This is a genomic window from Pseudomonas sp. R3.Fl (assembly GCF_023516765.1).
Taxonomy (GTDB): domain Bacteria; phylum Pseudomonadota; class Gammaproteobacteria; order Pseudomonadales; family Pseudomonadaceae; genus Pseudomonas; species Pseudomonas citronellolis.
Genome location: NZ_JAMGSO010000001.1, coordinates 1,252,784 through 1,308,440, shown reverse-complemented (window position 1 = coordinate 1,308,440; position 55,657 = coordinate 1,252,784). Strand labels below are relative to the sequence as shown.

The 55,657-nt window shown below is 68.3% G+C and carries 49 protein-coding genes, 1 pseudogene and 1 riboswitch (2 of these 51 cut by a window edge); of the genes and pseudogenes, 24 read left to right on the top strand and 26 right to left on the bottom strand.

The window, feature by feature from the left end; translation table 11 throughout:
- A protein-coding gene (gene ocd, locus M8R19_RS05315; RefSeq protein ID WP_249917240.1) for an ornithine cyclodeaminase crosses the window boundary here: on the bottom strand, window positions 1–390 show its 5' end (the start). Its footprint begins 657 nt before the window's first position; only the first 390 of its 1,047 coding nucleotides appear in the window; it begins with the start codon at window positions 388–390; its stop codon lies beyond the left edge, outside the window.
- Between the two features lie 137 nt (window positions 391–527).
- Between ocd and M8R19_RS05310 the strand changes: the two genes are divergently transcribed.
- Entirely contained in the window at window positions 528–1,022 is a 495-nt protein-coding gene (locus tag M8R19_RS05310) for an Lrp/AsnC family transcriptional regulator (protein ID WP_061561177.1), read from the top strand.
- A 1,111-nt stretch (window positions 1,023–2,133) separates the two neighbouring features.
- Here the strand turns inward: M8R19_RS05310 and M8R19_RS05305 are convergent.
- The 3 genes from M8R19_RS05305 to M8R19_RS05295 form a co-directional block, all read right to left on the bottom strand.
- Window positions 2,134–2,544: a PA2817 family protein gene (locus M8R19_RS05305; RefSeq protein ID WP_074976880.1), complete on the bottom strand. Its 411-nt coding sequence runs from the start codon at window positions 2,542–2,544 to the stop codon at window positions 2,134–2,136.
- A 78-nt stretch (window positions 2,545–2,622) separates the two neighbouring features.
- Complete coding sequence (locus M8R19_RS05300; protein WP_116423678.1) at window positions 2,623–3,039, bottom strand: PA2816 family glutamine-rich protein; 417 nt, start codon at window positions 3,037–3,039, stop codon at window positions 2,623–2,625.
- Window positions 3,040–3,182: 143 nt separating this feature from the next.
- Entirely contained in the window at window positions 3,183–5,621 is a 2,439-nt protein-coding gene (locus M8R19_RS05295; RefSeq protein ID WP_249917239.1) for an acyl-CoA dehydrogenase, read from the bottom strand.
- Between the two features lie 146 nt (window positions 5,622–5,767).
- On the opposite strand from M8R19_RS05295, the gene M8R19_RS05290 reads away from it, so the two are divergent.
- The 4 genes from M8R19_RS05290 (at window position 5,768) to M8R19_RS05275 (ending at window position 8,974) form a co-directional block, all read left to right on the top strand.
- On the top strand, window positions 5,768–6,439 hold the full coding sequence (locus tag M8R19_RS05290) for a transglutaminase-like domain-containing protein (protein WP_249917238.1): 672 nt from the start codon (window positions 5,768–5,770) through the stop codon (window positions 6,437–6,439).
- Between the two features lie 115 nt (window positions 6,440–6,554).
- Complete coding sequence (locus M8R19_RS05285; RefSeq protein WP_249917237.1) at window positions 6,555–7,175, top strand: glutathione S-transferase; 621 nt, start codon at window positions 6,555–6,557, stop codon at window positions 7,173–7,175.
- Window positions 7,176–7,268: 93 nt separating this feature from the next.
- On the top strand, window positions 7,269–8,201 hold the full coding sequence (locus M8R19_RS05280) for an ABC transporter ATP-binding protein (RefSeq protein ID WP_116423682.1): 933 nt from the start codon (window positions 7,269–7,271) through the stop codon (window positions 8,199–8,201).
- Window positions 8,198–8,974, top strand: coding sequence for an ABC transporter permease (locus M8R19_RS05275; protein WP_074976868.1), 777 nt, complete (start codon window positions 8,198–8,200; stop codon window positions 8,972–8,974). Before M8R19_RS05280 ends, M8R19_RS05275 begins: the two co-directional genes overlap by 4 nt.
- A gap of 352 nt (window positions 8,975–9,326) precedes the next feature.
- Here M8R19_RS05275 and M8R19_RS05270 read toward each other — a convergent pair whose 3' ends face one another.
- A complete protein-coding gene (locus tag M8R19_RS05270) occupies window positions 9,327–11,372 on the bottom strand; it encodes a TonB-dependent receptor (protein ID WP_249917236.1) in 2,046 nt (681 codons plus the stop codon).
- A gap of 621 nt (window positions 11,373–11,993) precedes the next feature.
- Here M8R19_RS05270 and putP point away from each other — a divergent pair.
- Entirely contained in the window at window positions 11,994–13,511 is a 1,518-nt protein-coding gene (putP, locus tag M8R19_RS05265; RefSeq protein WP_249917235.1) for a sodium/proline symporter PutP, read from the top strand.
- Window positions 13,512–13,562: 51 nt separating this feature from the next.
- Here the strand turns inward: putP and M8R19_RS05260 are convergent, their stop codons facing one another.
- Entirely contained in the window at window positions 13,563–14,753 is a 1,191-nt protein-coding gene (locus tag M8R19_RS05260; RefSeq protein WP_249917234.1) for a sugar transporter, read from the bottom strand.
- A gap of 233 nt (window positions 14,754–14,986) precedes the next feature.
- On the opposite strand from M8R19_RS05260, the gene M8R19_RS05255 reads away from it, so the two are divergent.
- Window positions 14,987–15,211 carry a VF530 family protein gene (locus M8R19_RS05255; RefSeq protein ID WP_249917233.1) on the top strand — a complete coding sequence of 75 codons (225 nt, stop codon included), beginning with the start codon at window positions 14,987–14,989 and terminating at the stop codon, window positions 15,209–15,211.
- A gap of 317 nt (window positions 15,212–15,528) precedes the next feature.
- On the opposite strand, the gene M8R19_RS05250 is transcribed toward M8R19_RS05255, so the two are convergent.
- Both M8R19_RS05250 and M8R19_RS05245 read right to left on the bottom strand, forming a co-directional pair.
- The gene (locus tag M8R19_RS05250) at window positions 15,529–18,882 is read right to left on the bottom strand and encodes a patatin-like phospholipase family protein (RefSeq protein ID WP_249917232.1); all 3,354 of its coding nucleotides are present in this window, start codon (window positions 18,880–18,882) and stop codon (window positions 15,529–15,531) included.
- A 144-nt stretch (window positions 18,883–19,026) separates the two neighbouring features.
- Entirely contained in the window at window positions 19,027–22,038 is a 3,012-nt protein-coding gene (locus M8R19_RS05245) for a transglycosylase domain-containing protein (RefSeq protein ID WP_249920139.1), read from the bottom strand.
- Window positions 22,039–22,342: 304 nt separating this feature from the next.
- Between M8R19_RS05245 and M8R19_RS05240 the strand changes: the two genes are divergently transcribed.
- From M8R19_RS05240 to M8R19_RS05230, 3 genes are all read left to right on the top strand, one after another.
- The gene (locus M8R19_RS05240) at window positions 22,343–22,573 is read left to right on the top strand and encodes a hypothetical protein (protein WP_249917231.1); all 231 of its coding nucleotides are present in this window, start codon (window positions 22,343–22,345) and stop codon (window positions 22,571–22,573) included.
- Window positions 22,574–23,124: 551 nt separating this feature from the next.
- A complete protein-coding gene (locus M8R19_RS05235) occupies window positions 23,125–23,802 on the top strand; it encodes a class I SAM-dependent methyltransferase (RefSeq protein WP_249917230.1) in 678 nt (225 codons plus the stop codon).
- A 277-nt stretch (window positions 23,803–24,079) separates the two neighbouring features.
- Complete coding sequence (locus M8R19_RS05230) at window positions 24,080–25,462, top strand: amino acid permease (protein ID WP_249917229.1); 1,383 nt, start codon at window positions 24,080–24,082, stop codon at window positions 25,460–25,462.
- A gap of 313 nt (window positions 25,463–25,775) precedes the next feature.
- Here M8R19_RS05230 and M8R19_RS05225 read toward each other — a convergent pair whose 3' ends face one another.
- The 3 genes from M8R19_RS05225 to M8R19_RS05215 all read right to left on the bottom strand — a co-directional run bounded on the left by M8R19_RS05225 (window position 25,776) and on the right by M8R19_RS05215 (window position 28,851).
- Window positions 25,776–27,734, bottom strand: a complete 1,959-nt coding sequence (locus M8R19_RS05225; protein ID WP_074976852.1) for a M48 family metallopeptidase — start codon at window positions 27,732–27,734, stop codon at window positions 25,776–25,778.
- A 15-nt stretch (window positions 27,735–27,749) separates the two neighbouring features.
- Window positions 27,750–28,346, bottom strand: coding sequence for a LemA family protein (locus M8R19_RS05220; protein ID WP_074976851.1), 597 nt, complete (start codon window positions 28,344–28,346; stop codon window positions 27,750–27,752).
- Window positions 28,347–28,494: 148 nt separating this feature from the next.
- A complete protein-coding gene (locus tag M8R19_RS05215) occupies window positions 28,495–28,851 on the bottom strand; it encodes a VOC family protein (protein WP_074976849.1) in 357 nt (118 codons plus the stop codon).
- A 126-nt stretch (window positions 28,852–28,977) separates the two neighbouring features.
- Window positions 28,978–29,183: riboswitch (cobalamin riboswitch) on the top strand.
- 93 nt (window positions 29,184–29,276) lie between these two features.
- On the opposite strand from M8R19_RS05215, the gene M8R19_RS05210 reads away from it, so the two are divergent.
- From M8R19_RS05210 to M8R19_RS05200, 3 genes are read left to right on the top strand one after another with little or no spacing between them, the layout of a single operon-like run.
- The gene (locus M8R19_RS05210; RefSeq protein WP_502942793.1) at window positions 29,277–31,226 is read left to right on the top strand and encodes a TonB-dependent receptor plug domain-containing protein; all 1,950 of its coding nucleotides are present in this window, start codon (window positions 29,277–29,279) and stop codon (window positions 31,224–31,226) included.
- 7 nt (window positions 31,227–31,233) lie between these two features.
- Window positions 31,234–31,941, top strand: a complete 708-nt coding sequence (locus M8R19_RS05205; RefSeq protein WP_249917228.1) for a (2Fe-2S) ferredoxin domain-containing protein — start codon at window positions 31,234–31,236, stop codon at window positions 31,939–31,941.
- Window positions 31,938–32,846, top strand: a complete 909-nt coding sequence (locus M8R19_RS05200) for an ABC transporter substrate-binding protein (RefSeq protein ID WP_249917227.1) — start codon at window positions 31,938–31,940, stop codon at window positions 32,844–32,846. The genes M8R19_RS05205 and M8R19_RS05200 overlap by 4 nt, the downstream gene beginning before the upstream one ends.
- A 6-nt stretch (window positions 32,847–32,852) precedes the next feature.
- Here M8R19_RS05200 and M8R19_RS05195 read toward each other — a convergent pair whose 3' ends face one another.
- From M8R19_RS05195 to M8R19_RS05165, 7 genes are all read right to left on the bottom strand, one after another.
- The gene (locus tag M8R19_RS05195; protein WP_074976840.1) at window positions 32,853–33,878 is read right to left on the bottom strand and encodes a Csu type fimbrial protein; all 1,026 of its coding nucleotides are present in this window, start codon (window positions 33,876–33,878) and stop codon (window positions 32,853–32,855) included.
- 15 nt (window positions 33,879–33,893) lie between these two features.
- Window positions 33,894–36,281 carry a fimbria/pilus outer membrane usher protein gene (locus M8R19_RS05190; protein ID WP_249917226.1) on the bottom strand — a complete coding sequence of 796 codons (2,388 nt, stop codon included), beginning with the start codon at window positions 36,279–36,281 and terminating at the stop codon, window positions 33,894–33,896.
- An 8-nt stretch (window positions 36,282–36,289) separates the two neighbouring features.
- Window positions 36,290–37,006 (bottom strand): fimbrial biogenesis chaperone, encoded by a 717-nt coding sequence (locus tag M8R19_RS05185; protein WP_249917225.1) that lies wholly within the window; start codon window positions 37,004–37,006, stop codon window positions 36,290–36,292.
- Between the two features lie 8 nt (window positions 37,007–37,014).
- Entirely contained in the window at window positions 37,015–37,560 is a 546-nt protein-coding gene (locus M8R19_RS05180; protein WP_074976833.1) for a Csu type fimbrial protein, read from the bottom strand.
- A gap of 44 nt (window positions 37,561–37,604) precedes the next feature.
- Entirely contained in the window at window positions 37,605–38,144 is a 540-nt protein-coding gene (locus M8R19_RS05175) for a Csu type fimbrial protein (RefSeq protein WP_074976831.1), read from the bottom strand.
- 270 nt (window positions 38,145–38,414) lie between these two features.
- The gene (locus M8R19_RS05170; RefSeq protein ID WP_283939441.1) at window positions 38,415–39,179 is read right to left on the bottom strand and encodes a CbtA family protein; all 765 of its coding nucleotides are present in this window, start codon (window positions 39,177–39,179) and stop codon (window positions 38,415–38,417) included.
- Window positions 39,180–39,197: 18 nt separating this feature from the next.
- Window positions 39,198–39,413: a CbtB domain-containing protein gene (locus M8R19_RS05165; RefSeq protein ID WP_061561196.1), complete on the bottom strand. Its 216-nt coding sequence runs from the start codon at window positions 39,411–39,413 to the stop codon at window positions 39,198–39,200.
- 195 nt (window positions 39,414–39,608) lie between these two features.
- Between M8R19_RS05165 and M8R19_RS05160 the strand changes: the two genes are divergently transcribed.
- The 4 genes from M8R19_RS05160 (at window position 39,609) to ddlA (ending at window position 42,981) form a co-directional block, all read left to right on the top strand.
- A complete protein-coding gene (locus M8R19_RS05160; RefSeq protein ID WP_249917224.1) occupies window positions 39,609–40,157 on the top strand; it encodes a histidine phosphatase family protein in 549 nt (182 codons plus the stop codon).
- Between the two features lie 49 nt (window positions 40,158–40,206).
- A complete protein-coding gene (locus M8R19_RS05155) occupies window positions 40,207–40,620 on the top strand; it encodes a VOC family protein (protein ID WP_249917223.1) in 414 nt (137 codons plus the stop codon).
- An 18-nt stretch (window positions 40,621–40,638) separates the two neighbouring features.
- On the top strand, window positions 40,639–41,463 hold the full coding sequence (locus M8R19_RS05150; RefSeq protein ID WP_249917222.1) for an aldo/keto reductase: 825 nt from the start codon (window positions 40,639–40,641) through the stop codon (window positions 41,461–41,463).
- A 423-nt stretch (window positions 41,464–41,886) separates the two neighbouring features.
- The gene (gene ddlA, locus M8R19_RS05145; protein ID WP_197887471.1) at window positions 41,887–42,981 is read left to right on the top strand and encodes a D-alanine--D-alanine ligase; all 1,095 of its coding nucleotides are present in this window, start codon (window positions 41,887–41,889) and stop codon (window positions 42,979–42,981) included.
- A 21-nt stretch (window positions 42,982–43,002) separates the two neighbouring features.
- Here the strand turns inward: ddlA and M8R19_RS05140 are convergent, their stop codons facing one another.
- Window positions 43,003–43,230: a hypothetical protein gene (locus M8R19_RS05140; protein ID WP_141679779.1), complete on the bottom strand. Its 228-nt coding sequence runs from the start codon at window positions 43,228–43,230 to the stop codon at window positions 43,003–43,005.
- Window positions 43,231–43,777: 547 nt separating this feature from the next.
- Between M8R19_RS05140 and M8R19_RS05135 the strand changes: the two genes are divergently transcribed.
- From M8R19_RS05135 to M8R19_RS05125, 3 genes are all read left to right on the top strand, one after another.
- A complete protein-coding gene (locus tag M8R19_RS05135) occupies window positions 43,778–44,206 on the top strand; it encodes a hypothetical protein (protein ID WP_009618985.1) in 429 nt (142 codons plus the stop codon).
- 237 nt (window positions 44,207–44,443) lie between these two features.
- Window positions 44,444–45,037, top strand: a complete 594-nt coding sequence (pmrG, locus tag M8R19_RS05130) for a lipopolysaccharide core heptose(II)-phosphate phosphatase PmrG (RefSeq protein WP_061561201.1) — start codon at window positions 44,444–44,446, stop codon at window positions 45,035–45,037.
- Window positions 45,038–45,128: 91 nt separating this feature from the next.
- Window positions 45,129–45,938: a class I SAM-dependent methyltransferase gene (locus M8R19_RS05125; RefSeq protein ID WP_249917221.1), complete on the top strand. Its 810-nt coding sequence runs from the start codon at window positions 45,129–45,131 to the stop codon at window positions 45,936–45,938.
- Window positions 45,939–46,822: 884 nt separating this feature from the next.
- Here M8R19_RS05125 and M8R19_RS05120 read toward each other — a convergent pair.
- The 5 genes from M8R19_RS05120 to M8R19_RS05100 form a co-directional block, all read right to left on the bottom strand.
- Entirely contained in the window at window positions 46,823–47,428 is a 606-nt protein-coding gene (locus M8R19_RS05120; RefSeq protein ID WP_249917220.1) for a LysE family translocator, read from the bottom strand.
- Window positions 47,429–47,479: 51 nt separating this feature from the next.
- Window positions 47,480–48,316 carry an AraC family transcriptional regulator gene (locus M8R19_RS05115; RefSeq protein ID WP_249917219.1) on the bottom strand — a complete coding sequence of 279 codons (837 nt, stop codon included), beginning with the start codon at window positions 48,314–48,316 and terminating at the stop codon, window positions 47,480–47,482.
- 80 nt (window positions 48,317–48,396) lie between these two features.
- Window positions 48,397–50,022 (bottom strand): esterase/lipase family protein, encoded by a 1,626-nt coding sequence (locus M8R19_RS05110; RefSeq protein WP_249917218.1) that lies wholly within the window; start codon window positions 50,020–50,022, stop codon window positions 48,397–48,399.
- A gap of 14 nt (window positions 50,023–50,036) precedes the next feature.
- On the bottom strand, window positions 50,037–50,744 hold the full coding sequence (locus M8R19_RS05105) for a peptidoglycan-binding domain-containing protein (protein ID WP_051878371.1): 708 nt from the start codon (window positions 50,742–50,744) through the stop codon (window positions 50,037–50,039).
- A gap of 33 nt (window positions 50,745–50,777) precedes the next feature.
- On the bottom strand, window positions 50,778–51,401 hold the full coding sequence (locus M8R19_RS05100; protein ID WP_009618994.1) for a hypothetical protein: 624 nt from the start codon (window positions 51,399–51,401) through the stop codon (window positions 50,778–50,780).
- Here M8R19_RS05100 and M8R19_RS33395 point away from each other — a divergent pair.
- Entirely contained in the window at window positions 51,382–51,456 is a 75-nt protein-coding gene (locus M8R19_RS33395; protein ID WP_370311620.1) for a hypothetical protein, read from the top strand. The two genes, M8R19_RS05100 and M8R19_RS33395, sit on opposite strands and share 20 nt — an antisense overlap.
- A 298-nt stretch (window positions 51,457–51,754) precedes the next feature.
- On the top strand, window positions 51,755–52,414 hold the full coding sequence (locus M8R19_RS05095) for a glutathione S-transferase family protein (protein WP_249917217.1): 660 nt from the start codon (window positions 51,755–51,757) through the stop codon (window positions 52,412–52,414).
- Between the two features lie 64 nt (window positions 52,415–52,478).
- Here the strand turns inward: M8R19_RS05095 and M8R19_RS05090 are convergent, their stop codons facing one another.
- On the bottom strand, window positions 52,479–52,754 hold the full coding sequence (locus M8R19_RS05090; RefSeq protein WP_069866359.1) for a hypothetical protein: 276 nt from the start codon (window positions 52,752–52,754) through the stop codon (window positions 52,479–52,481).
- A 727-nt stretch (window positions 52,755–53,481) separates the two neighbouring features.
- Between M8R19_RS05090 and M8R19_RS05085 the strand changes: the two genes are divergently transcribed.
- Both M8R19_RS05085 and M8R19_RS05080 read left to right on the top strand, forming a co-directional pair.
- Entirely contained in the window at window positions 53,482–54,768 is a 1,287-nt protein-coding gene (locus M8R19_RS05085; RefSeq protein ID WP_249917216.1) for a pyocin-S2/colicin E7-DNase domain-containing protein, read from the top strand.
- A gap of 3 nt (window positions 54,769–54,771) precedes the next feature.
- A complete protein-coding gene (locus M8R19_RS05080) occupies window positions 54,772–55,023 on the top strand; it encodes a bacteriocin immunity protein (RefSeq protein WP_249917215.1) in 252 nt (83 codons plus the stop codon).
- A gap of 214 nt (window positions 55,024–55,237) precedes the next feature.
- Here M8R19_RS05080 and M8R19_RS05070 read toward each other — a convergent pair.
- A pseudogene (locus M8R19_RS05070) lies at window positions 55,238–55,657 on the bottom strand (methyl-accepting chemotaxis protein); its annotated part runs 564 nt beyond the window's last position; the annotation flags it as partial.

Here is a 55,657-nt window from a genome sequence, read left to right as displayed (position 1 = left end):
TCGGGCATCGGGGCGGGCCAGGCAGCCGGCGAACAGCGCCGAGGTGGCGGCGGTGCGCACGGCGGTGGTCAGCGTCAGTTCGCCGAGCAGCAGCGGGTAGCCGGTGTCCACCGTGGCCAGCACGCCGAAGGCCATTACCGTGGGCAGGTCGACGCGATGGTTCTTCGGGTGGCCGTTGACGTACTTGAAGGCATACAGCTTGCCGTCGTCGGCGGGCATCAGTTCGATCACGCCGAGGGCGGAGTGGTTGGCGACGCGGGCGCACTTGGTGAATTCATCCCAGCGTCGGTAATCGGCCTCGATGTAGCCGGCCATGGCGCGGATGGCCGCGCCCGGGCCGATCTCGCCGAGCAGTCGGCCAACGTCCTGCACATCCAGATAACGGGTCATGCTGCCTTCCTCCTGAGTGGGAGCGCCGCGCGTTCATCGGGCGCCTGGGGTCAGTCTATGCCGCTGGCCGGGAATAACTGTGCTTTCTGACTGCATGGGCTAGGCTTCTGCGCAAAGACAGACTCAGGGTAAGAGGAATGAAGAAAAGAAATTCCAGCGTGGCCGATCTGGATGCCACCGACCTGGCGATGCTGCGCCTGTTGCAGGACGACGCCAGCCTGTCCAACGCCGAACTGAGCGAGCGCCTGGCGCTGAGCGTCACGCCCTGCTGGCGGCGGCGCAAGCGCCTGGAGGAGGAGGGCTACATCCGCGACTACCAGGCCAACCTCGACCGCCGGCGCCTGGGCCTGGACATCCTGGCCTTCGTCCACGTGCGCTTCGCCGCCCACTCCGACGACGCCTCGGACCGCTTCGAGGCGACCGTGCGCGACCTGCCGGAGGTGTTGGCCTGCCACAAGATCACCGGCGATGCGGACTTCCTTCTGCAGGTGCTGGAGAAGGACCTGGACGCTTATGCGGAATTCGTCGAGAAGGTGCTGCGCAAACAGCCGGGCATCGCGTCGATCCAGTCGACCCTGGCGCTGCGGGAGATCAAGGATTGCCACCGGATACGGGTGCCGGAGGAGGGGTGATTGTCTTGCGGGGCTTTTCGTAGGATCGAGGGGGGCGCCCTCTCCCCAACCCTCTCCCTGAAGGGAGAGGGGGCTGTCCCGAGCCGACTGAAAACGCCGCATGATCCTGAAACCACGGTTGCCCCTGTAGGAGCGAGCTTGCTCGCGAACAGACCCCGCTGCGGGGGCTCATTCGCGAGCAAGCTCGCTCCTACGAAGAGCACCTCGGCGCGGTCTGTAAGACAGTCGCTAGGGCCAGCGCAAGCGCTGTACGCGGGAATGACGAGGTGTGAGGACGACGCTTGAGTTCAACGCCGCATGATCCTGAAACCACGGTTGCCCCTGTAGGAGCGAGCTTGCTCGCGAACAGACTCCGCTGCGGGGCTCATTCGCGAGCAAGCTCGCTCCTACGCAGAGCACCTCGGCGCGGCCTGTAAGACAGTTGCTCGGACCAGCGCAAGCGCTGTCCGCGGGAATGACGAGGTGTGAGGACGACGCTTGAGTTCAACGCCGCATGATCCTGAAACCACGGTTGCCCCTGTAGGAGCGAGCTTGCTCGCGAACAGACTCCGCTGCGGGGCTCATTCGCGAGCAAGCTCGCTCCTACGAAGAGCACCTCGGCGCGGCCTGTAAGACAGTTGCTCGGACCAGCGCAAGCGCTGTCCGCGGGAATGACGAGGTGTGAGGACGACGCTTGAGTTCAACGCCGCATGATCCTGAAACCACGGTTGCCCCTGTAGGAGCGAGCTTGCTCGCGAACAGACTCCGCTGCGGGGGCTCATTCGCGAGCAAGCTCGCTCCTACGAAGAGCACCTCGGCGCGGCCTGTAAGACAGTCGCTCGGGCCAGCGCAAGCGCTGTTCTGAGCCGACTGAAAACGCCGCATGATCCTGAAACCACGGCTGCCCCTGTAGGAGCGAGCTTGCTCGCGAACAGACTCCGCTGCGGGGGCTCATTCGCGAGCAAGCTCGCTCCTACGAAGAGCACCTCGGCGCGGCCTGTAAGACAGTCGCTAGGGCCAGCGCAAGCGCTGTCCGCGGGAATGACGAGGTGCGAGGACGACGCTTGAGTTCAACGCCGCTCAGGACAGCCCCCTCTCCCGCTTGCGGGAGAGGGTTGGGGTGAGGGTGCTCTTAATGCTTCGGCGCATCTCCCGGCAGCGCCAGCAAAGCCTTTTCCTTGTTCCAGTCGAAGGGCTCGCCGTTTTCCTCGGCGGCGAAGCGGCGTTCGTCCAGTTGCTGGTACAGGTCGATCTCTTCGTCGGGCATGAAGTGCAGGCAGTCGCCGCCGAAGAACCACAGCAGGTCGCGCGGCACCAGGTGGGCGATCTGCGGGTAGCGGTGGAAGGTCTGGGAAATCAGGTCCTGGCCCAGGTACTGGGCGCCCACCGGGTCGCGCGGCAGTTCCTGCAGCAGTTCGTCGAAGCGTTCGAGGAACAGGCCGTGGTTCTCCTCCGGGACCTGCTCGGCTTCGCCCAGGGCGCCGAGGATCATGCGCAGGTGCTGCAGCAGGGCGAGGTGGTGGTCAAGGTAGGCGCTGGCCATGGTGGGGTCCTCTGCGGAAACGGCTGAAACGGGGGCGGAGTATATAGGGGTTTCACCGGCCCCGCCGCGCGGCGCCGTTCAACGGAGCGGCCGCGACTGTGTCTGCCGGCGCTGGTTGTCGATCATCCGCCGCTGCATGTCGAGCTGCTGCTGTTGCTGCTGCAGGCGGAACTGCTGCAGGTCGGTGCGCTGGCGCTCGATGGTCTGGTCCTGCAGGCGCTGTTGCTGGCGCTGGCGCTCCAGGGACTGCTGCTGGTCCTTGAGCTGTTGCTGCTTGAGCTGCAGGCGCTGGTCCTCGTATTGCAGGCGCTGGTCCTGCTGCTGCGCGCGGCGTTGTTCGGCCTGGCGCTGCAGGCTGTCGATCTGCTGCTGTTGCGGGTCCAGGTCGACCAGCGGCGCCGGTGGCGGGCTGTTGCGGCTCGGGTAGAGCCAGGAGTCGGCCTGCGCCGTGGTTGCCAGGGCCAGGCCGACGAGGAGGATGGGCAGGATGCGCATGGGCGTTCTCCCGGTTGCCTTTGCCTGCCAGTGTGCACCCATCCGCCGGCACTGGCAGCCCCCGGGGCGAAAACGCCAAGGGCGCCGTGTCGGCGCCCTTGGCGTACTGCTCCCTTCATGGGGTAGGGAAGGGTTCTGGGTGGTCAGACCTTGCCGGGCTGGCCGAGTTCCTCCTTGGCGAAGTCGTCGACGTCGATCACCTGGCGCCGGGCCTTCTCCGCGGCGTGCAGCTGCTGGCCCTGCTCCTCGTCCAGCACCCGCGCGGCCACCGCGGCGTCGATCGGCGACTGGCCGGGCGCCGGGCGCACCTTGCCTTCCTTGATTGCCTTGTGCAGCTGTTTCTGCAGGGGCGCCACCTCGCGCAGGGCGGTGAGGGCGCGTTCCAGGTCGGCCAGCGGGTCGTCTTGCGCCGTGGGCAGGAAGGCGCCGTAGAGGATCGCCTGCAGCGCCGGGTCGTCCAGCGGGCGGCCGAGGATGCCGGCGATCTCCGCGTCCAGCGCGTCGCTCGGGCCCTTGTGGCGGCGGCCCAGGGGGAACACCAGGAGCTTGAGCAGGCAGCCGACGCAGCGGTTGGGGAAGTTCTCCAGCAGGGCGGCCAGGGCCTCCTCGGTCTTCGCCAGGTTCTCCTCCAGGGCCCAGCGCAGCAGCGGTTGCAGGTGCTCGGCATGGTTCAGGTCGTGGTAGCGCTTGAGCGCCGCCGAGGCCAGGTAGAGGTGGCTGAGGGCATCGCCCAGGCGCGCCGAGAGGCGTTCCTTGCGCTTCAGCTCGCCGCCCAGCAGCATCATGCTGAAGTCGGCGAGCATGGCGAAGCTGGCTGCCAGGCGGTTCACCGCGCGGAAGTAGGGGCGCGTCAGGCGGTCGCCGGGCACGTGGTCGAAGCGGCCGAAGCCCAGGCCCAGCAGCAGGCTGCTGGCGGCGTTGCTCACCGCGAAGCCGATGTGCCGCAGCAGCAGGCGGTCGAACTCGTGGGCGGCGTGGGCCTGGTCTTCCTGCTGGGCCAGGGCCATCTCCCTGAGCACGAAGGGATGGCAGCGGATGGCGCCCTGGCCGAAGATCATCAGGTTGCGCGAGAGGATGTTGGCGCCTTCCACGGTGATGAAGATCGGCGCCGTCTGCCAGGCGCGGCCCAGGTAGTTGCGCGGGCCGAGGATGATGCCCTTGCCGCCGTGGATGTCCATGGCGTGGCTGATGCATTCGCGGCCGCGCTCGGTCAGGTGGTACTTGAGGATGGCCGACAGGACCGAGGGCTTCTCGCCCAGGTCCACCGCGTGGGCGGTGAGGATGCGCGCGCAGTCCATCATCCAGGCGTTGCCGCCGATGCGCCCGAGGGCTTCCTGGATGCCTTCGAAGGCGCCGATGGGCACGTTGAACTGCTCGCGGATCTGCGCATAGCGCCCGCTGCTGTAGCTGCAGCCCTTGGCCGCGCTGGTGCCCACCGCCGGCAGGGAGATGGAACGGCCCACCGACAGGCAGTTCATCAGCATCATCCAGCCTTTGCCGATCATGGCCTGGCCGCCGATGATGCAGTCCAGCGGCAGGAACACGTCCTTGCCCGAGTTCGGCCCGTTCATGAAGGCCGCGCCCAGCGGCACGTGGCGCCGGCCGATCTCCACCCCGGGAGTGTCGGTGGGCACCAGGGCCAGGGTGATGCCCAGGTCTTCCTCGCCGCCCAGCAGGTGGTCCGGGTCGTGGCACTTGAAGGCCAGGCCGAGCAGGGTGGCCACCGGGCCCAGGGTGATGTAGCGCTTCTCCCAGGTCAGGCGCAGGCCGAGCACTTCCTCGCCCTGCCACTGGCCCTTGCAGACGATGCCGATGTCGGTCATGCCGCCGGCGTCGGAGCCGGCCTGCGGGCTGGTCAGGCCGAAGCAGGGGATTTCCTCGCCGCGCGCCAGGCCCGGCAGGTAGCGCTGGCGCTGCTCGTCGGTGCCGTAGTGCAGCAGCAGCTCGGCCGGGCCCAGGGAGTTGGGCACCATCACGGTGGAGGCCAGGTCGCCGCTGCGGCTGGCCAGCTTCATCACCACCTGGGAGTGGGCGAAGGCGGAGAAGCCCTTGCCGCCGTATTCCCTGGGGATGATCAGGCCGAAGAAGCCCTGTTCCTTGATAAAGGCCCAGGCTTCCTCCGGCAGGTCCATGCGCCGGGAAATGTCCCAGTCGTTGACCATGGCGCAGAGCTGTTCGGTGGGGCCGTCGATGAAGGCCTGCTCCTCCTCGGTGAGCTGAGGCGCCGGGGCGCCCAGCAGCTTGCTCCAGTCCGGGCGGCCGCTGAACAGGTCGCCGTCCCACCACACGGTGCCGGCCTCGATGGCCTCGCGCTCGGTGTCGGACATCGGCGGCAGCACCTGCTTGAACCAGGCGTACAACGGGCCGCTGAACAGCTTGCGGCGCAGGTCGGGCAGGGCCAGGGCGGCGGCCACCGCCAGCCAGGGCAGCCAGAGCAGGATCATCCAGCCGTGGGCGCGGCTGAACAGGCCCATGAAGATGAGATAGACGGCGACTATCCCCAGCGCCGGAGCCGGCGCCACGCGCCGGTGGGCCAGCCAGGCGACGCCGAGCACGAGAACGATCAACCAGAGCAGCGACATGCATTTTCCTCCATGACGAACGACGGGGCGATCCCTCACAGCTTAGCCGGGTGTTGGCGCCTTCCTCGGCGAGCTTGGCCGGATCGTCCTCCACGGTGCGCGGACGGGCTGTTTAGACTGGCCGGAACCGTGAAGGAGATTCCCCCATGCAGGCTTACCTCGAACCCGGCCGCTACCTGGATAGTGACCACTCCGCGGTGATCGAGTTCGCCCAACGGCACCGTGGCGCCTCGCCGCAGCCGCGCGAGCAGGCGGTGGCGCTGTACTACGCGGTGCGCGACGGCATCCGCTACAACCCCTACGTGTTCAGCCTCGATGCGCAGACGCTCAAGGCCAGCCACGCGCTGCAGGCCGGGCAGTCCTACTGCGTGCCCAAGGCCGCGCTGCTGGCGGCCTGCGCCCGGCATTGCGGCATCCCCGCGCGCATCGGCCTGGCCGACGTGAAGAACCACCTGGCCAGCGGGCGCATGGTGGAGATGCTGCGCAGCGAGGTGTTCGCCATGCACGGCTACACCGAGCTGTTCCTCGACGGCCGCTGGGTCAAGGCCACGCCGGCCTTCAACCGCGAGCTGTGCGAGGCCTTCGGCGTGCTGCCGCTGGAATTCGACGGGCGCGAGGACAGCGTCTTCCACGAATTCGACCAGGGCGGCCGGCGGCACATGGAGTACCTGTGCGACCACGGCCAGTTCGCCGACGTCCCCGAGGACCTGTTCTTCGGCCACCTGCGGGCCTGCTACCCGCACCTGTTCGACGCCGGCCCCACGCCGCTGTCCGGCGACATGCAGGCCGAAGCGCCGAAGCATGAAGGCAATCGATAGTCATCATCAGTCCGCATGCCTTTCTTCTTGCCGCGCCGACCGGTAGGGTGCTCGCATTCACCGGCCGACCTGCCGCGGCCGCGTTCACCCGCCAAACAAGAAGAGGCTGCACGCCATGCTGAAAATCTGGGGCCGCAAGAATTCCTCCAACGTGCGCAAGGCGCTGTGGTGCGCCGAGGAGGCCGCGGTGGCCTACCAGCGCATCGACGCCGGCGGCGCCTTCGGCGTGGTGAACGAGCCGGCCTACCGCGCGCTCAACCCCAACGGCGTGGTGCCGACCCTCGAGGATGGCGACTTCGTGCTCTGGGAATCCAACGCCATCGTCCGCTACCTGGCGGCGAAGTACGCGCCCGACAGCCTCTATCCGCAGGACTTGCAGCGGCGCGCCAGCGCCGAGAAGTGGATGGACTGGACCACCTCGACCTTCGCCGGGCCCTTCCGCACGGTGTTCTGGGGTACCCTGCGCACCCCGCCGGAGCAGCGTGACCAGGCCGCCATCGACGCCGGCATCGAGGCCTGCGTGACGGCCCTGGCGGTGCCCGAGCAGGCCCTGGCGCGCCAGCCATACTTGTCCGGCGAGCGCTTCGGCATGGGCGACATCCCCCTGGGCAGCTTCATCTATGCCTGGTTCGAGATGCCCATCCAGCGCCCGCCGATGCCGCACCTGGAAGCCTGGTACACCCGCCTGCGCGAGCGTCCGGCCTACCGCAGCGCGGTGATGACCGCGCTGACCTGAACCGCCCGCGGCGCCGGCGAAGGTTGCATTTGCCGGCGCGGGCCCTTATCTAGCTGTTCCATTTTCACGCGCCGCCCAGCCACGGGAAATTCCATGAGTTCCGCGCTTACCCTCCGTCAACTGACGAAAACCTACGGCAACGGTTTCCAGGCCCTCAAGGGCATCGATCTGGACGTCGCCGAGGGCGATTTCTTCGCTCTGCTCGGCCCCAACGGCGCCGGCAAGTCCACCACCATCGGCATCCTCTCGACCCTGGTGAACAAGACCAGCGGCACGGTCACGGTGTTCGGCCACGACCTCGACCGCGAGCCGCTGAAGGTCAAGCGCTGCCTGGGCGTGGTGCCCCAGGAGTTCAACTTCAACCAGTTCGAGAAGGTCTTCGACATCGTCGTGACCCAGGCCGGCTACTACGGCATCCCGGCGAAGATCGCCAAGGAGCGCGCCGAGAAGTACCTCAATCAGTTGGGCCTGTGGGACAAGCGCAACTCGGCCTCGCGCGAGCTTTCCGGCGGCATGAAGCGCCGGCTGATGATCGCCCGCGCGCTGATCCACGAGCCGCGCCTGCTGATCCTCGACGAGCCCACCGCCGGGGTGGACATCGAGCTGCGCCGCTCGATGTGGAACTTCCTCACCGAACTGAACCAGCAGGGCATCAGCATCATCCTCACCACCCACTACCTGGAGGAGGCCGAGCAGCTCTGCCGCAACATCGCGATCATCGACCACGGCACCATCGTCGAGAACACCAGCATGCGCAAGCTGCTGACCCAGCTGCACGTGGAGACCTTCGTGCTCGACCTCAAGGGCGCCGTGGCCCAGCTCCCGCAACTGCCCGGCTACCCGGCGCGGCTGCTGGACGACCACACCCTGGAGGTGCAGGTGGACAAGGCGGCCGGCATCAACGGCCTGTTCGCCGCGCTCAACGGGCAGGGCATCGAGGTGCTGAGCCTGCGCAACAAGACCAACCGTCTGGAGGAGCTGTTCGTGTCGCTGGTCGAGAAGAACCTGTCGAAGGTGGCGGTATGAGCGAGCTGCGCGCCAACTGGGTGGCCCTGAGCACCATCGTCTACCGTGAAGTCCGCCGCTTCACCCGCATCTGGCCGCAGACCCTGCTGCCCCCGGCGATCACCATGGTTCTGTACTTCGTCATCTTCGGCAACCTGATCGGCCGGCAGATCGGCGGCATGGGCGGCTTCAGCTACATGCAGTACATAGTGCCGGGGCTGATCATGATGTCGGTGATCACCAACGCCTACGGCAACGTGGTGTCGAGCTTCTTCGGCAGCAAGTTCCAGCGCTCCATCGAGGAACTGCTGGTGTCGCCGGTGTCGCCGCACACCATCCTCCTCGGCTACACCGTGGGCGGCGTGTTGCGCGGGCTGGCGGTGGGCGTCATCGTCACGGCGCTGTCGCTGTTCTTCACCAAGCTGCAGGTGCACCACCTGGGCATCACCGTGCTGGTGGTGGTGCTGACGGCCACCATCTTCTCCATGGGCGGCTTCGTCAACGCGGTGTACGCGCGCAACTTCGACGACATCTCGATCATCCCGACCTTCGTGCTGACGCCGCTGACCTACCTGGGCGGGGTGTTCTACTCCATCCACATGCTGCCGGAGTTCTGGCAGACGGTGTCGCTGGCCAACCCCATCCTGCACATGGTCAACGCCTTCCGCTACGGCATCCTCGGGGTGTCGGACATCCAGATCGGCACGGCGCTGATCTTCATGCTGGTGGCGACGGTGATCCTGTACTTCTTCTGCATCCGCCTGCTGGTGAGCGGGCGGGGGATGCGCCAGTAACGGCGCGGTTTTGCGTTTGAACGAAGGCCCCGGTTTCGCGAGGAACCGGGGCCTTCTGTTTTTGTGGCGGTTCGCGAGCAAGCTCGCTCCTACACAGAGCAGTTGGTTCGCGGGCAAGCTGTGCGGCTTTTCGTAGGAGCGAGCTTGCTCGCGAACCAATGGTTCAGGATGACGCCGAACCATCTGTGCGCGCCGAGCAGCCCCATCGCGGGCAGGGCCCGCTCCTACAGTTCGCGGTGGGGCACGGCATTCCCTTGTAGGAGCGGATTCATCCGCGATTGCGCCGGCAGGGCCGGCGATGGGTATCGCTTCGCTCAACCCATCCTACGCAGAGCACCCCTACCGCACCCCATCAGAACGCCACCTTCACCCCCGCCTCGATGCCGCGCCCGGCCGCCGGCACGCTGTCGCGCAGGATGGAGCTGGCGTAGCGCACCGTCTGGTTGGTCAGGTTCTCGCCCTTGACGAAGGCCAGCCACTGGCTGCCGCCCATGTCGAACCTGTAGCCGACGCTGGCGCCCAGGGTGGTGTAGCCGTCGGTGGAGAGTTCCTCGTCGGGCACGCGGTGCTGCGAGGCGGCGTGTTCCACTTCCAGGCGTGCCTGCCATTGCTGCAGTTCCCAGATCAGCGCGCTGTTCAGGCGCAGCGGGGCGATGCGCGGCAGCGGCTGGCCGGTGTCGCGGTTCTTCGCCCGGGTGTAGTCGCCGGACAGTTCCAGGTCGAAGTTGCCGTAGGGGCTTTCCAGCAGGTGGATGCGGTCCTGCGCCTCGACGCCGTAGAACTCCGCGCGCACGCCGCTGTACAGGTATTCCGGCAGAGCCTCGTCGCTGTCGGCGGCGACCACCTCGCCTTCCTCGTCGCGGTAGCGGCCGCTGGCGAGCAGGCCGATGTAGTTGGAGAAGCGGCTGTAGAACACGCCGACGCTGCCCTTGTGGATGCCGTTGTCGAAGCGCAGGGCCAGGTCGGTGGAGACCGCCTTTTCCTTGTCCGCATCGGCGTCGCCCACTTCGTAGGTGCCGGTGGCCGCGTGGGGGCCGTTGGCGTACAGCTCGTAGAAGGTCGGCGCGCGCTCGGTGTAGCTGAGGGTGGCGGCCAGCGCCCAGATCGGCGTCAGCTGGTACACCGCGCCGGAGGACAGGCTGCCGGCGGTGAAGCTGCGGCTGCCGTCGTTCTCGGCGAAGCGCTCGTTGTCCTTGGCGTCGGGGTCGATGCGGCTGTGTTCGACGCGGCCGCCGAAGCTCAGCGCCAGGCGCTCGCTGGCCTGCCAGTTCTCCAGGAAGAACAGCGCCGCGCTGTCGGTTTCGGTGTGCGGCACGAAGGCCTCTTCGCCCAGGGCCGAGAAGCGGCTGTTGGCCACCTGCGCGCCGACCACGCCCTGCAGCGGGCCCAGCGGCTTGTGGCGGGCCTCGATGCGCGCCTCGTAGCCGTCGTTCTTGAAGGTGGTGCCGGTCTCGCCGTCCTCGATCTCCTTGTGCTGGTACTCGGTGTAGGCGGCGTCCAGCTTCACCGAGCTGAACGGGCCTTCCAGGTCGCGGATCTCCGAGGCGAAGGCGTAGCGGTCCTGCTGCATCTTCAGGCGCACGTCGTCCTCGGCGGGGGAGCCGTAGTTGCCGTCGTAGCCGCTGTAGGAGAGGCCGGCGTAGCCGTGGTCCCAGTGGTAGCTGCCACCGATGGCGCCGCTGTCCTGGCGGCCGTCGCTGTTCTCGACGCGGTGCTTCGAATCGTCGCCGTCGATCGCGCGCTGGGCGCGGGAATGGGCGTAGCCGGGGATGCGCAGGTCGTTGAACTCGCGGGAGCCGGCGTCCAGGTGCAGGGCGAAGTTGCCGTCGCCGGCTTCCAGCGCACCGGCCGCGCTACGGGTGGTGTCGGCGCCGCCGTAGCGCAGTTCGCCGCGGCCGTGCACGCCGTCCACCGGCTCGCTGGGAATGCGGTTGTCGAAGCTGTTGACCACCCCGCCGATGGCGTTGCCGCCGTAGAGCAGGGCGGCCGGGCCGCGGACCACCTCGATGCGCTCGACCACGTTGGGGTCTTCCGGCACCGCGTGGTCGTAGGACAGCGACGAGGCGTCCAGCGCGCCCACGCCGTTGCGCAGCAGGCGGATGCGGTCGCCGTCCATGCCGCGGATGATCGGCCGGCTGGCGCCGGGGCCGAACCAGGTGGAGGACACCCCCGGCAGGCCGTCGAGGGTCTCGCCCAGGCTGCCTTTCTGGCGCAGCGTCAGGTCGTCGCCCTGCAGCACGCTGCTGGGCGCGGCGGGTTGCACCTCACCCAGCGGGTTGGCGGTGATCACCTGGGGCTGCAACTCGGCGGGGCGGGTGTCGGCGAGCGCGGGAACGGCGAACAACGCGAGGGTCAGCGGCGCGAGTGGCCAGCGGGGCAGGGGGCGGGACGTGGACATTGGGGACTCCTTGGTTTTTTCGGGCAGAACGCGCCCCTCCCGTGGTGATCCGGGCTGCGCGAAGGCTCTAGGCAGGGGCTTGGCGGGCCGCTCGGTGGGGCGGCCTTGATTTGTGTTGTTATAACATAACATTCCCTGTGGTTTGAAAATCAAGTGCTTTCAGATCCGAAAGTGCTAGCCGCTGGCTGCGAAGGACGGGCGTCCTGGAGTTTTTCGCAACAAGTCCAGAGCTTTTCGCAAGAATGCCGGGGCAGGGTGCCACTAGATTCCGCCATTCGCCCGTTCGGGTTGCACCTGAGTGCAACCGTTCGGCGATTCGGTGCTACAAGGGCTTTTCCTTGCGCTAGAATCCGCCGCCCGCGCGCGTCCCCGGACGTGCGCCGGGCAATGTGGCGACGGCTGCCCCGGGACGGTGAGGGGGCGCCGAAGAATCAGCCGCCCGCGTGGTGCAACCGCGACGGGTGGCGACAGGGGGGGTAGCGGAGCTTGCGCAGGGCCGCTGCCGCCCCGTCGTGCCGAAGGGCACGGCAGGGGGACCGACGCCAACCGCGCCGGCCCCGACGAGCAAGGGCCCGGATTACCCACCGGGCCTGGATAAAAACAAGCTTCAGGGGAGCCCCCATGAGCGTCAACACGCCAACACTGGTCACGTTCGTGATCTACATCGCGGCTATGGTCCTGATCGGATTCGCCGCCTACCGTTCCACCAACAACTTCTCCGACTACATCCTCGGCGGCCGCAGCCTCGGCAGCTTCGTCACGGCCCTGTCGGCCGGCGCCTCGGACATGAGCGGCTGGTTGCTGATGGGCCTGCCGGGGGCGATCTACCTCTCCGGTATCTCCGAAAGCTGGATCGCCATCGGCCTGATCGTCGGCGCCTACCTGAACTGGCTGTTCGTCGCCGGGCGCCTGCGCGTGCACACCGAGCACAACGGCAACGCGCTGACGCTCCCCGACTACTTCACCAACCGCTTCGAGGACAACAGCCGCATCCTGCGCGTGCTCTCGGCGGTGGTGATCCTGGTGTTCTTCACCATCTACTGCGCCTCGGGCATCGTCGCCGGCGCCCGCCTGTTCGAAAGCACCTTCGGCATGTCCTACGAGACCGCGCTGTGGGCCGGCGCCGCCGCGACCATCGCCTACACCTTCGTCGGCGGCTTCCTGGCGGTGAGCTGGACCGACACCGTGCAGGCCTCGCTGATGATCTTCGCGCTGATCCTCACCCCGATCATCGTGCTGTTCGCCACCGGTGGCGTGGAGCCGACCTTCGCTGCCATCGAGCTGAAGGACGCGGCCAACTTCGACATGCTCAAGGGCGCTTCCTTCATCGGCGTGATCTCGCTGATGGCCTGGGGCCTGGGCTACTTCGGCCAGCCGCACATCCTGGCGCGCTTCATGGCCGCCGACTCGGTCAAGTCGATCCCGGCCGCCCGCCGCATCTCCATGACCTGGATGATCCTCTGCCTGGGCGGCGCCGTGGCCGTGGGCTTCTTCGGCATCGCCTACTTCCAGGCCAACCCGGAGCAGGCCGGCGCGGTCACCGAGAACCATGAGCGGGTGTTCATCGAGCTGGCGAAGATCCTGTTCAACCCGTGGATCGCCGGCGTGCTGCTGTCGGCCATCCTCGCCGCGGTGATGAGCACTCTGAGCTGCCAGCTGCTGGTGTGCTCCTCGGCGCTGACCGAAGACTTCTACAAGGCCTTCCTGCGCAAGAACGCCAGCCAGCTCGAGCTGGTCTGGGTCGGCCGTGCCATGGTGCTGCTGGTGGCGCTGATCGCCATCGCCCTGGCGGCCAACCCGGAAAACCGCGTGCTGGGCCTGGTGTCCTACGCCTGGGCCGGCTTCGGCGCCGCCTTCGGCCCGCTGGTGCTGTTCTCGGTGCTGTGGAAGCGCATGAACCGCAACGGCGCCCTGGCCGGCATGCTGGTCGGCGCGGTGACCGTGATCGTCTGGAAGCAGTTCGGTTGGCTCGGCCTGTACGAGATCATCCCCGGCTTCCTGTTCTCCAGCATCGCCATCGTGGCCTTCAGCCTGCTCGGCCCGGCCCCGTCCAAGGCCATGCAGCAGCGCTTCGACGAAGCCGAGGCGGAGTACGGCGAGGCCCATCTGCCGGCCTCGGCTCCTGCCGCCGGTCGCTGATTCGCTGAGCAGTACCCAAGGCCGCAGTCCCGCAAGGGGCCGCGGCCTTTTTCATGGGTGCCCGCCGCGCAGCGCCTCGGCGTAACGCCAGCAGGCGAACAGGCACAGCGCCAGGCCGGCCATGGCCACGGCGCCGCCGACGTTGCCGATCTGCGCCAGGCCGATGCCGCCGACCACCTGGCTGCCCAGCAGCGCGCCGCCGCCGATGCCGACGTTGTACAGCCCGGAGAACATGGCCATGGCCACGTCGGTGGCGTCGTGGGCCAGTTGCAGCACCTTGGCCTGCAGGGCCAGGCCGAAGCAGAGGATGGCGGCGCCCCAGAACAGACTCAGGCCCAGCAGCGCCAGGGGCTCGTGAGCCAGCGGCAGGAGCAGCAGCAGGCAGCTGCCGAGCACGGCGATGGTCAGGCACGGGAAGCCGCGCGGGAAGCGCTCGCTGTAGCGGCTGAAGAGGATCGAGCCGAACAGCCCGGCGCCGCCGAACAGCAGGAGCAGCAGGGTGGTGCGCTGGCTGTCCAGGGCGGCCACCTCGCGGGCGAAGGGCTCGATGTAGCTGTAGGCGGTGAACTGCGCGGTGATCACCAGCACGGTGAGCACGTACAGCGCCACCAGCGCCGGGCGCCGCAGCAGCAGCGGCAGGCTGCGCAGCGAGCCGGAGTTCTGGCTGGGCAGCAGCGGCAACGCGCGGGCCAGCCAGAGCACCACCACCAGCGAGACGCCGGCGATGGCCAGGAAGGTCGCGCGCCAGCCCATGGCCTCGCCGAGCACGCGGCCCAGGGGAATGCCCAGGACCATCGCCAGGATGGTCCCGGTGGCCAGCAGGCCGAGGGCCTTGGCCTGCTGGCCCGGCGGCGCCACGCGCACCGCCAGGGACGCGGTGATCGACCAGAACACCGCGTGGGCGAAGGCGATGCCGAAGCGGCTGAGCATCAGCGTGGTGAAGCTCCAGGCGACGCCGGAGAGCAGGTGGCTGCCGATGAACAGGCAGAAGATCGCCACCAGCAGGCGCCGCCGCTCCATGTTGCGCGTGGCCAGCATCAGCGGCAGCGAAGTGAGCGACACCACCCAGGCGTACAGGGTGAGCATCAGCCCGGCCTGCTCGGGGCGCATGTCGAAGCTGCGGCCGATGTCGCTGAGCAGGCCCACCGGGACGAATTCGGTGGTGTTGAAGATGAAGGCGGCGATGGCCAGGGCGATGACGTTCAGCCAGCTGCCGGTGCGGGTGTCTTGCGCGGTGTGCATGGGAATCCTGAGTGAGGGTGGGGCTCAGGCCGAGTCCCCCGGCCACGCGCGGGGCACCGGCGGCAAAGGGCCGGGTGCGGGCGGGCGAAGAGGAATCGTTGTTGGTATGGGGGCTGCGGCGGTCGCGGCGGCCATTCTACGCCGCGCTCCGGGCGCCTGTCTGCGCCTGGGCTGCGCGCCTGGCGGCTTGCTGCTAAGGTGCGCGCATTTCCCGCATCGACGAAGCCCGACACATGAGCGAAAGACCCAAGGACCCGCTGCACGGCATGACCCTGCAGACCATCCTCGAACGCCTGCTGGAGCAGTACGGCTGGGAAGGACTGGCCAAGCGCATCGACATCCGCTGCTTCAAGAGCGAGCCCAGCATCAAGTCCAGCCTGACCTTCCTGCGCCGCACGCCCTGGGCGCGGGAGCAGGTGGAGAAGCTCTACGTGCAGACGGTGCGTGGGAAAGGTTGAGCGGATAGTCCGGCCCCCCGGCGACCTGTAGGAGCGGGCCCTGCCCGCGATTTCGCGCGCAGGGCGCGCTCCTACAGGGGAATGGCGTGGCGTAGGAGCGGATCTCATCCGCGAATCGCGCCGGGGCGTCCGGTTATCGCGGACAATACCGGTGCGCATGGCTTCCCGTAGGAGCGAGCTTGCTCGCGAACCGCATGGCACCACGTCTGTTCGCGAGCAAGCTCGCTCCTACGAAGAGCGCCCCGGCGCGGCCTGCAAGACTGTTGCTTGGAGCGATTATCCGTCGCCGAGTCTTGACCGCCGCTTTGGACGTTACCTCAATTGGGCTTCGCCTGCGCCGGCAGCCAGAACTCGATCACCCCGGGCGAGGCCTGCAGGCTTGCCGCCAGCGGCAGGGCCACGGCCTTGTCGCTGAACTTGTGCGCCAGCCAGCGGGCGCATTCGCCGTCGCGGCGGGCGTGGTAGATGAAGGTCGGCCGCGGCCAGGGCAGTGGCGGTGGCGAGCCGCGGCGGGCGGCGGCGCTGACCACGTTCTCGATGCCCGGGGTGCTGATCCCGCTGCCTTCCAGCAGCTTGAGGAAGTCCCGCGCCGGGCGCTGTTCGTCGGCCGAGTAGATCTGCGTGTAGAGCACCACCGGCCGCCTGCCTTCGCGCATGCAGGGGTTGGCCACCGGCTCTGCTGCGGGCGCGGGCGCGGCGTTGGCCGTGACGGCGGGCGGTGGCACCATCTCGGCGCTGACAGGCGGTGATGCCGGCGCCGCGGCTGGCGGTGGCGGAGGGGGCGGCGGGGCGCTGGCCAGCGCCGGGTTGTCTTCCGGCAGCGGGGTGAAGCCGAACCAGTATTGCTGCACCGGGCTGTTGGGGTGCGGGTCGCTGGTGAGCTGGCGCAGGTAATCGCAGTCGGCCGACTCGGCGCCGCTGGCGCAGGCCGTGCTGGCACGCTCGAACAGGGTGCGCATGTCGCTGGCGAACTCCACCGACAGGCCGTTGCGGCTGGCGAAGTTCTCCAGGTGGCCGATGCGCGTGCGCAGGGCGTCGCTGACCTTGTTGCCCTTGGCATAGAGATCGGCGATGGCCTCCAACTGGCTGGCGTACTTCGACTCGCTGTCGGCGATGTTGCCGCGGTACTGCTCCAGGCCCTGCCAGAGCGCCACCACCAGGCTGGCGGAAAGGCCCACGCCGAGGGTGGTGCGCACGTTCTGGGCGATGCGCTGGCGGCGGTTCGGGCCGTTGGCCGGGGCCGGCTGGCCGACCGCGGTGAGGGTGACGATGCTGGCCAGGTCGGTCCAGCCCGGCAGGCGCTGGAGGAAGTCGCGGCTGAGCACCGAACCCAGGGCCAGGCCCAGTTGGTGATAGGCCTCCCACTGGCTTTCGTCGAAGAACTGGTCGTCGGTGCCCTGCTGCGGGAAGGCCGGGTTGCGGTCGGCGTAGCCCACCAGGTCGAAGGGCAGCTCCAGCAGCGGCGAGTCGCAGCGGTGCGGCTTGACCACCAGCAGGGTGCCGCGCCTGTGGCTGGCGTAGGTGATGCGCGCCAGCAGCAGGTATTCGCGGCCGCAATCCGGCGAGATGGATTCCGGGGTGCCGAACAGCAGGGCGCGGGCGTCGCCGGCGGAGACCCGCGCCAGGCTGTCCGGGTCGATGAACTCGATGTCGGCGTCGTAGTCGATCTTGGCCTTGCGCACCAGGTTCTCCAGGTCCTCGAACAGGTAGCGCGGGTCGGCGCCGCAGTCGCTGGCGATGATCAGGTCGACCTCGCGCTTGAGCAGGGCGTAGACGCCGCTGTTGTCGAAGTGGCCGCCGTCGGACAGGTACCAGAAGGGCGCGCGCAGGCCGGGGAACTGGGCGAGCATCTCGGCGCGGGTGGCCAGGTACTTGGCCAGGCGCGCGCGCCAGCCGGTCTCGGCGGCGCGGGTCGGGTTGGGCAGCCAGAAGCCCAGGCGCAGGCCGGTCATGAACACCAGCGCGGCCAGCCCGGCGCTGGTGCGCGAGCCCATGCCGGTGCTCAGCGCGGCGCCGGAGATGGTCGCCCATTGCGCCAGGCTGCTGCGCTCCATGCCCTGGGGCGGCCGCGGGCCGTGGGTGCCGGTCTCCACGCCCAGGGCGCTGACGGTCAGGGCGACGCCCTTGCGGTCGGCGTTGTAGCTGTGGGTGCGGTCGTCGAGGGTCTGGTTGATGCAGCAGTTGATCAGGTGCAGCGGCCCGCCGTAGGTGTGCGGCTGGTAGTCGGCCAGGGCCACGTCGTCGCCGGGCAGTATCTCCCGCAGCGACTCGATGCCTTCGATCAGCCGGCGCTCGGCCGGCACCAGCAGCGAGGCCGGGAAGCGCGCCTCGGGCCCGCCGTGGTTGGCCACCGCGACGTAGGTGCGGGCCAGGCGCGAACGGTAGAAGTAGTGCAGCGAGGCGAGGTTCAGCTGGGTGAGGTTGGCGCCGCTGATGCCGATGTAGAAGCCCAGCGCGGCCAGCACCAGGGCCCAGTACAGCAGCGGCAGCCAGGGCTGCATGGCGGCGCCGGGGCTGAGCAGGTTGCCGCCCAGGTAGAGGAAGGCCTGCAGCAGCGTCAGCCAGGCCAGCAGCAGGAATGCCAGCAGGGCCAGGCCCAGCAGGTTGGCCAGCTGGCTGCCGTAGGCGCTCGGCAGGCCCTGCTGGCGCAGGCGCTCCAGCAGCGTCGGCAGCAGGGCGCGCAGCAGCACCACGGCAAGGCCGGTGGAGCCCAGCACGCCGGAGGAAACCAGGGTGAAGTTGCCGCTCTCGCGCAGGCGCACCACGAGATGCCAGGTGGCCGCCTCGCAGACGCCCAGCAGCAGCACCCCGGCGCCGCCCAGCAGCACCCAGCCCAGCCAGTGGGTCAGGCGCAGGCGCTGCTGTTCCGGCGGGCAGGCGCGCAGCGGCAGGCGCAGCAGCCAGCCCAGCGGGGCGATCAGCAGGGCGCCGACCAGAACGGCGTAGGCCAGCAGCCGCGGGCCCAGTTCGATGTCGCTCTGCAACTGCGGCCACAGGCTCTGCACCGCCAGGGCGAGGGCGGCGAGCAGGGCCAGCAGCACCGAGAGCAGGTCGCGCAGGGCATGGTCCTGGCGGTCGCGGCTGAACCAGTAGGCCCAGCACAGCGCGCCGGCGGCCAGCAGCAACAGCGGCACGGCGAGGAACCACAGCGACCAGAGGTTGCCGAGGAACACCGGCGGCGTGCCCAGCAGCGCCAGCAGCACGTGGGGCAGCACCGTGAACATGCCGATGCACAGCAGCAGGATGCCGATCTCCAGCTGGGTGGCCATGAAGCCACGGAGCATCGAGGCGCCGGCCATCAGCAGGTCGCGGCCGCCGGCCGGGGCCAGGTAGCGGCCGTTGTTGCGCAGCCACCAGAGCAGCAGCGAGTCGTCCGCCGCCAGGCCGTTCTCCACCTCGCGGGCGCCCTGGGCGGGGCCGTACAGGCGGCCGAGCATGGCGCCGACGTAGCCGCCGCCGGACACCGTGGACAGGTAGTCGAAGCGCTTGAGCACGTGGTTCTTCGCCAGCGCCCGCAGCAGGCCGAAGTTGAAGGTGGCGCTGCGCACGCCGCCGCCGGAGAGGGCCAGGCCCCAGCTGAAGTCGCTCGGCACGTCGATGCCGGCCTGGGCGCGGCGCTGGCGCAGCAACGCCTGTTCCTGGTCCCTGAGGTTTCCGTGGCGGCGCGGCATGGCGGTGCCCTCCGGCTCCTGACCCGCGCGGCAAGGGGCGCCGCGCCAGGTCATGCTGACGGCCGGCCGGACCTCCCGGCGCCGAACCCTTGGCGCCGTGCTTCCCTGGCCTTTCCCGGGTTCAGGCCGCGGCGGCGCGCGGCCTCATAGCCAGCTCACCCGCAGGGTGTCCTGGGGCGCGTGGCACTCGGTGCCCGGCTCCAGGTAGTGCTGCAGCATCGGCGCCATGCCCTTGAGCACCTGCACCGGCAGCGCCGAGGTGAACTTGAAGTTGCTCGACGCGCTGCCGGCCACGTAGGCGGTGAGGGTGCCGAAGTGCCGCGGGCCGAGGTAGAACACGAAGGTCGCGGTGCGGTTCAGCGAGCGCGAGCTCTTCACCGCCCCGCCGCGGGTGAAGCTTTCGATGCGGTTGTCGCCGGTGCCGGTCTTGCCGCCCATTACCAGCGCGCTGCCGTCGTCGCGGCGGAAGCTGCCGGACAGCCGCCGCGCGGTGCCCTGGTCGACCACCTGGGACAGCGAGTCGCGCAGGGTGCTGGCCACCTCCGAGGTCATCACCCGGGTGCCGACGTTGGCCTGCGGCGCCAGGCTCACCTCATAGGGCGTGCCGGCGGCGAAGTGCAGGCTGTCGATGCGCAGGGTGGGCAGGCGGATGCCGTCGTTGAGGATGATGCCCATCAGCTCGGCCAGCGCTGCCGGGCGGTCGCCGGAGCTGCCCAGGGCGGTGGCCAGCGAGGGCACCAGGTGGTCGAACGGGTAGCCCAGCTGTTTCCACTGCTGGTGGATGTCGAGGAAGGCCTCCACCTCCAGCATGATGCGGATGCGCTTGTCGCGGGCAGCCTTGTAGCGCGACTTGTACAGCCAGCCGTAGACCTGCTTGCGCTCGGCGTTGCTGGCGGCCACCGCGTCGGCGAAGCTGGCCTGGGGCTGGCGTTGCAGGTAGCCCAGCAGCCACAGCTCCAGCGGGTGCACGCGGGCCACGTAGCCCTGGTCGTTGAGGTCGAAGGCGCCGGGGCCGTAGCGGGTGTAGAGGTCGGCGATGCGCTTGTCGGTGAGCTTCTCGCCGGTGTAGTGGCTCTGCTTCAGGCGGTCCTGGAGGAAGGCGGCGAAGGTCGCCTGGTCGGCCTGGGGCTGCAGGTAGCGGTGGATCGCCGCCAGGCGCACCGGCCACGGGCGCAGGCCGTCGAGGAAGGTGTCCAGGCGCTCGTCGGCGTTCTGCCCGCGGTACTTCTGCCAGAAGCGCAGCAGGTAGACGCGGCTCTCCTGGTCGACGAAGCGGTCCAGGTACAGCTGGCGGCGCGGGTCCTTGTCGTCCTGCAGCACGGTCAGCTTGTTGCCGTCCTTCTGGTACATGTCGTGGCGCACCAGGTCGCGCAGCAGGCGCACGAAGGGCAGGTTGATGGATTCGCGCAGCGCTTCGAGCAGGGTGGGGATGCGCCCGTTGTCCTCCCGGCGGAAGTTGGAGAAGGTGTGCACGCCGCCGCCGGTGAAGAAGCTCTCGTAGGGGCTGGCCGAGTACTTGCGCTGCATGGCCGCGGCGAGCATGGCCGAGAGGTCGGCGTTGGGGTTGGCGATCAGGTAGTCGATGGACCAGCGGCTGATGAAGTCCAGCGGCTCCACCGGCACCTTGCGCAGCTCGGCGGCGGGCTTGCCGTTGTAGGCGCGGTACTGGTCGGCGATGCGCTCCAGGTAGTTGGACAGCACCCGCAGCTTGGCGGTGGAGCCCAGCTCCAGCTTGCTGCCCTCGTTGATGTCGAAGGGCTGGTCGGTGCTGTCGGTCTGCACGCGCACGCGGTTGCCGTCGGCGGTGCGTTCGAACAGCACGAAGCTGTAGCGCACGTCGGCGGTCTTGTCCTTGGACAGCAGGTGCTCGCCGAACAGGCCGATCTGCGCGGCGAAGTCCGCGTCGGCCAGTTGCTTGAGGTAGGTGCTGACCTTGTTCTGCAGCTCGTCCTGCAGGGTGGTGCTGAAGGTCAGGTCGAGGCGGTCCAGGTCATACAGCGGCACGTTGAGCATGCCCGCCAGGCGGGTGCGGGCCAGGCTCACGCCCTTGTTCGGCTCCAGCGGCTGCACCGTCGGCTGGTTCTGTGGGTCGCGGAACTCCAGGCGCTGGGCCAGGGCGGCATCGCGCAGCGGCGCTTCGATCACCCCGGCCTGGGCCAGCAGGCGCAGGTAGCTGTCGGTCAGCTCGCCCAGCGGCTTGCGCCCGCGCGCCAGGTAATAGGACGGGCGGCGGTGGGCGATCATCAGCGACACCACCTGGCGCAGCGCCCGGCCCTGGGCCTCGAGTTCGGCGTCCTGGCCGACGGGGGCGGAGAGCAGGCGGTTGACCTGCTGGTAGTCGGCGCCGTACCAGATCCACAGGCCGTCGGGCAGGCCGCTGACCTCGCCGTAGCCCGGCTGCGCCGAGAGCGGCACCGAGTTGAGGTAGGTGAGCACCACGTTGCGCCGCGCCGGCAGGTTCTCGGCGCCGCCCTGGTAGGCGCGCACGCTGGCCGAGGCCATCTGCCGCAGCTTGTCGCGGATGGAGTTGGTGCGGCCGTCCACTGAATGCCGGTACTTCTCGATCTGCGTGGCCAGGGTGCTGCCGCCGGGGGCGTGGTTGCCCATGCCGACCAGGCGCCCGGCCTGGGCCACGGCGGCCTGGGTGAAGCGGCTCCAGTCGATGGCCGGGTTGAGGTAGGGGCGGCTGGCGTCGAGCAGGTCGCGGTTCTCGATGTACAGCAGGCTCTGCACGATCAGCGGGGCGATGGCGTCGTAGCTGGCGTAGAGCCGCTGCGGGTAGCGGAAGTTGTAGATCGGCAGGCCGCGGCAGTCGCTGATGTCGACGCCGGCCTGGGCCTTCTCGGCGTAGGGCGGGAACATGCCGTAGCCGGCGTATTGCAGCAGGGCAGGGGAGAAGCGCGCCTGGTCGAGGGTGACGAAGTCGCGGTCGTGCAGGCGTTGCAGGAAGTCCGGCAGTTGCAGGTAGCCCAGGCGGCGGTCGAAGGGGCCGTCCTTCGGGTAGACCACCTGGTCGCTGGAACCGGCGCCGACCTGCCAGGTCAGCTCGCCGGCCAGGCGCGCCAGTTCGCGGGCCTGCAGCTTGGACGTATGCGCCTCGTAGAGCAGCGCTGCGCCCATCGCCGCCAGCAGTGGCAGGACGAACAGGAACAGCAGCAGGAAGCGGTGGTGGCTGGGTTTTTTCGGGGAAAAGCCAGGCTCCGGCACGCCCGGTTGAGAATGCAGTTGACCGGTATGCTCCGTATGCGCCATATCACGACCTGCCCATGCTTGCGAAAGCCTGAGTAAGTGGTCTCCGCCGACGTGACGACCGGCACCCATCCCGGTGCCGCGAAAGCCCCCGTGCCAGCGGCCTCCCCTTTCTTTGAGCGTAGTAGGCGGGGAAAATTCTGCTGAATGTCGTGCCTTCGTCCGGCTCAAGCCAGGGCAATGGCCGACGAGTGACCTGGAAAACGACCCGATGCGCCTGTTCCTGCTGTTCCTGCCGTTGATCGCCAGCCTGGCCGCCCAGGCCGCGCCCATGCCGTTCTACCTGTGGCAGAGCCGCCTGGACGGTCACCTGACCTGCAGCCAGACCTCGCCGGGGGAGGGCTGGGCGCGGCTGTCCGGGCCGTTCAGCGATGCGGGGTGCCGGCAGCCGTTGAAGCGCGGGCCATCGACCAAGGGGCTGGCGGTGCCGAAGGGCTTGTGAGGGGCGGGCTTTTCTTTTGTAGGAGCGAGCTTGCTCGCGAACGGAGTTTCCCGGTAGCTGCGGTGCTGGCCCTGAAGAGCGCCCTCTCCCTAACCCTCTCCCTGAAGGGAGAGGGGACCGTTGGGCAGACGCTGATGTTTTGGAGTCAGCCGGCTAGCACTTGGATTGACGGCTGAAACCACTCCTTCTCTCGGCACGGCCAAGCCCCCTCTCCCTTCAGGGCGGGGCGCGCAGCCGAGGGCTGGGGAGAGGGTACGGAGTCCACCGAAAGCACCGCGGTCACCGGGAAACACGGTTCGCGAGCAAGCTCGCTCCTACGAAAGCCACTGGCCGTGCCAGCGGTAAGCGTGGTGTTCGCTGGATACTTCCGTAATTGCCGGCTGACTCAGGAATACCCAGGCACTCCGAACGGTCCCCTCTCCCTTCAGGGAGAGGGTTAGGGAGAGGGGCTCTTCAGGGCCTGCACCGCAGCCATCGGGAAACTCCATTCGCGAGCAAGCTCGCTCCTACAACCTAAAATGGAATCTTCCCTTTCCCCTCGGACCCCCACCATGCCCGACAACCCCACCCGCATCCGCCACAGCTGGGACAGCAACGCCAGCGCCTGGACCCGCGCAGTACGCGAGCAGCGCATCGACAGCCGCCGCCTGGCCACCGACGAGGCTATCGTCCGCGCCGTGCTGGAAGGTTCGCCGCATCGTGTGCTGGACATCGGCTGCGGCGAAGGCTGGCTGTGCCGGGTGCTGGAGGCCCAGGGTTGCGAAGTGGTGGGCATCGACGCCTCGCCAGCCCTGATCGAGGCCGCGCGCCAGGCCGGCGAGGGGCGCTACGAGGTGCTGAGCCAGGCCGAACTGGCGGGCGAAGCCGGGGCGCACCTGGGGCGGTTCGACGCGCTGGTGTGCAACTTCGCCCTGTTCGACGAGGACCTCGCGCCCCTGCTGCGCGGCCTGCAGCAGCGACTGGCGCCGGGCGGGCGGCTGCTGATCCAGACCCTGCACCCCTGGAGCGCCTGCTGCGACGAGCCCTACGAGGACGGCTGGCGCCTGGAGACCTTCAGCGCCTTCGGCGACGAGTTCCGCGAGCCCATGCCCTGGTACTTCCGCACCTTCGAATCCTGGCTGGCCCTGCTGCACGTCAGCGGCTGGCGCCTGCTGGCGCTGCGCGAGCCGCGGCGGCCGGATACCGGGGCGGCCTGCTCGCTGCTGCTGGTGGCCGCGCCGGCCGGGTAAGCCTTTGGTCTCGTTCGCACCATAAGGGGGCAGACGCCCCGGCAATCTTGTGTAACACTCCGCGGCGACCTCAGTGGTTCACTCCCGCAATGCCCACGTCCGCTCCACAAGAGCGGGCAGCCTCTTCCGGTGTGCAGTCCCGGAAGGCCCCAGACGAATCCTCCCCCGTGCCCACCGGCGCGGCGGCGGCGCTTTTTTCGTCGCGGGCCTTCCTCATCCCGACCGCGCTTCGAGTCGCCGCTGATATACCCAACAACAAAATCGAGGTTGCACCATCATGTCGTCCCACGATCTCCAACGGGATCTCAACGAGCGGCACATCCGTCTCATGGCCCTCGGCGCCTGCATCGGCGTCGGCCTGTTCCTCGGCTCCGCCAAGGCCATCCAGATGGCCGGCCCGGCCATCATGCTCTCCTACATCATCGGCGGCCTGGCCATCCTGGTCATCATGCGCGCCCTCGGCGAAATGGCCGTGCACAACCCCGTGGCCGGCTCCTTCGCCCGCTACGCCCAGGACTACCTCGGCCCGCTGGCCGGCTACCTGACCGGCTGGAACTACTGGTTCCTGTGGCTGGTGACCTGCGTCGCCGAGATCACCGCGGTGGCCATCTACATGGGCATCTGGTTCCCTGAGGTGCCGCGCTGGATCTGGGCCCTGGCGGCCCTGGCGAGCATGGGCACCATCAACCTGATCGCGGTGCGCGCCTTCGGCGAGTTCGAGTTCTGGTTCGCCCTGATCAAGGTCGTCACCATCCTCGCGCTGATCCTGGTGGGCGGCGGCATGATCGTCTTCGGCCTGGGCAACGGCGGCGTGGCCACCGGCATTTCCAACCTGTGGAGCAACGGCGGCTTCATGCCCCATGGCATCACCGGCGTGCTGATGTCGCTGCAGATGGTGATGTTCGCCTACCTGGGCGTGGAGATGATCGGCCTCACCGCAGGCGAGGCGAAGAACCCGCAGAAGACCATCCCGGGTGCGATCAACTCGGTGTTCTGGCGCATCCTGCTGTTCTACGTCGGCGCGCTGTTCGTGATCATGTCGATCTACCCGTGGAGCGAGATCGGCACCCAGGGCAGCCCCTTCGTGATGACCTTCGAGCGCCTGGGCATCAAGACCGCCGCCGGCATCATCAACTTCGTGGTGATCACCGCTGCGCTGTCTTCCTGCAACGGCGGCATCTTCAGCACCGGGCGCATGCTCTACAGCCTCGCCCAGCACGGCCAGGCGCCGGCGGTCTTCGCCAAGACCTCCAAGGGCGGCGTGCCGCGCAATGCGCTGATCCTGTCCATAGTCGCGCTGCTGTTCGGCGTGCTGCTGAACTACTTGGTGCCGGAGAAGGTGTTCACCTGGGTGACCTCCATCGCCACCTTCGGCGCCATCTGGACCTGGGCCATGATCCTGCTGGCGCAGCTGAAGTTCCGCCGCGGCCTGAGCCCGGCCGAGGCCGGCAAGCTGCAGTTCCGCATGTGGCTGTACCCGCTGAGCTCCTACCTGGCCATGGCCTTCCTGGTGCTGGTGGTGGCGCTGATGGCGTTCTTCGAGGACACCCGCATCGCCCTCTACATCGGCCCGGCCTTCCTGGTCCTGCTGGTGGTGCTGTACCGCGTGCTCGACCTGGCGCCGAAAGGCGAACAGGGCGCGGTCGCCAGCGGCGCGTGAGCCTGATGGCGAAATGACAAAGGGCCTCTTCGGAGGCCCTTTTCTTTTGTGTGGCGGAGAGGAAACTCCATGCCCCACGACAATTGTAGGAGCGGGCCCTGCCCGCGAAATCGCGCGCAGGGCGCGCTCCTACATGGGAATGGCGCGGGTGGGGCAGCGTAGGAGCGGATCTTATCCGCGAATCGCGCCGGAACCTCCGGCTATCGCGGACAGAGTCCGCTCCTACACCTTCCGGCAAACCCATCGCCCATGACCGCGCCGAGGTGCTCTTCGTAGGAGCGAGCTTGCTCGCGAACAGACTCCGCTGCGGGACTCATTCGCGAGCAAGCTCGCTCCTACGAAAAGCCGTATCCGCCAGCAACGGCGGCATCGGGCAGTCGAGGATGTCGGCCACCGCGCGCAGCAGTTCCGCCTCGGCCACGCTGATGCGGCCGTCGTATTCGCTGCAGCGGACCATGGCCTTGAGCAGCTGCGGCTTCTGCAATGGGCGCAGTTGCGCCAGGCGTCGCAGCGCCGCCTCCAGCTCGCGCAGGGTGCCGGCCTGCGGCGGCTGCCGCACGGCGAAGGGCAGGGTGGCCCAGGCCTGGGCGAAGGCCTGTTCGGCATGGGCCGCTTCGGCTTCGTCGACGCCGGCGAGGAAGGCCAGCAGGACCGCCGCCTCGTCGCCCAGCTCGGCCAGCGGCAGGTTGCCGATGCGCGCCGGGGCCGGGCGCAGGTTGCGTTCGACGATGCGCAGCAGCGTCCACTCCAGCAGCTTCACCCGGCGGTCGGCCTTGATCAGCAGCGCCATGTTGCCCAGCAGGCTCGCCACCTGGGTGGCGTCCAACTGCTTCAGCGCCGGCATGGCCAGGTCCAGCAGGGGCAGGCGCTGGCCTGGATCGAGGGCGTGCAGGTGCTCCTCCAGGCGGTCGAACTGGAAGGCCACGCCCAGCTCCAGGCGCGGCTTGAGCAGTTGCAATTGCTGGGCGCGGGCCAGCGCTTCGGCATCCAGCAGCAGGCCGTAGACCAGCGCCTGCGCGCCATCGACCTTGTGCGCCGCCGCCCGCAGGCTTTCATCCAGCCGTTGCAGGGTGTGCCGCGCTTGCTCCAGGTGCGCCCCGGCCGGCTCGCCGATGGCCTCGACCGACGCCAGCGCCGCGCCCGAGGGGTAGCCGCGCAGGGCGGCGTTCCAGGTCTCGCGGTCCACCAGCGGGATGTCCAGGCGCGGTTCCACCTTCGGGTAGCGGCCGTCCCAGCCCGGCTCGATGCGGCGGATGCGCGCCTCCAGCGGCGGGTGGGTGGCCAGGCCGAACCAGTGGTTGGCCAGGCCGTCGCTGAAGTACAGGTGGCTGAACTCGGCGCGGTGCAGGGCGCCGAGCAGCGAGCCGTAGCCGCCGACCTTCTTCAGCGCCCCGGCGATGCTGGCCGGGTTGCGGGTGAACTGCACGGCGGAGGCGTCGGCGAGGTATTCGCGCTGGCGGTTCACCGCGGCCTTGATCAGGCTGCCGAAGAAGGTCCCGACCGAGCCCAGCACCCACAGGCACAGGCCGGCGACGAAGGCCAGCGCGATGAAGCCCAGGGCCGAGCCGGAGCCGCTGTCATTTCCGGCGTTGCTGCGCTGCATGCGGATGCGCGCCACGTCGTCGGCGCAGTGGCTGTCCCACAGGCCGCGGACCATGGTCTCGCCGATCAGGCCCAGCAGCAGGATGCCGTGCAGCAGCGCCACCAGGCGGGTGTTCAGGCGCATGTCGCCGTGGTGGATGTGGCTGAACTCGTGGGCGATCACCCCCTGCAGCTCGTCGCGGCTGAGCAGGGCGATGGTCCCGCGGGTGACGCCGATGACCGCGTCGCGCGGCGTCAGGCCGGCGGCGAAGGCGTTGATGCCGCTGTCCTCCAGCAGGTACACCGGCGGCACCGGGGCGCCCGAGGCGATGGCCATTTCCTCGACCACGTTGAGCACCCGGCGCTCCTCGGCGTCGCGGGCGTCCAGGTTGATCAGCCGGCCGCCCAGGCGCTCGGCCACGGCGCGGCCGCCCAGGCGCAGCTGGCGGTGCTTGTACCAGGCGCCGACGATCACCACGCCGACCACCACTAGGGCCACCCACAGGTAAAGCTCGAGGTCGGGCAGGCGCTGCGGCGAGGTCCAGTGGCTGGCGGGCTCGCCGATGTGGCGCCAGAGCCAGCCCAGGGCCAGGCTGGTGAGCGTCACCAGGCAGGCCACCGCCGCGGCCAGGAGCAGGATCAGCCGGCCGGTCTGGCGGCGGGCGCGGTCCTGGTGCTGGAAGAAGTTCATCGCGCGGGCCGCTCGTCAGAAGGCGACCTTGGGCGCGTCCTGGATCTGCTTGCTGTCGGCGAACTCCAGCTGCGCGACCTCGGCCTTGTGGCCGAAATTCGCCGCCAGCACCACGGCGGGGAACGACTGGCGGTAGGCGTTGTATTCCATCACTGCGTCGTTGTAGGCCTGGCGGGCGAAGGCCACTTTGTTCTCGGTGCTCGACAGCTCCTCGGTGAGCTGCTGCAGGTTCTGCGAGGCCTTGAGGTCCGGGTAGGCTTCCATGGTCACGTTGAGCCGCCCCAGCGCGCCGCCCAGGGCGCCTTCGGCGCTGGCCAGCTGGGCCAGGCCGGCAGCGGCGCCGGGCTGGCTGGCGGCGGCCTTGAGCCCGGCCACCGCGGCATTGCGCGCGGCGATCACCGCTTCCAGGGTTTCCCGCTCGTGCTTGAGGTAGGCCTTGGCGGTTTCCACCAGGTTGGGGATCAGGTCGTAGCGCCGCTTGAGCTGCACCTCGATCTGCGCGAAGGCGTTGCGGTAGCGGGCGCGCAGGTTCACCAGGCGGTTGTAGATGGCGATGACGCCGAAGAACAGCACGGCGAGGACGAGCAGGGTGACCAGGGAGGAAACCGACATGGGAGGTCCTTTTCGGGCGTCGGGAAAGGTCCGCCGATGATAGCGGAAAGCTGGCGCCGGGCCAGCGGACGCGCTGCGCAGTCGCTCACAGCCCGTCGAGGTAGCCCAGGAAACTCGCTGCCGGTTCCGCCCACAGCTCGGTGGCGGCTCAGTCCTCCCGCAGACCGATGCAGTTGCCCCAGGGATCGCGCACCTGGCACATGCGCCCGCCCTCCGGCAGGGCCAGCGGCCCGCGCCAGGGTTCGGCGCCCAGGGCCAGCAGGCGGGCCCGCTCGCCGTCGAGGTTGGCGACGCGCCAGTACACCACCGAGCCCGCGGCGCCGGCGGTGACCTTGGCGTCGGCGTTGACGATCTCCAGGGCCACCGCGCCCAGTTGCAGGTGGCCGAAGTCGTCGGGGGCGTGCACCACGCGGCGTGCCGCGGGAAAGGCCTGGGCGTACCAGTCGGTGGCTGTGCGCCAGTCGGGCACGTGGATGAGCACGGAGACGATGGGGAGGTCGGTCATTTGTATCCAGTCTTTTCCATGTGCAGGGCACCGGGGGCCCGGTTCCGGGCCGCTCACCTTAACCGCCGTTGGATGGACGGTCCAGGCGCGACACCCGCGCCCTTGACGCCCCGCCGCACCGATGGTCAGATGCGCGCCGTTCCAGGTGCCTCACGCCGCCGTGCGTGAGGTGAAACGGGAAGCCGGTGCGTCGCCCTTGGCGATCAGTCCGGCGCTGCCCCCGCAACGGTAAGCGAGCGGGGCATCCACGAGGCCACTGTGCTCAGGCATGGGAAGGCGGATGCTCCAGGCCCCTCGCAAGCCCGGAGACCGGCCTGGAGCGTTGTTGGCAAACCCGCGGTGGGCGGGCGTGAGCCGGATTCCGGACGCGCTCGCGCCGGAGCTCGCTGCGCCGCCTGCGAAATTCCCGTTTCGAGGCGATCACCTTGTATTTCCCCCTTTCCCAACCCCTGTCCCGGCGCGCCCTGTGGCTGGCGGGCCTGTGCCTGAGCCCCTGCCTGAACGCCGAGCCCCTGGGCCTGCGCGATGAAATCGTCAGCGCGCCTTCGGTGGAATCCACCACCGTCGCCGAGATGGCCCGCTACGGCAGCAGGCTCGAAGTCATCGAGCGCGAGCAGATCGAGCGCGCCGGCCCCAGCGCCGACATCACCCGCGTGCTGCAGATGTACGTGCCCGGCCTGTTCGTGGCGCCGAAGAACGGCCCCTTCGACTACGGCACCTACTCGCTGCTGGGCGGGCGCAACGACGACACCCTGATCCTGCTCGACGGCGTGCGCCTGAACAACCGCCTGTACGGCGGCCTCTACCTGGACACCCTGCCGACCACCGCGGTGGAGCGCATCGAGGTGCTCAAGGGCGGCCAGGGCCTGCTGTTCGGCACCCAGGCGGTGTCCGGGGTGATCAACATCGTCACCCGCAGCGCGCAGACCCGCGAGGCTTCCGGCGAGGTCAACCTGGGCCTGGACAGCTTCCGCGGGCGCAATGGCGACGCGCGGGTGGAGAAGGTGCTGGAGAACGGCCTGGGCGACCTCGGCCTGCTGGCCTACGTCAGCCACAATCGCTCCGACGGCTACAAGCCGTTCCGCGAGCAGGACATGACCGCCACCGTCAGCGACAAGCGCCGCTCCTACGATGTCAACGTGTTCGGCGCCAAGGCCATCCAGGCTTTCGGCGATACCTCGCGGCTGGAGCTGTTCTACCAATACGCCGACGCCGACCTGGACTTCGCCCGCCCGGCCGACAACCACCACACCAGCAACGACCGCATCCAGCAGATCGCCACGGCGACCTTCGAGCAGCGCCTGAACGACGACTTCAGCTGGTTCGCCAAGGCCCACCTGAACGACTGGGACACCCGCTACACGCGCATCTACAACCTCGCCGGCGGCGGCACCCGGGTGCTCAACCACAACGACTACTGGGGCTTCACCGACTGGGGCGCGCAGCTGGAGGGCAAGGCGCGCCTGGCCGGCGGCCACGAGCTGGTCTTCGGCAGCGACAACCAGTGGTACAAGGGCCAGGACGACGTGCTGATCATCGACAACGACAAGGCCGAGTCCCACGCCCTGTACGCCCAGTTGCGCCCGCAGGTGGACCTGCTGCCGAACTGGCACCCCAGCCTGGGCGTGCGCCGCGAGGAAATCAGCGGCGGCGAGGGCGCCACCGTGTGGATGCTCACCTCGCTCTACGACCTCAGCGACCAGCTCAAGCTGCGCGGCCAGCTGGGCACCGCCTTCAAGCTGCCCAACGCCGAGCAGCTGTTCGTCAACGAGCCGGGCGACGAGATCGGCAACCGCGACCTCAAGCCCGAGCGCAGCCGCAACGCCGAGCTGGGCCTGGACTACAGCGGCGCGCTGTTCGGCCAGCCCTGGAGCGGCAGCGTCACCATCTTCCGCCGCGAGATAAAGGACCTCATCACCCTGGCCGGCGACCAGTGGGTGAACGGCGACGGCGAGATCGAGGTGCGCGGCATCGAGGCCAACGGCCAGTGGCGGCTGGGCGAGCACTGGCAGCTGGATGCCGACGCCACCCGCAACCTGGTGGACACCCGCGAGGGCGTGACGGTGAACAACATCCCGCACTTCTTCGCCCGCACCCGCCTGGGCTACGACCAGGACCCGTGGGGCTTCGGCATGGCGCTGCGCTACGTGGGCTCCATCGTCAGCCCGCAGGGCGACGACTACGGCCACTACACGGTGCTCGACGGCGACGCCTACCGCTACCTCGACGGCGCCCGCCGCCACCGCCTGAGCCTGCTGCTGGAGAACCTGCTGGACCGCGACTACGCCACCAGCCGCACCACCAACGGCATCCGCCAGGTGGACAACCTGGGCCGCCCGCGCACCGCCGAGCTGCGCTACACCTTCAGCTTCTGAGGTGGCCATGGACCAGGCGCTGCTGATCGTCGGCCCCCTCGCGGGCGCCCAGGGCGAGGCCTTGCGCGCCGAGCTGGCGGCATCCCACCGCGCCGTGACGCTGGTCGATACCAGCGACGGCTTCGACGCCCTGTGGCCGGCCATCCGCACGCACCTGCAAGCGGGCAGGGCGCTGCTGCTGGTGGACCTGGAGCCGGCCAGCGACGGCGCCTACCTCGACTGGCTGCGCGGCGAGGTGGCGCAACTGGCCGGCGACTTTCCCCAGGCACCGTGCCCGCGGCTGACCGCCTCGGCCCTCGGCCGCCGTGGCCTGGACGCCCGGCTGGTCAGCGCGGCCATCGACGACGGTCGCCAGCAGCTGGAATGCCGCACCGTCGGCCCGGTGCCGGAACAACCGGACTGGTCGGCGCCGCCGCCGCACAAGCGCCAGCTGTTCCTCTGCACCGGCCCGCGCTGCGTGCGGCGCGGCGCCTTGCCACTGTGGAAGTCGCTGCGCCGCGAGCTGGCCAGGCGCGAGCTGATCGAAACCGCCGAAGGCGTGCTGCTGACCCGCACCGGTTGCCAGTTCCCCTGCAACCGCGGGCCGCTGCTCACCGTTTACCCGGACCGCTGCTGGTACGGCGTGCACGACGAGGCCCAGGTGCTGCGGGTGGTGGAGCGGCATCTGGCGGGCGGCGAGCCGGTGGCCGAACTGCTGATCGAGGGCGCGCCATGAAAGGCTTCGCACTGCTGCTGGGGCTGCTGGTGGCGACGCCGGCCCTGGCCGCCGAGGACTACCGCAACTGCGGCGAGACCTGGCACCTGGCCAAGAAGGTGCCCGAGCGCATCCTGGCGCTCAACCAGCACGCCGCCGACCTGCTGCTGGAACTGGGCGCCGGGGAGCGGCTGGCGGGCGTGGCCTATCTGGACGACCCGGGGCCGCAGTTGCAGGGTGACCGCTACCGCGGCGTGCCCGTGGTGTCGGCGCGCTATCCGTCTACCGAGCTTCTCTATGCGTTGCGCCCGGACCTGGTGGTGGGCGGCTTCGCCACTGCCTTCGACCCCGGGCGCGGGCGCGCCGAACTGGCCGCCGCCGGGATCGCCAGCTACCTGCTGGAGGCGGCCTGTGCTCAGCGCACGGGAGATGGCTTCGGCAACGTGCGCGACGACCTGCGCACCCTGGGCCGGCTGCTCGGCGTCGAGGCGCGCGCCCAGGCGCTGATCGACGCCCAGCAGGCCCACCTGCGCGCGGCGGCCGCCAGGGCTGACGGCCGCGCGCCGCTGCGGGTGTTCTACCTCGACAGCAGCGACGCCGGCCTGGCCAGCCAGGGCGGGCGCGGCTTCGTCAGCGAGCTGCTGCGCGCCGCCGGGGCGCGCAACCTGTTCGAGGCGGTGGCGCTGCGCGGCTACCTGGCCAGCCCCGAGACGCTGCTCGCGGGCGACCCGGACGTGATCCTGCTGGCCGATGCGCGCTGGTCGCCGGCGGCGGAGAAGGTCCGCTACCTGCGCGCGCACCCGCTGCTCTCGCGGCTGCGCGCGGTGCGCGAAGGGCGCTTCGTGACGCTGCCGTTCAGCCAGTTGGTGCCGGGGGTGGAAAGCGGCCACGCGGCGCGGGCGCTGGCCGAGGCCCTGTACCCCTGAGCACCCTCAGAAGCGCACATCCACCACCACGCTGTCGCTATAGGTGCCGGCCGGCGGAGTGGGCTGGTCGGGGAGGATTTCCGCGCGGTAGTCGAAGCCCTGGTAGGTGAGGCCGTCGAGGCTGCCGGGGTTCAGTTCGGCGCTGCTGCTGGGGCGCCTTTCAGTGCCCGCAGAGCCCCAGCGCTCGCTGCCGCTGCTCGACTTGTACAGCTCGTAGGCCAGGCGGTTGCCGCCGCTGGCCATGCGCCGCTGGCCGCCGCTGGCGTTGACGCCGTCGCTCAGGCCGACGTCGTAGCTCGTGCCCTTGGAGCAGCGCACCTGGATGCGCTGCTGCACCGGGCGGAAGCCGGCGATCAGCGGCGCGCTGCCGAAGTTCACGGCGGGCGCGCTGAGCTGGCAGTCGCGGTTGACCTGCACCACCAGCTGCATGCTGGTGAGCACGCCCGTACCCCAGTTGCTCGGCGCCGAGGTGCAAATCTCGGCGATGCAGCCGCCGCTCACTCCGGGCGTGATGTCCCAGCCGGGGAAGTAGCAGGCGCCCAGCACGCGGCCCGCCACGCAGATGCGCCACTGCCAGCGTAGCTGGATGGTGGCGGTGTAGGTGCCGGGCGCCACGTTGGCCGGGCGCAGGCGGGCGTGCAGGGGGAACTGCGAGACGTCCGGCGCGCCGCCGGGAAACGGGAAGTTGGAGTAGTTGTAGAACTGGCCCTGCCGTAGAGGCAGGCTCAGGCCGGCGTTGCCGTACAGCTCGAAGGGGATGGCGTCGCCCGTGGCGGCATTGCGCAGCACACCGCCGTTGAGGTTCTCCGGGAGCAGGCGTATCCAGTTCTCGCGGATCGGATAGCCCTTGAGGCTGCACCGGGCGCCGCCGGAGAGCTGCATGGCCGGAACGCCGCTGGCGATGGTCATCGAGCCGTGGCTGCCGAAGCTTGCCCTGCCGGGGTTGATCGTGCATTGCTCGGTCTCGGTATGGGCCAGGCCGGTAAGTGGCGCCAGGGCCAGGAAGGGCAGCAGGTAGCGCAGTGTGGTCATGGTCGGCTCCAGGGTTCAGCGGCAGGGCAACGGGCCCAGCTGCGCCAGTTCTTCGGCCTGCGGGTCGAGGTCGAAGACCAGGCTGCAGGCCTGGCCGTCGGGCAGGCTCACGCGCAGGCGGTTGTGCGCCTGCAGGTGTTCCAGGTAGACCAGCCCGTCCCAGCCCACGAGGACGGGCGCGCCGCCGTTGACGCGGGCCTGGGCGCCGATCGGCAGCGGCCGGCCGTGGCTGTCGTGCAGCAGCAGGCTGGCGGCCAGCACCCGCTGCAGCGGGAAGCGCAGCAGGTAGCCGCTGCCGGAGCGCACCGCGACGCGCTGCTCCACCAGCGGCGCCACGACGTTGGAGGCCAGGCCCAGCGGGTCGATCTCGTACTTGCCGGCGTAGTAGGCGCTGCTCCAGGGCACCAGCAGGTGGCCGTCGGCGTTGGTGTGGCCGACCAGCTGGTTCTCGTAGCGCACTGGAACATCGGCCTGGCCGTCGGTGCTGACCAGCACGAAGGCGTCGTGCACGCGGTTGCTGGGGAACAGCGCGCCGTCCATCCAGGCCACGGCGCCGCCGGCGTCGAGCCAGTGGGTGTAGTCGCCGGCGCTGCCGTACAGGCCGCCCCGGGCCTGCAGGTGCTGGCCGCGCCAGTGCAGCGCGGCCTGGCGCCAGGCGCCGCCCTGGGCGTTGTCGGCCAGGCCGAGGTTCCAGCCGAAGCCGCCCTCGGTGGGCGCCGACTGGCTGTAGTCGAGGCGCCGACTGCCGCGGCCCTCGGCGTCGCGCTCGACGCTGGCGCTGAGGGTGCCGCGCAGGTCGAACGGCACCACCAGTTGCACGACGCTGCTCCACCTGCCGTTGCCCAGCTCGCGGTTGGCGGACAGGTAGAGGCTGGCGTCGCCCCACAGCGAGCGGCTCCAGGACAGGTTGAGCAGGCGCGTGCGGCTGCCGTCGCCGGTTTCCACCTCGAAGTAGCCGGCGCCCAGGCTGCCCCAGTCGTCCAGGGCCAGGCTGGCGGTGGCCTGGGTGCTGCGGCGGGAGGGCGAATAGCGCCGCCCTCGCTCGTCGTCTTCGTCTTCGGCCGTCGTCCCGCGCCACTGGTGCTCCTGGGCGAGGTGCGCCAGGTCGCGGTAACCGGCGTCGCGCTGGCTGCGCTGTATGGAGAAGCTGAAGCGCCGCGCGCTGTACTGGTAGCCGAAGCTGAACTGCCGCCCGCCGTCGCCGCCTTGGCTGCCATGGCTGGCGGCGGCGTTGAGCATGCCCAGGGTGCCCAGCCGCAACACGCCGCCGATGCCGCCCATGGCGAGGCCGGCGGCGCCCTCGGCCTGGGCCTGCAGGGTGAAGTAGTCGCTCAGGCCGTGGCGCAGCGATGCGCTGGCGGCACCGGTGCCGTAGGCGAAGTCGTCCTCGCCGTAGCCCTGGCGCAGGCTGCCCAGGCTGAGGGCGAAATCGCTGAGGCCCGGGCGCAGCAGGTCGCTGCTGACGTAGAAGGGCACGCTGGTGGAGACCTGGCGGCCGAGGGCGTCGGTTGTCTGCAGCACCGCCTGGCCGGCGCCGTTGATGTAGGGCAGGCCGCCGATGCTGAAGGGGCCGGGCTGCAGCTGGTAGCTGCTGTTGCGGTAGCCGTCGATGAACAGGTCCAGGGTGCTGGGCAGCGCCGCCTCGCCGGCGAAGCGCGGCAGCGGATAGGTGACGATGTCGGGGCGGATGGCGAAATCCCGGGACAGCTGCACGCCACCCAGGCGCACCGGCGTGGCCCAGGATTGCGTGCGGCTGACCAGGTCGCCGACCTCGTAGGTCAGCGCGCGTTCTTCGTCGGCGTAGCGCCAGGCGCTGTCGTAGCGCAGGTAGCGGCTGCGCTGCGCCGAACCGCCGAAGGGCTGCTGGTAGACGCCGCTGTGGCTGAACACGCCGAAGTCGCCGAACAGGCGCAGGTCGCTCCAGGCCGAGTGGATGTCCTGGCCGTCCTGCGGGCTGCTGGCGTACAGCTGGTAGTCGAGCAGGGCGCCGAAGCTGCTGCGGGCCGGCATGCGGACCTGCGGCGCGGCGCCTTGCAGATGCTGTTCCGCCAGCCAGTGCGCCGGCACCTGCAGCAGCAGGCGCTGGTTGGCGGCGTCGTAGCGTACTTCGACTTCCGGCAGCCCGGCGAGGTCGAGCGGGCCGTCGCGCGTCACCGGCAGGCCGAGGGCGCGCAGGTCGGCCGCATCCATGCGCAAATGCCCCTGGCGCCTGTCCACGGCCATGACCTGGCCGCTCGACCGCAGGTTCACCAGCACCTCCAGGTACAGGCGGGCATCATCGACCAGGACGTTGGACTCCCGCGGCGGCAGGGGCAGCGAGGCCGCCGCCGGGGGCTCGCCTGCGCACAGCAGGGCGGCTCCGGCGAGCAGCGCGGGGCAGCGGCGCGGCGACTGGCGGCCCATGGCCCGGCTCAGCGGGGCGCGGCGGCTATCTCGCCACCTTCGCCGTTGACCTCCGCCCGCAGGCGCCCGCCGCCGCTCAGCGGCCGTGGTAGCGGCCAGCGCATGCTGGCGCCGGCCAGCACGTAGCCGAGCAGGCCGTCCTCGATCGCCTGGTTGCCGCCAGGCCGTTCGAGGACCACCTGCGTCAGACGGGCATGGCGTGGCCCGCGGTTGCGCACCTCCAGGTAGGCCTTGCCGCCTTCGACGAGCTGGCGCCAGTCCAGCGCCGGGCGCTCGGCGCTCTTCGCCCCCAGGCCCTCGCCGTAGAGGAACAGGGGAACCGAGTAGCGCATCTGGAAGCGGATGCCATTGCCTTCGGAGGGCGCCGGCGAGGCCTGCGGCGTGGGGATCTCGTCGATGAGGATGCGGTAGGCGCGCTCCGTGCCCGGGGCGCTGGGCGCCAGGCGCGTCAGCCGCACCAACTGGCGGGCGCCCGGTTCGACGCGGAACATCGGCGGGCTGCCGACCACCTCGTGCTGCGCCTGGTAGTGTTCCTCGCCGCCGCGCTGGCTCCAGGCGAAGATGCGCACCTGCAGCTGGGCCGGCTGGTTGCCGTGGTTCTCCAGCCAGAGCGCGCTGGCGCGCTGGTCGTGCTCCAGCGCCGGGTCGATCGGCCAGATCAGCAGCGAGCTGCCGGCCCGCGCCGCGCCGGGCAGCAGGACGAGCAGGGCGAGGAGCAGGGCCATCGGGGCGCTCACCATGACAAGGTCACCCCGAGGCGGTCCTGGTAGCGCCCGGACGCCTGGTTGCCGGGCAGCCGCAGGGCGGCGTTGATCGGCAGCCGGATGTTCTCGGCGTCGTCGTAGTCGACGCGCACGCTGGCGTTGACCGGGATCTCCTGGCTGAGGCCGGCGTCGAGGTACAGGCGGTAGGCCAGCTGCGCTTCGCCTGCGCGCAGGTGGCGCAGGCCGCCGGCGAGGTGCAGGCCGCCGTTCACCGTCATGCGCAGGGTCACGCCGGGGGTGCAACTGAGGGTGACGGCGCTGTTGGGTGACAGCCGGGTGCTGATGCCGGCGGTGGAAGCGGGCGGGTGGCGGCCGAAGTCCAGGCGCCCGAGGTCGCCCAGGTTGCTGCCGTTGCCGGGCACCGCGTGGTTGACCAGGCAGCCGCGGGTGACGCTGGCGGAAACCCGGAAACTGGCGCGGGTGTCGGCGCTGGCCGTTTGCAGCGGCGCCAGGGTGGCGAGCAGTACGGCCGGCAGCAGCGTGGCGCACCGGCACGGCAGTGGGTGAGGTGTCATGGCAAGCCCCAGGCGGGTCGAGGATGGACGGGCCCCGCAGGGCGTCAGAAGTCGATGGTGACGGTCAGGGTGTCCTGGTACGTGCCGCTCGGCTTGGGCCTGGTATTGGGCGCGATGGAGCCATGGATGGGGATGTTGACGGTCGCGCCGCCGGTGGGGATGGGGAAGGAGACGAACTGGTCGACGGCGTATTCCTTGGTGTGCTGGGCGTCCTGGTACACCTTGTAGGCAACGGTGTCCGGGCCGGTGTTGAGCTTCAACATCCGATCGCCCCGCCGGCCGCCATCGATGGCAACCTTGAAGGCCTTGATGTTCGGATCGCAGGTCACCTGAAGCGTGCCGCCTTGCGGGCTGATCAGCTGGGTTTTCAACGTCGTGTCCCAGGTCGGGCCGACCCTGCCGAAATCGAGTTCGCCGAAGTCGTTGGTGCTGTCGAGCACTGCGCTTCCACCCACCTGGCAGCCCTTGGATATTTCCAGGTAAACCTCCACGTCGCCGTATACCTCCGCCAGTGCCAGGGCTTGCTCCAGGGGCAGGGCCAGCAGGGTGCCGGCGAATATGTGCTTGAGCAGGTTGTGCGTCATCGTCTTGGCCTCGATAAGGGATCGGCGGAAATCTTCCCCAGGAATGGCCAATCTGAACCAGATGAAAAGGCGGACGAAAACGTAGGTTTATTCGCCAGATTAAGCAGGTGTTTTTTGTAGGCTGATGTAGGCCTCGCAGGCCTCAAGAATCGGCGGGTTTGTCTACAAGGCCGATGGGGGAGGGCGTCTGGAAAAAGCGGGGATATGGCGGGGTAGGAAAGCGGGTCCCGATGACGGGACCCGCGGCGGAAAATGGCTGGCCGGAAGCGGTCAGGCCTTTCCTATGAACGATTGACTCAGCGGCTTGGACTCGATCCACCAGCCGAAGACCAGGCCGACGGTGGTCCAGAGGATCGCCTGGATGCCCAGGGACACCAGGCGGAACTGCCACAACAGGTCGGCCGGGAAGTCCGCCGGCACTTCGCGCACGGCCGGGAACAGGACCGCGGCGACGATGCAGACCACCACGTACAGGGCCACGCCGGCGATGGTGCCGGCCCAGGCGCCGTGGCTGGCGCTCAGGCGGCGGGCCAGGTTCAGCGCGATGGCGGCGGCGGCGATGGACACGGCGATCATCAGGAAGAACAGCGTGGTGCGCTGGCGGATGGTTTCCGGGTCGCCCACCGACGGCGGGTTGGCCGGGTACTTCAGGCTCGGCACCAGGTACAGGGTGACGAAGGCCGCCAGGGCCAGCAGGGCGCTCAGCGCGCGCGGGCTCAGGTGCCCGGAGCGGCCGAGCCGGTAGGCGAACACCAGGGCGAACAGGCCACCCATGGCGGCGCTGTAGACCACCACGCCGGTGAGCAGGCCGATGCTGGCCTGGACCTCGCGGCTGACCAGTTCTTCCTCGTGGTCATGTGCGGCCATGCCGCCGTTGGCGGCGGCTTCCTCGGCCTCGTGCATGGCCGACATCTGTTCTTCGAAGGCGATGGCGCGGTCTACCTCGGGCTCACCGAAGAGGCGGGCGAAACCGAAGGCGAGCAGGCCCGCCAGGACGCCGACGAGCATCCCGCGCAGCAGGAGTTTTCCAGTCATGTCAGGGAGTCCCCGGGGTCAGTGGCAGGGGAAGCCCAGCAGGTGGCGGCCGTCGTGGACGAATTCGTGCACGTACATGCCCTTGAACATCGAGGTGGCGCCCTGTTCGGCGCCGACGAAATACAGCGCCAGGAGCAGCAGCAGGCCGCCGAAGATGGCCCAGGGCAGCAGCTCGGAAAGCGGGATGACGGGGAGCGATACGCCGGTATCGGCGTGGGTGGCTGAATGAGCCATGGAAACCTCCTAGGATTGCGCGTCCTGAAACGGTTGGCGATCTGTTTTTGTAGGGAAGGGTCTGACTCTCGGCCCAGGGACCGAATACAGTGGCGCGACCGTGCCGGGTTTTCACCGGCTTCCTTCCACGTAACAAAGTGCTACGAGAGCGTCGGGCAGTGTAAACCCCGGCGCCTGCGAATGGGAGAGAATTCGATGCCGAGCCGCTTGAGCTTCGTCTGCCACGGGCGCACCGCCGCTCAGCGCCAGGGCCGTTTCGCCCAGGCCGACGAGCCATTGGAACCGGGCCAGGACGAGCGCCTGGCCGAGCGCCGCGCCGGGCTCAAGGCGCCGCGGCGGGTGCTCTGCGCCCCCGAGCTGCGCGCCCGGCAGACCGCCGCCGCCTGGGGCGCCGAGCCGCAGCTGCTGGAAGCCCTGCGCGACTGCGACTACGGTGCCTGGCGCGGGCAGAGCCTGGAGGCCCTGCAGGAAACGGCGTCGGCCGGGCTGGCTGCCTGGCTGGTGGACCCCGCCGCCGCGCCCCACGGCGGCGAATCCCAGGTGCAGCTGTGTGAGCGCGTGGGCGCCTGGCTCGACGCCTTCGACGAGGACGGCCACTTCATCGTCGTCAGCCACCCCGCGGTGCTGCGCGCCGCCGCGCTGCACGTGCTGCGGGCCGGCGCGGCGGCGTTCAACGCCATCGACGTCGAACCGCTGGGCGTGCTGCGCCTGCTCCGCAACGGGCGCTGGCGCCTGCGCCTGTGACGGGCCGCGGTCTATGCTGTGTGGGCCCCAGCGCCACGAGGAGACCGCCATGGCCAGCCATCCCCGCCTGATCCCCTGCCTGCGCTACCGCGACGCGCCGGCGGCCATCCACTGGCTGTGCGACACCTTCGGCTTCGTCCGCCAACTGGTGGTGGACGACGGCGAAGGCGGCGTGGCCCATGCCCAGCTGTGCCTGCCCGACGGCAGCGGCATGCTGATGCTGGGTTCGGCGGTGGACAACGAGTACGGCCGGCTGATGCGCCGGCCCGAGGAAGTCGGCGGCTGCACCCAGAGCCTGTACCTGCTGGTGCCTGACGCCGAGGCCCTGTACCGCCGCGCGCTGGACGCCGGCGCGCAGATGGTCATCGACATCCGCGACGAGGACTACGGCGGCCAGGGCTTCACCTGCCGCGACCCCGAGGGCCACGTGTGGAGCTTCGGCACCTACGACCCCTGGCATTGAACGAAGAAGGAGCAAGGCATGAAAGAGGTGGTATTCGCCGATGGCGCGCGCGTTGCGGCCATCGGCCAGGGCACCTGGCGGCTGGGCGAGGACAGGGCGGCGCGCAAGCGCGAGGTGGCGGCCCTGCGCGAAGGCATCGAACTGGGCCTGACGCTGATCGACACCGCCGAGATGTACGGCGAGGGCGGCTCGGAAGAGGTGGTCGGCGAGGCCATCCGCGGCCTGCGCGAGCAGGTCTTCCTGGTCAGCAAGGTCTACCCGCACAACGCCAGCGCCCGCGGCGTGCCGGCGGCCTGCGAGCGCAGCCTGAAGCGCCTGGGCACCGACTGCCTGGACCTCTACCTGCTGCACTGGCGCGGCCAGTACCCTCTGGAGGAAACCGTCGAGGCCTTCGAGCGCCTGCGCCAGGACGGCAAGATCCGCCGCTGGGGCGTCTCTAACTTCGACCTCGACGACATGCAGGAACTGGGCGCCCTGCACTGCGCCACCAACCAGGTGCAATACAGCCTGGAAGAACGCGGCATCGAATGGGACCTGCTGCCCTGGTGCCAGGAACAGCGCATGCCGCTGATGGCCTACTGCCCGGTAGGCCAGGGCGGCCGCCTGCTGCGCAACGCCAGCCTGCGCGAAGTGGCCGAACGCCACGGCGCCACTCCGGCGCGGGTGGCCCTGGCGTGGCTGATCCGCCAGGAAGGGGTGATCGCCATTCCCAAGGCGGTGGAGGCTGTGCATGTCCGCGACAATGCGGCGGCGCTGCAGCTGCGGCTGGATGGGGAGGATCTGGCGAAGCTGGACGCGGCCTTCCCGCCGCCAAGGCGCAAGATGCATCTGGCGGTGGTTTGAGGCTGGGCTGGCTTTTCGGCTTTCGGCTTTCGGCTTTCGGCTTTCGGCTTTCCGGCTTTCTGGCTTTTGGCTTTTGGCTTTTGGCTTTTCGTAGGAGCGAGCTTGCTCGCGAACGGTGCCTCCCGGATATGCAGGTGTTCGGGCGCGACTCCGCCCCCTCTCCCTAACCCTCTCCCTGAAGGGAGAGGGGACCGTTGGGCAGCGCTGGGTATTCTGGAGTTAGCCGGCAAACCGAAGGTTTCCGGCTGAAACCATGTCCGTTCTCGGCACGGACAAGCCCCCTCTCCCTTCGGGGCGGGGCGCGCAGCCGAGGGCTGGGGAGAGGGTGCTCTTCAGAATAGGCCCCACCCCACCCGACCACCGCTCCTATAAAAATCCCCACCACCATGATAAGAAGCGCCCATCAGCAAGCTGGAGGCAGTTATGAGCAAGTTGCGTGTCGGGGTGATTTTCGGTGGGCGTTCGGCGGAGCACGAGGTGTCGCTGCAGTCGGCGAAGAACATAGTCGATGCCCTGGACCGCTCGCGGTTCGAGCCGGTGCTGATCGGCATCGACAAGGACGGCCGCTGGCACCTGAACGACGCCTCCGACTACCTGCTCAACCAGGAGAACCCGGCGCTGATCGCGCTCAACCGCTCCAACCGCGAGCTGGCCGTGGTGCCCGGCAAGGCCGAGCGGCAGCTGGTGGAAACCGGCAGCCGCCAGTTGCTCGACCACGTCGACGTGATCTTCCCCATCGTCCACGGCACCCAGGGCGAGGACGGCTGCCTGCAGGGCCTGCTGCGCATGGCCGACATCCCCTTCGTCGGCGCCGACGTGCTCGGCTCGGCCATCTGCATGGACAAGGACGTGAGCAAGCGCCTGCTGCGCGACGCCGGCATCGCCATCACCCCCTTCATCACCCTGACCCGCGCCACCGCCGCGCGCACACCCTTCGCCGAGGCGCAGCGCCAACTGGGCCTGCCGCTGTTCGTCAAGCCGGCCAACCTGGGTTCCTCGGTAGGCGTGAGCAAGGTCGAGGACGAGGCTGGCTACGTCGCCGCCGTGCAACAGGCCCTGGCCTTCGACGACAAGGTGCTGGTGGAGGCCGCGGTGAATGGCCGCGAGATCGAGTGCGCGGTGCTCGGCAACGACGAGCCCATCGCTAGCGGCTGCGGCGAGATCGTGGTGCGCGGCGGCTTCTACTCCTACGACAGCAAGTACATCGACGAAGACGCCGCCCGGGTTGTGGTCCCGGCGGACATCGATGCCGCGGCCTGCGAACGCATCCGCCAGCTCGCCGTGGAAGCCTTCCAGGTGCTGGGCTGCTCGGGCCTGGCGCGGGTCGACGTGTTCCTCACCGGCGATGGCCAGGTGCTGGTCAACGAACTCAACTCGCTGCCCGGCTTCACCCGCATCAGCATGTACCCCAAGCTCTGGCAGGCCGCCGGCATGAGCTACAGCGAACTGGTCAGCCGGCTGATCGACCTGGCCCTGGAACGCCACGCCGCGCGCCGCCGCCTGCAGACCAGCCGCTGAGGCGGGCGCGGCGGGGGCCGGTTACTCCGGGCGTTCCTCGTGGGTGCGCTGGTGCGCAGCCTCGAGCAGTGCCTGGGTGTCGGCGTGGAGCATGCGCAACGTCGCGCTCCAGCGCGCCAGGTCCCACTGCGAGGCACTGGCGGCGGGGTGCTCCTCCAGCAGGTCGAGCACGCCGCCGAGCGCCCGCAGGCGCTGCAGGGCGGTGTCGAGCAACTGCGTCGAGGGTGCCAGCGTGTCGATGTAAAGCACTTCGGAGAAGGCCTGCGAGCTTTCCGGAAGGGGTTTGAATTCACGAATCCTGAAAGACTCTTGCTGAATGCCCGGGCGGGCGTTCTTCGCGCGGAGGGGCGCGGGCTTGGAAGGGAACTGGTGCATTTCCTTACGCTCCTTGGACCGGATGGAACCCGCCGCAGCCGTTGCGACACGGAGGGCGGCGAGCCGTGCAGGGGTCGCAAACCGGAGGTCCAAGGAGAATCCGGCCAGGCGGAAGCCTGCCCTGCACGGCCAGCCATAACCAAGGCAAGCGCGACGCACGTGGCGCCTTTGCTTTGAATGCTGCTGCTGTGCTGAAGGACCTTTGGGTTGCGACACCCCGTCATGGCAAACGCCATGACGGCGGGAAGACTATCGATCCGGCTCGTGGGAGCTGAGCGTTATGTGCTGTAGGGAAATTCCTTGATGAGGGTTTTCTCGAAGGCGTTCCCGGTTTGCCGAGGCCGTGCCCGGTGGCTGCAAATTTGACCGTCCAGCCTCTACACTCCTCGAAGTCACATTGGCCAGCCTAAGGAGCCAGACGATGAGTTCTTCCTCGCGGACGGTATTGGCGGCGGCGCTGGCGGCGCTGCTGGTTGCTGTTGTTCCGGTCGCACACAACCCGGCCTGGGCCGAAGACGCCGCACCGCCCAGCGGCATGGAGGCCGACGACCAGCAGGGCCCGCTGGGCGACCTCAGCGAATACGGCCGCCTGGCCGAGGAGTCGCTCGACGCGGTGGGCGCCGACGACTTCGCCAGCGCCCGGGCCAAGGTCGACGCCCTGCAGGCCAAGTGGCGCGCCGCTGCTGCCGAGCTCAAGCGCAAGAGCCCGGAGGACTGGAAGGCCGCCAACGCGGCGGTCGAGGGTGCGGTGCGGGAACTGCACGCCAAGTCCCCGGACAAGGACCGTAGCCTGGATTCGCTGAACACCCTGCTGTCCACCTTCAACGACATCCAGGGCATCAGCGACTGACGCCCGCCCGGCCAGGGCCCGCCGACGGCCCTGGCCCTGCGGGTCGTCGGCATCCCGAGCGGCGGTTGGCGCTCAACGAAATCCTCACATTCGCCTCGCGGAGTTTTCACCTTCGCCCGTGCAGGATGGCGGCCAGCATCCGGCAGCGTGCCGGGTGCGTCCCGAACCATCGAGCGCGAGGCCTGTGGCGAAGTGAGGCAGATTCCGGAAACCTGGCGGCGTCCATCCAGACGGGTAATGGCCCTGGCCTGCGGGCTGCTCGGCCTGCTGGCCGTGGCCCTGTGCGGCGCGGCCAGCGTCGCGGCGCAGCGCCCGCCGCTGCCGGGCGAGGACGACCTGGCCCGCCACTGGCGCCTGGGCGAGGTGGTGGTGCTGGTGCGCCACGCCGAGCGCTGCGACCGTTCCGACGCCCCCTGCCTGGGCGCCGAGGACGGCATCACCGTGCGCGGCGGGGCGCTGGCCACGGCCCTGGGCGACGACTACCGCAGCCGCTTCGGCCTGGATAACGCCGACGTCTACGCCAGCCCGCTGACGCGCACCCTGCAGACCGCCAGCCTGATGTTCGGCGACGGCACCCTGGGCCAGGCCTGGGTCGCCGACTGCACCGGCAACCTGCTCAACCACGTGCTGGAACACAAGGCCAGCCACCGCAACCTGATCCTGGTCACCCACAGCGAATGCATGGAGCAACTGGCCCAGGCGCTCAGCCACCGGGACCTGGAAACCCCCGGCTACGGCACCTCGCTGGTGCTGTTCAGCGACGCCCGCGGCGGCCTGCAACTGGCCGGCGAGATTGCCCCGCGGGACTGGGCCCGCCTGCAATTGCGCTGAGCCGGCGCCGCCGCTGCGCTTGCGGCATCCGCCGATGCGGTCCTAGGCTTGCGGGGGAGGGCGGTGCCGTCGTCCGCCCCGGGAGCCGCCAATGCCACGCATCCAGCTCGGCGGGGTCAAGGAAACCCTGCTGATCACCTTCTACGCCAAGGCCATGGAAAGCCGCCTGCCCGATTCGTTGCTGCAGGACCGCTTCGCGGCCGCCGCGCTGGCGCGCCTGGACTACGACTTCGCGCGCTTCCGCCTGGGCCGCAGCAGCTACGTCGGCATCGCCCTGCGCGCCTGGAAGCTCGACCGCTGGGCCGCCGAATTCCTCGCCGCCCACCCCGATGCTTGTGTGGCGCACCTGGGTTGCGGCCTGGATAGCCGGGTGTTCCGCCTGGACCCGCCGCCCAGCGTGGCCTGGTTCGAAGTGGACTACCCGGACGTGCTGGCGCTGCGCAGCGAGGTATACCCGGCACGCGAAGGCTGCACGCTGCTGCCCGGCGCCATGGGCGACCCGTCCTGGCTCGACGCGCTGCCCACCGGCCGCCCGCTGCTGATCGTCGCCGAAGGCCTGATGCCCTACCTGCGCGAAGCTGAGGTGAGCACATTGCTGCGCGGCCTGCTGGCGCGCTTCCCCCAGGGCGAGCTGATCTTCGACGGCTACAACCGCTTCGGCATCCGCATGCTGGGGCTGTTCCTGCCGTTCTGGGCACGCGGCGCCCGGGTGCACTGGGCACTGGACGAGCCCAAGGAGCTGGAGGCGCTGGTGCCGGGGCTGCAGCTGGTCGAGGAGCGCCTCACCTACACCCCCGAGGAATGCCGGCGGATGGCCTGGTCGTCCCGCGCATTCGTGCAACTGATGCAGCGCTGGCCCACCCTGGGTCGTATCGGCCGGTTGCTGCGTTATCGCTGGTAGGGCATGTAACCGTTCGCGGTCATACGCGGCCTGTCTGGCGGCTGCGGCGAGACGCTTTTCGTAGGATGGGTTGAGCTTGCGATACCCATCGGGCCATGGTGATGGGTATCGCTTCGCTCAACCCATCCTACCGGGCTAGCCCGTGCCGAGAGGCGGCCTGGTTTCAGCCGGCAATCCCTGTGCTAGCCGGCTAACGCCGAAATACCAACGCACGCCGAACGGTCCCCTCTCCCTCCGGGAGAGGGTTAGGGTGAGGGGGCCGCAGGCCTGCTCGCTCGATTCCATTCCCCTACGCGCTCCGCGAGGCCATGCACCTGTAGGAGCGGGCCCTGCCCGCGATTCGCGCGCAGGGCGCGCTCCTACATGGGAATGACACCGGCGCTCGGGTTTTCCCTCACCCCAGCCCTCTCCCGGAGGGAGAGGGGGCTGCCCGTGCCGGCTGGGAGTGAGGTTTCAGCCGGAGAATCCTTGGTCTCCGGCTGACTTCAACCTCCCCGATCACTCCGAACGGTCCCCTCTCCCTCTGGGAGAGGGTTAGGGTGAGGGGGCCGCAGGCCTGCTCGCTCGATTCCATTCCCCTACGCGCTCCGTGAGGCCATGCACCTGTAGGAGCGGGCCCTGCCCGCGAATCGCGCGCAGGGCGCGCTCCTACAGTGGGAATGACACCGGCGCTCGGGCTTTCCCCTCTCCCCAACCCTCTCCCTGAAGGGAGAGGGGGCTAGTCTGTGCCGAGATAAGGCCTGGTTCCAGCCGGCAATCCCTGCGCTAGCCATCTAACGCCGAACACCAACGCACTCCGAACGGTCCCCTCTCCCTTCAGGGAGAGGGTTAGGGAGAGGGCGCTCTTCAGGCCACACACCACAGGCCTCCCCGCTCCATCCCTCCTACAAAACCCCAGCCCAAGCCGACAGCACCAGAAGCACCGCCAACCCCCGATTCAACCGCTGCAACGCCCGTGGCGAGCGCAACAACCGCGCACTGCCGGCGCCGAGCCCGGCCCAGGCGCTCAGGCAAGGCACGCCGACCATGAAGAACAACAGCGACATCAGCTGGATGCGCAACAGGCGGTCATCGCCTTGCCCCGCATAGACACCGATCACCGCCAGGGCCACCGTCCAGCTCTTCGGGTTCACCAACTGCAGCAGCGCCGCATCCAGCAGGCCGACGCGCCGCGCCGGCACGGCATCTTCCAGCCCGGGCGGCGGGCTGCTCCAGATCTGCCAGGCCAGCCAGGTCAGCCACAGCACCCCGGCGGCGGCCATGATGCCCTGCACCTGCGGCCGCCCGGCGAGCAACTCGCCCAGGCCGCTGCCCACCGCCAGCACCACCAGCGCCGCGCCGCCGCAGCCGCCGAAGACGATGGGCAGCGCCGCGCTCCAGCCGTGGCGGGCGCTGTTGCTGAAGATCAGCAGGTTGGTCGGCCCGGGGGTGATGGCGGCGACGAAAGCGAACAGCAGGAAGGGCAGCCATTGCTGCAGGGCCTGGATCATGGCGGGGGCTCCGTGGGACGTGGAGCCGCTATCCTCGCCGCGGCCCGGGCGTCAGTCTGGAAGCTTTGAGCAGCGCTGCCGGTAGTACGCCGGGGTAACGCCATAGGCGCGGCGGAACCAGCGCCCCAGATGGCTCTGGTCGGCGAAACCGAGGTCGGCGGCAACCTGCGCCGGAGCCAGGCCGCGGCCCAGCAATTGGCGCGCACGCGCCAGGCGCAGCTGGATCAGGTAGGCGTGCGGCGGCAGGCCGAAGGCCTCCTTGAACGCGCGGCTGAGGCGGAAGCGGTCGCGGCCGGCGGCGCGGGCCAGGTCGTCGAGGTCGATGTCCTGCATCAGGTTGGCGTGCAGGTAGTCCCGGGCGCGCAGGGCCACCAGCGGCAGGCGCGGGTGGTCGTCGATGCGCTTGCGCCAGTGCAGGCGCTGGGTGAGGCCGCCGAGCAGCTCGTCGAGGGCCGCCTGGCGCACGATGCGCAGGTCCTGGCCATGCACGGCCTGGAAAGCGGCGTCGATGGCGGCGGCCATGCGTGCGTCGTCGAACAGCACCTGGGGCACGCTCAACTGGCAATCGGCCGGGGCCTCCTCGAACAGCGCGCCCACCTCGCGCTCCAGCCACTGCGGGTCGAGGTAGAGCATGCGGTAGGTGAAACCGCCGGCGGTGGGCGCATCGCCGTCGTGGATCTCCCCGGGTTCGAGGAAGAACACCTTGCCCGGCGTGCTGACGTTGCGCGCCTGGCGGCAGCGAAACTGCTGCACGCCGGTTTCGGTGAAGCCGATCAGGTAGCTGTCGTGCCAGTGCGGATCGTAGGCATGCCCCTTGAAATGGGCGCGCAGCGTCTCGATGCCGGTGTCGGCATCCTGCGCCAGGTCGATCCAGTTGTCGCTGTGCATGCCGCGCCTCCGCCGCGCCCGCGAGTCGTTCAGCATACCGCGCGGGCGGGCGGCGTCTGGAAGATTTGTGCAGCCGGCCGTCAGGGCCAGGTGCCCTCCGGATTCCAGGTCGAAACCATCAACCGCACCTGCCCCTTGATGGCGGCGGTGGCGGGGTTGCCGTGGACGTCGCTGTCGATCGGCAGCAGCACCTGGATGCCGCTGCCGTCCAGCTCCTTGGCCTGCAGCGGGATGGTCGCGGTGTTCATCCCGGTGTTCTGCCAGGCGTAGCGGATGGTCCACTGGTCGCTGCCGTCGGTGGGGCGCTCCAGCTGGATGATCACGGTGTCGCGGTACAGGTAGCTGCCTTCGTAGTGGCTGTTGGGCCAGAAGCGTTTGTCGATCTCGTAGTCCGGCACCCGCACGCCGAGGGTGAGGCTGTAGGCCAGGCCGGGCAGTTCGGGGTCGACCTTGCCGAATTCGGCGAGGAACACGCTGGACAGGTACAGCTGCGTGCCCGGCTTCCACTCGGCCTGGGTGAGGCAGGCCGCGGAATCCTCCTCCGCCGTGCGCCGCGACAGGTACCAGGGCTTGCTGCGCGGCGAGGCCAGCAGCTCGATCTGGTAGAGCGCGTTGACCGGGTCGCCCTTGGCGGCGTCGAGCACCTCCTTGGGCAGGCGCAGCTCGTCGATGTCCAGCCAGATGTCGACGCGCACGTTGCCGAACAGGAAGCGCACCAGGTTCTGGAAGCTCTCCTCGCTGTTGACGATGCCGAAGAAGCCGGAATGTGCGCGGTAGGCGAACGCCTTGGCGCATTCCTCGCCGAGCGTGCCGTCGGCGTTCAGGCCGTGCAGCGTGGCGTTCTCGATGCGCACCAGGCCGTCGCTGCCGTGGCCGACGAAGGTGCGCGACAGGCCCGCGGCCACCTCGTAGTCGCTGCGGTTGGTGCCCACCATGCAGAACACGCGGCTGGAGGGCAGGGCGCTTTCGGGCAGCAGGTCGACCTTGTCGTAGCCCTTCGGCAGCTTGGGCAGGCGCAGGTATTCGCGCATGCGCTTGTCGCGGTTGAAGTTCTCGATGTCGAACGGCAGCGAGAACACCGGCAGGCTCGGCACGTTGACGCCGACCATGTCGATGCCGTTGTGCGGCGTGGCGTAGGTGAAGAACTTGTCCACCGCCGCGCGTGCCTCCGGCGAGCCGCAGGCCGGGTTCTGCAGGAAGGTGCGACAGACCAGGCCGCCCATGGAGTGCGCCACCAGGTGGCAGCGGAAGTCTTCCTTCTTCGCCAACTCGTTGGCCGGGTTGGCGAAGGCCAGGTCGCGCAGGTGCAGGATCAGCTCGCTCAGGCCCTGGGCGAACTGCTCCATGCTCGGCGTCTTGCCGACGCCCAGCAGCGTGGAGGCCGGGTCGTAGTAGCGGTAGATGACGATGGAGCGGGCGGCCAGCTTGTTGTTCTTCTGCGCCAGCCAGTTGGGGTCGAGGACGTCGTAGCCGTCCTCGTACACGTCGCCGTAGCCGAACTGGCTGGCCAGGCGGATCACTGGCGACTCGAACACGAACTTGCGCGGCGGCGCGCCCGCGGTGGCCACCGCGCGCATCACCGTGGAGCCCAGGTTGAAGCCGCAGAAGGGGTCGGCGGTGGTCTCGTCGATCTCGCCGCGGCTCATGGCGTAGCCGCGCACGTAGATGATCGGGTAGAAGGGTGCCTTCATCGGTTGCTGTTCCATGCTCGGTCTCCTGCTCAGGGCCACTGGATCTTCAGTGCGCGCGCGGTGGCCGGGCCGACGACGCCATCGGCGACCAGGCGGTGGGTGGTCTGGAAGGCGGCCACGGCCGCGGTGGTGTGCGGGCCGTAGGCGCCATCGATCTTGCCGGGGTCGAAGCCGGCCGCCTTCAGCGCCTGCTGGATTTCCGTCACCTTCGGCCCTTTCACGTTCGGCTGCTCCAGGCGGATGACCGAGGGCGGCGGCTTGAGCCTGGGCGTGCCCGGGTTGCTGCTGTAGCTCACACCGGGCAGGCGGCAGTAATAGTCCCAGACGCGCCCGGTGACATTGCCGGCGCGCACGCCCAGGCCGGTGCCGGCGGCCTCCATGGTCTTGCCGGCGCCGTCGGTGATGGCGACGTGGCCCATGTGCCCGGGCAGCGGCGGCTTGCGCACCAGCACCACGCCGGCGGTGAGCATGGCGTCGGCCTCGTTGGTGGGGATGAGGGTGCCGTTGCTGGCGTCATGCACCCAGGCGCCGGAATAGGCCTCGGTGGTCGCCGGGTTGCCCTGGTTGTTCACGCAGCCGTAGAGCTTCTTCAGCTTCTGGTAGGCCACCCAGGACACGAATTCCGCGCAGTCCCAGGGGCCGTTCCAGTTGGGGTTGTCCTTGGGGACCAGCACGTTGGCGTACTTCTGGTTCTTTTTCGTGGCGGCGAGCGTGTACAGATCCAGTCCGGTGACCATGGTGCGTTCCTCGGTAATGGGGCGGGGCAGGGCTCAGGCGAGTTCCACCGTCTGCGGGGTGGCGCCTTCGCCGTTGGGGGCGTCGAGCGGGAGGATGCGCAACTCCAGGTCGATGAAGTCGTTGCCCTGCCGGTAGCTGCGGTTGATGTGGTAGGGGTTGGGCTGGTCGCGCAGGAAGGCGCCCTCGGTGCGGAACAGCTCGTCGTCGCCATCGCTGGCAAGGCGCCCGGCGGTGAAGGCGGTCAGTTCCTTGAGCAAGGCGACCACGGCGGCGGAGCCAGGGTTGGCCAGCATCACCGCCTTGAGCCCCAGGTCGGCGGCTTTGCTGCCGACCACGTCGCGGATGCGCTCGCCCGCCTCGCGCAGGTCGCGGTCGGACTCCATCATCAGCAACGACAGCGCGACGTACTCGCCGGGGTTGGCCGGGCCATACAGCAGGTGGCCGTCGCCGAGCATGCTCACCGTCGAGCCCTGGCGAACTTTCGGGAAGGGCATGTAATTGAAAGTAAGGGCACCCTGCTGGATATTCGAAGTATCGATGGCGAGGGAAACTATATAGGGCTCGCTATAACGGTCGAATAACAGGTCGGCGCGTTTCAATAAAGTGAATTGGCCGAGGGTGATTGCAATACGGGAATTGAAGCGATCGAAGGCCATCTTCGTACTTCCCTGTGGATGGTGGAGGGCGCCAGGACTGCGGCGTTCAAGCTGAAGCTAGCTGTCGTTCGCCTACCTGTCCAAGGCGCCCGCAGGGTATTTTTCGATAATCTTGGAATGAAATCATGTAGGAAATTCTTATTTGATTTTGTTATTGGAAGTGTAAATTCCAGGTGACAGTTTCCGTGGTCTTTTGAACCTCTGCCGAATATAAGGCGCCAGGAATTTACATACATTGTCGATAATAAAAAGCGACCACTGGACAACGCGTCGCCGGTCGGTTGGCATGCAGCCCCCGGCAGGCTGTGCTACCACTTGCCGCTGGCACACCCACAGCAAACAGGCGGTCCGCCATGGCGCTCGTGCTCTACGGTCACCCGTTTTCCTCGTACACCCAGAAGGTGCTGATGGCGCTGTACGAGAACCAGACGCCCTTCGAATTCCGCTGCATCGGCCCCGACACGCCGCAGCACGCGGCGCAGTGGTTGCGGCTATGGCCGCTGGGCAAGTTCCCACTATTGCTGGACGGCGAGCGCAGCCTCGCCGAGAGCAGCATCATCATCGAATACCTGCAGCTCACCCACGGCGGCCCCGTGCGCTGGCTGCCGGACGACCCGCTGGCGGCGCTGGACGTGCGCTTTCTCGACCGCTTCTTCGACCTGCACGTGATGACGCCGGTGCAACACGCCGTGGGCGGCGCGCTGACGGGCGACGCGACCAAGCGCCAGGAAGCCCTGGCCGACGCGGTGGAAAAGCTCGAACGCGCCTACGCCTGGCTGGAAGGCCAGCTGCCGGGCCGCACCTGGGCCGCGGGCGAAGCCTTCACCCTGGCCGACTGCGCGGCCGCGCCCTCGCTGTTCTACGCCGACTGGACGCACCCCATCGGCGAGACCTACCCGACCCTGTGCGCCTACCGCGCCCGCCTGCTGGCGCGCCCCTCGTTCGCCAGGGCGGTGGACGAGGCCCGGCCCTACCGCCCGCTGTTCCCGCTGGGCGCGCCCGACCGCGACTGAGCCCGCACGAAAAAGGCCGGCCCCGTTCGCACGGGCGCCGGCCTGGTCAGGTAGTGGAGCGGAGTTACGCGTTGACGGGGGCCAGTGCGCGCTTGCGCGCCAGTTCGTACAACTGCCGGGCCTCGCCCACCAGCGGCACCAGGGCGGAGGCGACCCGCGCCGTTTCATGCACCAGCACATCATGGCCTTCGTGCACCTCCAGCACCCGCAGCAGGTCCTCCAGCGCGTTCAGCCGGCGCTCGGCCACGTCGTAGAGATGCTCCGCAGGGGCGGAAAGGTCGACATACAGCACGCCATCGAAGGCCTGGGATTGCAGCGCTACCAGCTTGCGATCAGGCATGACGCACCTCCGGGATGGAGGCGAAGGGGAGGGAGGACAGCAAGGCACGTACAACGAACAGTGGGTGTTTAGGCATTTCCGTTGCTCCTGTTTCGGAGGAAGGAGCCGCCCGCCCGGAAAGGGCGGCGGACCGTGCGGGGTCGCAGTACCGGTTAACCAACGTAAAGACCGGCCAGGCCGAAGCCTGCCCCGCACGGCTCGCCATGGCTGCACATAACAGCAGGCAAGAAAAAGCGCCTGTGCAAGGTGCGTCGGCGCTTCGTGCACGTTGGTTATCGCCGGACTGCGATCCGGGCCACGGGATTGACCGTGGCAGGAACGGAATCTATCGACGGGGTTTGTAGGCTCACAAGGGCGAATGTGGGTGGGAAATTTCGGGTGGTTTGGAAGGCCGCCGTCCATATTCAACGAGGTGTTACGAAGGGGCGTATGTGATTGGAGTAACTAAAAGCCTATTCAAAATTTTCTGAATCTTGAGATGGATGTGCGTAGTGGAGTTCTTCTCCAACTTTCCCTGGATTCTCTTGGGGTACTGGGTTGTGGTTGAGAGAATAGGTCTCTATTAATTTCCTCTGGAGCTAAAAGAAAGGCCGTTTCAATAGGATTTCTTGTTTATGGGATGTGTCTCAGAGGGAAAAAGGAAGCTTCCTTCAGGCTTGCTACTTGCACAAGCATGCAGCGCCGCTAATCGTATTTCTTTGTTCATGGCAGTAATCAAGGAAATACCATGGGTAACCGAAGTTCAGGGCCAGGGCCAATGCCGCAGGTATGCAAACCTGCGATGCCCAATCCACCGCTCAAGAAAATGAAGTACAAGGAACAGGAGCCAGATTGGCCACGTGAGTCGTCATACCCCAGGAAAATTCCTATACCTGTAGAAACCCGTCCTACGATACCTGGGTTTGTGTTTGCGAAGTCCTGCAAGCTACCTGACGCTGTAATCGATCATGCCAATCCGATTCCTGTAGGGAACTTAGAGGATTACGGCAGCTTTGCGTTGCTGGGAGGGCGCGAAGTCGACGGTGAGGGAAGTCTTCTTCTAAAGAAAATCAGCGGGGATGTACCCTCAACCTTCGGTCGGCTGGTGTTGCAAGGGCTTTCGGTAAGAGGAGCATCTTGCGCAGGTCGTTGCACACCGCTCAGTGGGCCTGTTGTCACCACTGGCGTAGCAGCGGGCACATTCGTAGGGCTTGTTGCATTGCTGTGGCCTTCTAGCCTGGGAGATAGCGCCCTTTACAGTGAGGAACAATTGAGGTCGCTCGGCAAGGCCAGATCAAGGGTCAGGTTACGTATTGAAGAACAGCCAGATGGAAGCCTGAAGGGATATGGCTTCAATACACAGAAGAATCGCGATTGGGAAATGCTGGATGTTGTCCAGTTCAACGAGCGAAGGGTTGCTGATCTGGGCGACGGAATTACGCTGCTCTGGACTCCCGCTGTTGATTCTTCCAGCAGAATTCCTGCATTAGAAGCTCCTCCACGAGCGCCGCTTATCTGGATATTCCCGCCTACCGAAAAGGCGGAACAGATAATCGTCAATCCCATCTATCCTCCTGAATACAAGGACTTTATTCTTGTTTTTCCGGCGGATTCTGGAGTTGAGCCGTTATATATAGTTCTGAATGTCCGGCGCGAACCGGGAGTTGTTACAGGAACGGGCGAGGATGTGCAGGGCATCTGGTTGGCTGGGGCAGGAGAGGGAAGTGGGAGCCCTATTCCTACGCAAATTGCTGATACGTTACGAGGGATGAGTTTCAACAGTTTTGACAGTTTCAGAGAGATGTTTTGGAAGACTGTGGCAAGTGATGCTGAACTGGCAATCCAGTTCGGGCATGATAATCTTGAGCGGATGCTGGGTGGCAATGCTCCAATTGCACGGAACAGGGATACGCTAGGGAAGCGTAAGTCTTTTGAATTGCACCACGTCGACTTGGTGTCCGAAGGCGGTGAGTTGTATGGATTAGATAATCTCCGTGTCGTTACGCCTAAAAAACATATTGATATTCATAGGTGAGTTATGAAGAGAATTACTGACTACACGGAAGATGAGTTTATTCGGCTCGTTGACGAGATACGTGCGGCGAATAAGTCGGCTTCAGATGGTGTGCTAGGAGAGCTTTTAGAGCACTTTTGTGAAATTACTGAGCATCCGGATGGTACAGACCTTATCTACTACCCAGAAGAGGGCGCGGATAATTCGTCTGCTGGTATCGCTCTCGCTGTAAAAACATGGCGTAAGGCCAATGGCCTGCCTGGATTCAAGACTTAGAACGGTATTGTTTATCAAAAGGTATCTTCTAAGCCTTACACCATTTTAATAATGTAGCTGGAACGATTGACCGGCTTCGGGAGAAAAATAAATCCGGTCTCATTGCCCGGCATAGTTACAACCTCTTAGACGTGACGGCCCAACGCGCCATAGCAGCTATACGCCTTTTCGAGGCGACGCGAGCGAGGTCGTACGACCTCGCTCAGCCCTGGCCCTGCTGCTTGTTGAGCATCGACTGGATGTGCAGCACCGAGTCCTGGGTGCGCTTGGCCAGGTTGCGCACCTCGTCGGCCACCACGGCGAAACCGCGCCCCTGTTCGCCCGCCCGCGCCGCCTCGATGGCCGCGTTCAGGGCCAGCAGGTTGGTTTGCTCGGCAATGCCCTTGATCACGCCCGCCATCTGAGAAATCTCGGCGTAGGTGTTCTGGATGCTCACCTGCTCCCGCTCACGCAGCGCTTCCGCAGCCTTCTCATCAGTGATTTCCCGGGTCGCGCCGGTCACCCGCAACAGCACGCCATTGGCATCGCGCAGGCAGCGCCCGCGCTCGCGGAACCACAGGTCGCCGCGGGTCTTGTGGCGCATGCGGTACTCGACGACATAGACGCGCTGCCCGGTGGGGTCGGCCATCATCTC

Coding starts and splice junctions, on each gene's coding strand:
- M8R19_RS05310 (WP_061561177.1), top strand. CDS start 528: ATGAAGAAAAGAAATTCCAGCGTGGCCGATCTGGATGCCACCGACCTG.
- M8R19_RS05305 (WP_074976880.1), bottom strand. CDS start 2,544: ATGGCCAGCGCCTACCTTGACCACCACCTCGCCCTGCTGCAGCACCTG.
- M8R19_RS05300 (WP_116423678.1), bottom strand. CDS start 3,039: ATGCGCATCCTGCCCATCCTCCTCGTCGGCCTGGCCCTGGCAACCACG.
- M8R19_RS05295 (WP_249917239.1), bottom strand. CDS start 5,621: ATGTCGCTGCTCTGGTTGATCGTTCTCGTGCTCGGCGTCGCCTGGCTG.
- M8R19_RS05290 (WP_249917238.1), top strand. CDS start 5,768: ATGCAGGCTTACCTCGAACCCGGCCGCTACCTGGATAGTGACCACTCC.
- M8R19_RS05285 (WP_249917237.1), top strand. CDS start 6,555: ATGCTGAAAATCTGGGGCCGCAAGAATTCCTCCAACGTGCGCAAGGCG.
- M8R19_RS05280 (WP_116423682.1), top strand. CDS start 7,269: ATGAGTTCCGCGCTTACCCTCCGTCAACTGACGAAAACCTACGGCAAC.
- M8R19_RS05275 (WP_074976868.1), top strand. CDS start 8,198: ATGAGCGAGCTGCGCGCCAACTGGGTGGCCCTGAGCACCATCGTCTAC.
- M8R19_RS05270 (WP_249917236.1), bottom strand. CDS start 11,372: ATGTCCACGTCCCGCCCCCTGCCCCGCTGGCCACTCGCGCCGCTGACC.
- putP (WP_249917235.1), top strand. CDS start 11,994: ATGAGCGTCAACACGCCAACACTGGTCACGTTCGTGATCTACATCGCG.
- M8R19_RS05260 (WP_249917234.1), bottom strand. CDS start 14,753: ATGCACACCGCGCAAGACACCCGCACCGGCAGCTGGCTGAACGTCATC.
- M8R19_RS05255 (WP_249917233.1), top strand. CDS start 14,987: ATGAGCGAAAGACCCAAGGACCCGCTGCACGGCATGACCCTGCAGACC.
- M8R19_RS05250 (WP_249917232.1), bottom strand. CDS start 18,882: ATGCCGCGCCGCCACGGAAACCTCAGGGACCAGGAACAGGCGTTGCTG.
- M8R19_RS05240 (WP_249917231.1), top strand. CDS start 22,343: ATGCGCCTGTTCCTGCTGTTCCTGCCGTTGATCGCCAGCCTGGCCGCC.
- M8R19_RS05235 (WP_249917230.1), top strand. CDS start 23,125: ATGCCCGACAACCCCACCCGCATCCGCCACAGCTGGGACAGCAACGCC.
- M8R19_RS05230 (WP_249917229.1), top strand. CDS start 24,080: ATGTCGTCCCACGATCTCCAACGGGATCTCAACGAGCGGCACATCCGT.
- M8R19_RS05225 (WP_074976852.1), bottom strand. CDS start 27,734: ATGAACTTCTTCCAGCACCAGGACCGCGCCCGCCGCCAGACCGGCCGG.
- M8R19_RS05220 (WP_074976851.1), bottom strand. CDS start 28,346: ATGTCGGTTTCCTCCCTGGTCACCCTGCTCGTCCTCGCCGTGCTGTTC.
- M8R19_RS05215 (WP_074976849.1), bottom strand. CDS start 28,851: ATGACCGACCTCCCCATCGTCTCCGTGCTCATCCACGTGCCCGACTGG.
- M8R19_RS05205 (WP_249917228.1), top strand. CDS start 31,234: ATGGACCAGGCGCTGCTGATCGTCGGCCCCCTCGCGGGCGCCCAGGGC.
- M8R19_RS05200 (WP_249917227.1), top strand. CDS start 31,938: ATGAAAGGCTTCGCACTGCTGCTGGGGCTGCTGGTGGCGACGCCGGCC.
- M8R19_RS05195 (WP_074976840.1), bottom strand. CDS start 33,878: ATGACCACACTGCGCTACCTGCTGCCCTTCCTGGCCCTGGCGCCACTT.
- M8R19_RS05190 (WP_249917226.1), bottom strand. CDS start 36,281: ATGGGCCGCCAGTCGCCGCGCCGCTGCCCCGCGCTGCTCGCCGGAGCC.
- M8R19_RS05185 (WP_249917225.1), bottom strand. CDS start 37,006: ATGGCCCTGCTCCTCGCCCTGCTCGTCCTGCTGCCCGGCGCGGCGCGG.
- M8R19_RS05180 (WP_074976833.1), bottom strand. CDS start 37,560: ATGACACCTCACCCACTGCCGTGCCGGTGCGCCACGCTGCTGCCGGCC.
- M8R19_RS05175 (WP_074976831.1), bottom strand. CDS start 38,144: ATGACGCACAACCTGCTCAAGCACATATTCGCCGGCACCCTGCTGGCC.
- M8R19_RS05170 (WP_283939441.1), bottom strand. CDS start 39,179: ATGACTGGAAAACTCCTGCTGCGCGGGATGCTCGTCGGCGTCCTGGCG.
- M8R19_RS05165 (WP_061561196.1), bottom strand. CDS start 39,413: ATGGCTCATTCAGCCACCCACGCCGATACCGGCGTATCGCTCCCCGTC.
- M8R19_RS05160 (WP_249917224.1), top strand. CDS start 39,609: ATGCCGAGCCGCTTGAGCTTCGTCTGCCACGGGCGCACCGCCGCTCAG.
- M8R19_RS05155 (WP_249917223.1), top strand. CDS start 40,207: ATGGCCAGCCATCCCCGCCTGATCCCCTGCCTGCGCTACCGCGACGCG.
- M8R19_RS05150 (WP_249917222.1), top strand. CDS start 40,639: ATGAAAGAGGTGGTATTCGCCGATGGCGCGCGCGTTGCGGCCATCGGC.
- ddlA (WP_197887471.1), top strand. CDS start 41,887: ATGAGCAAGTTGCGTGTCGGGGTGATTTTCGGTGGGCGTTCGGCGGAG.
- M8R19_RS05135 (WP_009618985.1), top strand. CDS start 43,778: ATGAGTTCTTCCTCGCGGACGGTATTGGCGGCGGCGCTGGCGGCGCTG.
- pmrG (WP_061561201.1), top strand. CDS start 44,444: ATGGCCCTGGCCTGCGGGCTGCTCGGCCTGCTGGCCGTGGCCCTGTGC.
- M8R19_RS05125 (WP_249917221.1), top strand. CDS start 45,129: ATGCCACGCATCCAGCTCGGCGGGGTCAAGGAAACCCTGCTGATCACC.
- M8R19_RS05120 (WP_249917220.1), bottom strand. CDS start 47,428: ATGATCCAGGCCCTGCAGCAATGGCTGCCCTTCCTGCTGTTCGCTTTC.
- M8R19_RS05115 (WP_249917219.1), bottom strand. CDS start 48,316: ATGCACAGCGACAACTGGATCGACCTGGCGCAGGATGCCGACACCGGC.
- M8R19_RS05110 (WP_249917218.1), bottom strand. CDS start 50,022: ATGGAACAGCAACCGATGAAGGCACCCTTCTACCCGATCATCTACGTG.
- M8R19_RS05105 (WP_051878371.1), bottom strand. CDS start 50,744: ATGGTCACCGGACTGGATCTGTACACGCTCGCCGCCACGAAAAAGAAC.
- M8R19_RS05100 (WP_009618994.1), bottom strand. CDS start 51,401: ATGGCCTTCGATCGCTTCAATTCCCGTATTGCAATCACCCTCGGCCAA.
- M8R19_RS05095 (WP_249917217.1), top strand. CDS start 51,755: ATGGCGCTCGTGCTCTACGGTCACCCGTTTTCCTCGTACACCCAGAAG.
- M8R19_RS05090 (WP_069866359.1), bottom strand. CDS start 52,754: ATGCCTGATCGCAAGCTGGTAGCGCTGCAATCCCAGGCCTTCGATGGC.
- M8R19_RS05085 (WP_249917216.1), top strand. CDS start 53,482: ATGGGTAACCGAAGTTCAGGGCCAGGGCCAATGCCGCAGGTATGCAAA.
- M8R19_RS05080 (WP_249917215.1), top strand. CDS start 54,772: ATGAAGAGAATTACTGACTACACGGAAGATGAGTTTATTCGGCTCGTT.